The sequence below is a fragment of the Paenibacillus tianmuensis genome, from assembly GCF_900100345.1.
GTDB lineage: Bacteria > Bacillota > Bacilli > Paenibacillales > NBRC-103111 > Paenibacillus_G > Paenibacillus_G tianmuensis.
The window spans coordinates 36,495-94,165 of record NZ_FMTT01000008.1 but is presented as its reverse complement, the minus strand read 5'-3'; the positions used below and the strand labels follow the sequence as shown (position 1 = coordinate 94,165).

At 55.2% G+C, this 57,671-nt stretch carries 52 protein-coding genes and 2 other annotated features (1 of these 54 only partly in view); of the genes, 48 read left to right on the top strand and 4 right to left on the bottom strand.

Going from position 1 to position 57,671, the window contains the following annotated elements:
* Window positions 1–601 carry the 5' portion of an N-acetylmuramoyl-L-alanine amidase family protein gene (locus tag BLO51_RS07945; RefSeq protein WP_090669437.1) on the bottom strand. It extends 137 nt beyond the left edge of the window, so only the first 601 of its 738 coding nucleotides appear in the window; the start codon lies at window positions 599–601; the stop codon falls past the left edge of the window.
* A gap of 180 nt (window positions 602–781) precedes the next feature.
* On the opposite strand from BLO51_RS07945, the gene lonB reads away from it, so the two are divergent.
* The 17 genes from lonB to hemL all read left to right on the top strand — a co-directional run bounded on the left by lonB (window position 782) and on the right by hemL (window position 23,741).
* Window positions 782–2,488, top strand: coding sequence for an ATP-dependent protease LonB (gene lonB, locus BLO51_RS07940; RefSeq protein ID WP_174551208.1), 1,707 nt, complete (start codon window positions 782–784; stop codon window positions 2,486–2,488).
* Window positions 2,489–2,612: 124 nt separating this feature from the next.
* Window positions 2,613–4,943, top strand: coding sequence for an endopeptidase La (gene lon / locus BLO51_RS07935; protein WP_090669432.1), 2,331 nt, complete (start codon window positions 2,613–2,615; stop codon window positions 4,941–4,943).
* A gap of 240 nt (window positions 4,944–5,183) precedes the next feature.
* On the top strand, window positions 5,184–5,834 hold the full coding sequence (gene yihA / locus BLO51_RS07925; RefSeq protein WP_090669426.1) for a ribosome biogenesis GTP-binding protein YihA/YsxC: 651 nt from the start codon (window positions 5,184–5,186) through the stop codon (window positions 5,832–5,834).
* Window positions 5,835–6,108: 274 nt separating this feature from the next.
* Window positions 6,109–9,189 carry an efflux RND transporter permease subunit gene (locus tag BLO51_RS07920; protein WP_090669421.1) on the top strand — a complete coding sequence of 1,027 codons (3,081 nt, stop codon included), beginning with the start codon at window positions 6,109–6,111 and terminating at the stop codon, window positions 9,187–9,189.
* A 180-nt stretch (window positions 9,190–9,369) separates the two neighbouring features.
* A complete protein-coding gene (locus BLO51_RS07915) occupies window positions 9,370–9,957 on the top strand; it encodes a non-ribosomal peptide synthetase module (RefSeq protein WP_167670134.1) in 588 nt (195 codons plus the stop codon).
* A 426-nt stretch (window positions 9,958–10,383) separates the two neighbouring features.
* A complete protein-coding gene (gene speD, locus BLO51_RS07910) occupies window positions 10,384–10,785 on the top strand; it encodes an adenosylmethionine decarboxylase (RefSeq protein ID WP_025849653.1) in 402 nt (133 codons plus the stop codon).
* 129 nt (window positions 10,786–10,914) lie between these two features.
* A complete protein-coding gene (locus tag BLO51_RS07905) occupies window positions 10,915–11,445 on the top strand; it encodes an S-adenosylmethionine decarboxylase (RefSeq protein WP_090669419.1) in 531 nt (176 codons plus the stop codon).
* 739 nt (window positions 11,446–12,184) lie between these two features.
* Window positions 12,185–13,588, top strand: coding sequence for a glutamyl-tRNA reductase (gene hemA, locus BLO51_RS07900; protein WP_090669416.1), 1,404 nt, complete (start codon window positions 12,185–12,187; stop codon window positions 13,586–13,588).
* Between the two features lie 15 nt (window positions 13,589–13,603).
* Window positions 13,604–14,428, top strand: coding sequence for a cytochrome c biogenesis protein CcsA (ccsA, locus tag BLO51_RS07895; protein WP_090669412.1), 825 nt, complete (start codon window positions 13,604–13,606; stop codon window positions 14,426–14,428).
* A 13-nt stretch (window positions 14,429–14,441) separates the two neighbouring features.
* On the top strand, window positions 14,442–15,206 hold the full coding sequence (locus BLO51_RS07890; RefSeq protein ID WP_090669409.1) for a precorrin-2 dehydrogenase/sirohydrochlorin ferrochelatase family protein: 765 nt from the start codon (window positions 14,442–14,444) through the stop codon (window positions 15,204–15,206).
* A gap of 69 nt (window positions 15,207–15,275) precedes the next feature.
* Entirely contained in the window at window positions 15,276–16,211 is a 936-nt protein-coding gene (gene hemC / locus BLO51_RS07885; protein ID WP_090669406.1) for a hydroxymethylbilane synthase, read from the top strand.
* A 13-nt stretch (window positions 16,212–16,224) separates the two neighbouring features.
* Entirely contained in the window at window positions 16,225–17,760 is a 1,536-nt protein-coding gene (gene cobA, locus BLO51_RS07880; RefSeq protein WP_090669403.1) for a uroporphyrinogen-III C-methyltransferase, read from the top strand.
* A gap of 3 nt (window positions 17,761–17,763) precedes the next feature.
* Window positions 17,764–18,756, top strand: a complete 993-nt coding sequence (hemB, locus tag BLO51_RS07875; protein ID WP_090669401.1) for a porphobilinogen synthase — start codon at window positions 17,764–17,766, stop codon at window positions 18,754–18,756.
* A 197-nt stretch (window positions 18,757–18,953) separates the two neighbouring features.
* Window positions 18,954–20,027, top strand: a complete 1,074-nt coding sequence (hemE, locus tag BLO51_RS07870) for a uroporphyrinogen decarboxylase (protein WP_090669398.1) — start codon at window positions 18,954–18,956, stop codon at window positions 20,025–20,027.
* A gap of 1 nt (window position 20,028) precedes the next feature.
* Complete coding sequence (hemH, locus tag BLO51_RS07865) at window positions 20,029–20,973, top strand: ferrochelatase (protein ID WP_090669395.1); 945 nt, start codon at window positions 20,029–20,031, stop codon at window positions 20,971–20,973.
* A gap of 4 nt (window positions 20,974–20,977) precedes the next feature.
* Window positions 20,978–22,423 carry a protoporphyrinogen oxidase gene (gene hemG / locus BLO51_RS07860; protein WP_090669392.1) on the top strand — a complete coding sequence of 482 codons (1,446 nt, stop codon included), beginning with the start codon at window positions 20,978–20,980 and terminating at the stop codon, window positions 22,421–22,423.
* A gap of 16 nt (window positions 22,424–22,439) precedes the next feature.
* Window positions 22,440–23,741, top strand: a complete 1,302-nt coding sequence (gene hemL / locus BLO51_RS07855; protein WP_090669389.1) for a glutamate-1-semialdehyde 2,1-aminomutase — start codon at window positions 22,440–22,442, stop codon at window positions 23,739–23,741.
* 83 nt (window positions 23,742–23,824) lie between these two features.
* On the opposite strand, the gene BLO51_RS07850 is transcribed toward hemL, so the two are convergent.
* A complete protein-coding gene (locus BLO51_RS07850) occupies window positions 23,825–25,456 on the bottom strand; it encodes a phosphodiester glycosidase family protein (protein ID WP_245719576.1) in 1,632 nt (543 codons plus the stop codon).
* Between the two features lie 205 nt (window positions 25,457–25,661).
* Between BLO51_RS07850 and BLO51_RS29160 the strand changes: the two genes are divergently transcribed.
* The 7 genes from BLO51_RS29160 to BLO51_RS07820 all read left to right on the top strand — a co-directional run bounded on the left by BLO51_RS29160 (window position 25,662) and on the right by BLO51_RS07820 (window position 35,492).
* Complete coding sequence (locus BLO51_RS29160; protein WP_167670133.1) at window positions 25,662–25,829, top strand: hypothetical protein; 168 nt, start codon at window positions 25,662–25,664, stop codon at window positions 25,827–25,829.
* Entirely contained in the window at window positions 25,826–26,698 is an 873-nt protein-coding gene (locus tag BLO51_RS07845; protein ID WP_090669385.1) for an RluA family pseudouridine synthase, read from the top strand. Before BLO51_RS29160 ends, BLO51_RS07845 begins: the two co-directional genes overlap by 4 nt.
* Before the next feature lie 115 nt (window positions 26,699–26,813).
* Window positions 26,814–28,112, top strand: coding sequence for a LysM peptidoglycan-binding domain-containing protein (locus BLO51_RS07840; RefSeq protein ID WP_245719575.1), 1,299 nt, complete (start codon window positions 26,814–26,816; stop codon window positions 28,110–28,112).
* 119 nt (window positions 28,113–28,231) lie between these two features.
* Window positions 28,232–28,484, top strand: a binding site (T-box leader).
* A gap of 100 nt (window positions 28,485–28,584) precedes the next feature.
* A complete protein-coding gene (locus BLO51_RS07835) occupies window positions 28,585–31,254 on the top strand; it encodes a valine--tRNA ligase (RefSeq protein WP_090669378.1) in 2,670 nt (889 codons plus the stop codon).
* Window positions 31,255–31,260: 6 nt separating this feature from the next.
* A complete protein-coding gene (locus BLO51_RS07830) occupies window positions 31,261–32,640 on the top strand; it encodes a bifunctional folylpolyglutamate synthase/dihydrofolate synthase (RefSeq protein WP_090669376.1) in 1,380 nt (459 codons plus the stop codon).
* A gap of 8 nt (window positions 32,641–32,648) precedes the next feature.
* Window positions 32,649–34,028, top strand: a complete 1,380-nt coding sequence (gene murC / locus BLO51_RS07825; RefSeq protein ID WP_090669373.1) for a UDP-N-acetylmuramate--L-alanine ligase — start codon at window positions 32,649–32,651, stop codon at window positions 34,026–34,028.
* A 159-nt stretch (window positions 34,029–34,187) separates the two neighbouring features.
* Complete coding sequence (locus BLO51_RS07820) at window positions 34,188–35,492, top strand: hypothetical protein (protein ID WP_090669370.1); 1,305 nt, start codon at window positions 34,188–34,190, stop codon at window positions 35,490–35,492.
* A gap of 100 nt (window positions 35,493–35,592) precedes the next feature.
* Here BLO51_RS07820 and BLO51_RS07815 read toward each other — a convergent pair whose 3' ends face one another.
* A complete protein-coding gene (locus tag BLO51_RS07815) occupies window positions 35,593–36,912 on the bottom strand; it encodes an N-acetylmuramoyl-L-alanine amidase (protein ID WP_090669367.1) in 1,320 nt (439 codons plus the stop codon).
* Window positions 36,913–37,089: 177 nt separating this feature from the next.
* On the opposite strand from BLO51_RS07815, the gene BLO51_RS07810 reads away from it, so the two are divergent.
* The 18 genes from BLO51_RS07810 (at window position 37,090) to obgE (ending at window position 51,064) form a co-directional block, all read left to right on the top strand.
* Complete coding sequence (locus BLO51_RS07810; RefSeq protein ID WP_090669635.1) at window positions 37,090–37,332, top strand: DUF4321 domain-containing protein; 243 nt, start codon at window positions 37,090–37,092, stop codon at window positions 37,330–37,332.
* Window positions 37,311–37,571, top strand: coding sequence for a hypothetical protein (locus BLO51_RS28480; RefSeq protein ID WP_143006840.1), 261 nt, complete (start codon window positions 37,311–37,313; stop codon window positions 37,569–37,571). The genes BLO51_RS07810 and BLO51_RS28480 overlap by 22 nt, the downstream gene beginning before the upstream one ends.
* On the top strand, window positions 37,568–38,149 hold the full coding sequence (locus BLO51_RS07805; RefSeq protein WP_090669363.1) for a Maf family protein: 582 nt from the start codon (window positions 37,568–37,570) through the stop codon (window positions 38,147–38,149). Before BLO51_RS28480 ends, BLO51_RS07805 begins: the two co-directional genes overlap by 4 nt.
* Before the next feature lie 307 nt (window positions 38,150–38,456).
* Window positions 38,457–39,146: a RadC family protein gene (radC, locus tag BLO51_RS07800; RefSeq protein ID WP_090669360.1), complete on the top strand. Its 690-nt coding sequence runs from the start codon at window positions 38,457–38,459 to the stop codon at window positions 39,144–39,146.
* A gap of 164 nt (window positions 39,147–39,310) precedes the next feature.
* A complete protein-coding gene (locus BLO51_RS07795) occupies window positions 39,311–40,345 on the top strand; it encodes a rod shape-determining protein (protein ID WP_090669357.1) in 1,035 nt (344 codons plus the stop codon).
* A gap of 29 nt (window positions 40,346–40,374) precedes the next feature.
* Entirely contained in the window at window positions 40,375–41,226 is an 852-nt protein-coding gene (gene mreC / locus BLO51_RS07790; RefSeq protein ID WP_090669354.1) for a rod shape-determining protein MreC, read from the top strand.
* A gap of 9 nt (window positions 41,227–41,235) precedes the next feature.
* Window positions 41,236–41,763 carry a rod shape-determining protein MreD gene (mreD, locus tag BLO51_RS07785; RefSeq protein ID WP_090669351.1) on the top strand — a complete coding sequence of 176 codons (528 nt, stop codon included), beginning with the start codon at window positions 41,236–41,238 and terminating at the stop codon, window positions 41,761–41,763.
* Between the two features lie 74 nt (window positions 41,764–41,837).
* Window positions 41,838–42,503, top strand: a complete 666-nt coding sequence (minC, locus tag BLO51_RS07780; RefSeq protein WP_090669348.1) for a septum site-determining protein MinC — start codon at window positions 41,838–41,840, stop codon at window positions 42,501–42,503.
* A gap of 19 nt (window positions 42,504–42,522) precedes the next feature.
* Window positions 42,523–43,320 carry a septum site-determining protein MinD gene (gene minD / locus BLO51_RS07775; protein ID WP_090669345.1) on the top strand — a complete coding sequence of 266 codons (798 nt, stop codon included), beginning with the start codon at window positions 42,523–42,525 and terminating at the stop codon, window positions 43,318–43,320.
* Window positions 43,321–43,327: 7 nt separating this feature from the next.
* Entirely contained in the window at window positions 43,328–44,482 is a 1,155-nt protein-coding gene (locus BLO51_RS07770) for an FtsW/RodA/SpoVE family cell cycle protein (RefSeq protein WP_090669342.1), read from the top strand.
* Window positions 44,483–44,653: 171 nt separating this feature from the next.
* Complete coding sequence (locus tag BLO51_RS07765) at window positions 44,654–45,622, top strand: peptidoglycan DD-metalloendopeptidase family protein (RefSeq protein WP_090669339.1); 969 nt, start codon at window positions 44,654–44,656, stop codon at window positions 45,620–45,622.
* The gene (locus tag BLO51_RS07760) at window positions 45,615–46,526 is read left to right on the top strand and encodes a site-2 protease family protein (RefSeq protein ID WP_425415802.1); all 912 of its coding nucleotides are present in this window, start codon (window positions 45,615–45,617) and stop codon (window positions 46,524–46,526) included. The genes BLO51_RS07765 and BLO51_RS07760 overlap by 8 nt, the downstream gene beginning before the upstream one ends.
* A 36-nt stretch (window positions 46,527–46,562) precedes the next feature.
* Complete coding sequence (locus tag BLO51_RS07755) at window positions 46,563–47,804, top strand: Rne/Rng family ribonuclease (protein WP_174551207.1); 1,242 nt, start codon at window positions 46,563–46,565, stop codon at window positions 47,802–47,804.
* A 52-nt stretch (window positions 47,805–47,856) separates the two neighbouring features.
* Window positions 47,857–47,945 (top strand) — a sequence feature (ribosomal protein L21 leader region).
* An 11-nt stretch (window positions 47,946–47,956) separates the two neighbouring features.
* The gene (gene rplU / locus BLO51_RS07750; protein WP_090669333.1) at window positions 47,957–48,268 is read left to right on the top strand and encodes a 50S ribosomal protein L21; all 312 of its coding nucleotides are present in this window, start codon (window positions 47,957–47,959) and stop codon (window positions 48,266–48,268) included.
* 6 nt (window positions 48,269–48,274) lie between these two features.
* Window positions 48,275–48,613, top strand: a complete 339-nt coding sequence (locus BLO51_RS07745; protein ID WP_090669330.1) for a ribosomal-processing cysteine protease Prp — start codon at window positions 48,275–48,277, stop codon at window positions 48,611–48,613.
* 14 nt (window positions 48,614–48,627) lie between these two features.
* Window positions 48,628–48,939, top strand: coding sequence for a 50S ribosomal protein L27 (gene rpmA, locus BLO51_RS07740; protein WP_010498641.1), 312 nt, complete (start codon window positions 48,628–48,630; stop codon window positions 48,937–48,939).
* A gap of 166 nt (window positions 48,940–49,105) precedes the next feature.
* Entirely contained in the window at window positions 49,106–49,741 is a 636-nt protein-coding gene (locus BLO51_RS07735) for a Spo0B domain-containing protein (protein ID WP_245719574.1), read from the top strand.
* Window positions 49,742–49,762: 21 nt separating this feature from the next.
* A complete protein-coding gene (gene obgE, locus BLO51_RS07730; RefSeq protein ID WP_090669324.1) occupies window positions 49,763–51,064 on the top strand; it encodes a GTPase ObgE in 1,302 nt (433 codons plus the stop codon).
* A gap of 104 nt (window positions 51,065–51,168) precedes the next feature.
* Here obgE and BLO51_RS07725 read toward each other — a convergent pair whose 3' ends face one another.
* Entirely contained in the window at window positions 51,169–51,672 is a 504-nt protein-coding gene (locus BLO51_RS07725) for an NUDIX domain-containing protein (protein ID WP_090669321.1), read from the bottom strand.
* A gap of 148 nt (window positions 51,673–51,820) precedes the next feature.
* On the opposite strand from BLO51_RS07725, the gene BLO51_RS07720 reads away from it, so the two are divergent.
* The 6 genes from BLO51_RS07720 to BLO51_RS07695 all read left to right on the top strand — a co-directional run.
* Window positions 51,821–52,294, top strand: coding sequence for an ACT domain-containing protein (locus tag BLO51_RS07720; protein ID WP_090669318.1), 474 nt, complete (start codon window positions 51,821–51,823; stop codon window positions 52,292–52,294).
* A 54-nt stretch (window positions 52,295–52,348) separates the two neighbouring features.
* Window positions 52,349–53,635: a homoserine dehydrogenase gene (locus BLO51_RS07715; RefSeq protein ID WP_090669316.1), complete on the top strand. Its 1,287-nt coding sequence runs from the start codon at window positions 52,349–52,351 to the stop codon at window positions 53,633–53,635.
* A 5-nt stretch (window positions 53,636–53,640) separates the two neighbouring features.
* Window positions 53,641–54,702: a threonine synthase gene (gene thrC, locus BLO51_RS07710; protein ID WP_090669293.1), complete on the top strand. Its 1,062-nt coding sequence runs from the start codon at window positions 53,641–53,643 to the stop codon at window positions 54,700–54,702.
* Between the two features lie 16 nt (window positions 54,703–54,718).
* Window positions 54,719–55,699 (top strand): homoserine kinase, encoded by a 981-nt coding sequence (thrB, locus tag BLO51_RS07705; protein ID WP_090669286.1) that lies wholly within the window; start codon window positions 54,719–54,721, stop codon window positions 55,697–55,699.
* A complete protein-coding gene (pheA, locus tag BLO51_RS07700) occupies window positions 55,696–56,580 on the top strand; it encodes a prephenate dehydratase (protein ID WP_090669285.1) in 885 nt (294 codons plus the stop codon). The genes thrB and pheA overlap by 4 nt, the downstream gene beginning before the upstream one ends.
* A 367-nt stretch (window positions 56,581–56,947) precedes the next feature.
* The coding region (locus tag BLO51_RS07695; protein WP_143006843.1) for a LysM peptidoglycan-binding domain-containing protein at window positions 56,948–57,671 on the top strand (724 nt) is incomplete at its 3' end.

Below are 57,671 nucleotides of genomic sequence, written 5' to 3'. Positions count from 1 at the left end.
CCTTCGAATACTTCAACAAATAAAACGTCCGGCCCGGCACAGGTTTGTCGTCCGTACCGTATAGCGCGTTCAGCGCTGCTTGCACGGCTTTGGCGAGCTGCTCGCTTTGCGGTTTTATTTGATGAATGAGGATCGCGCCTTGTTTGGAGGAATTGCGGGCAGAGTTGACGTGCAGACTGATCATGATTTTGGGCTTGACCTCATTACACAGATGGCTGCGCTGAGCCAAGTCCTTGATATGTCTCGAACGAGTCTTCAACCATAAGTTTTCTCCGCTTAGCGCATAATCGTCCATCCGGTTCATTAAGACGACGTACCCTTTTCTGCGCAACGTCTCGTACGTTTTTTTGGCGATCGCCAAATTGATATCCTTCTCCAGCAAGTCACCGTACGAGGTGCCCCCGTCGATTCCGCCGTGCCCTACGTCGATTAAAACGTCGACGCTCGATATGGCGGGATTGGCAGACTTTAGCTCCGGCAAGTACCAGGATTCGGGCACCGATGCTTCCGTATGTCCGGCTTGAAAAGTCAGGACGGTCAGCGCCAGCATTGCGGCAACGGCAAGTTTCATCGCCCGATTCCATAGATTCGGCCACGACATCCGCTGCTCCTCCTTTCGCGAAAAATCGTCCGCAGCTTATTTCGTATCACATGGTTTTAGCATTCCCCAAAAAGTTTCTTAAAGCACAGCGATTAATGCTACCATGACAGGGCAATACTACCAATTATATGAATGCCGTAGCGGCTGGTCAGGCGGCCGTGAGCAATAGGAGGGATTAGATTGAATATCAGCGTCGTTTTGATGGTTATCCAGTTGTTTTTTGCCATCGTTATCGGTATGTATTTTTGGAATTTGCTGCGCAATCAGCAGACGAACCGTTCCGCCGTCGACAAGGAATCGAAGAAAGAGCTGGAGAAGCTGCGCAGGCTGCGATCCGTCTCTTTAAATAAACCGTTAGCCGAAAAAACAAGACCGACTGCCATGGAGGACATCGTCGGGCAAAAGGAAGGACTGCGTGCCCTGAAAGCGGCGCTGTGCGGCGCTAATCCTCAGCACGTGATCATCTACGGTCCGCCCGGCGTGGGCAAAACGGCCGCCGCCCGCGTCGTATTGGAGGAAGCGAAAAAAAATCCGGAATCGCCCTTCCGTCCGGACGCCAAATTTACCGAGATCGATGCGACGACGGCGCGATTTGATGAGCGGGGCATTGCCGACCCGCTCATCGGCTCGGTTCACGATCCGATCTATCAGGGAGCGGGAGCTATGGGAGTCGCCGGCATTCCGCAGCCGAAACCCGGGGCGGTAACGAAGGCGCACGGAGGGATTTTGTTCATTGACGAGATCGGTGAATTGCATCCGCACCAAATGAATAAATTATTAAAGGTGCTTGAAGACCGCAAAGTATTTTTGGAAAGCGCATATTACAATTCCGAAGACACGAATGTGCCGAGTTATATTCACGATGTATTCCAGAACGGCCTACCAGCGGATTTCCGGCTTGTAGGGGCAACGACGCGCAACCCGCAGGATCTGCCTCCGGCGATCCGCTCGCGCTGTATGGAAATTTACTTCCGTCCACTCCTGCCTGAAGAAATTGGCTCGATTGCCACCAAAGCGCTGAAAAAAATCGGATTTCCCGACTGTCCTTCCGCGATTGAAGTCGTTAAGAAATATGCGACCAACGGGCGCGAAGCGGTAAACATTATTCAGCTGGCGGCAGGGTTAGCGCTGACTGATCAGCGCCGAGAGCTGTCGGCCGCCGACATCGAATGGGTTGTCAACAGCTCGCAAATTCCGCCGAGGCCGGAGAAAAAAGTTTCCCAGCGTCCGGAAATCGGGTTGGTTAACGGCCTGGCCGTATACGGACCGAATCTCGGAATGCTGCTTGATATCGAAGTGACCGCCATTCCGGTGGTACAGCCGGGCACGGGCCAATTTACGATTACCGGTGTCATCGATGAGGAAGAGATGGGCGGCGGGTCGCGGACGCTGCGTCGCAAAAGCATGGCGCGCGGCTCCGTCGAGAACGTGCTTACCGTCCTGCGGCGGCTCGGCTTACAGCCTTACGATTACGACATGCATATCAATTTTCCGGGCGGCATTCCGATCGATGGACCGTCGGCCGGCGTATCGATGGCCGTAGCGATTGCTTCCGCTATCAAATGGATTCCGGTCGACAACCATCTGGCGATGACCGGCGAAATCAGCATTCACGGCAAGGTCAAGCCGGTAGGAGGCGTTATCGCCAAAGTCGAAGCTGCTTTTCAGGCTGGAGCGACCAAAGTCATCATTCCGAAGGAAAACTGGCAGGAAGTTTTTGCGGGGCTTAGCGGATTGGAAGTCATTCCGGTCGACTCGGTGGAGGAGCTGCTTCATCACGCCCTGGGTATTGAAAGCGCCCATCTGGCTGCCGAGCCTCCTGCCATGCCTCAAGAGACAGTCAGCGGCGCTTCCGTTACGATTTTGCACGCCGATGCGCTCGAATAGAGCGGTTGGCGTCTCTTTGTTCGTAAGAGCAGAAACCGGCGGCGGCCCCCGATTGGTGTTTTAAAATCAATTTTGATAAAATGTAAATCACATGCATGTAAGTATAGTCTGGAGGTGCTCGCGGATGGGAACGAGCAAACAGAAATTGCGACGCTTGCCGCTGCTCCCGCTCCGGGGGCTGCTGGTGTATCCGAGCATGGTTCTGCATTTGGACGTGGGCAGGGAAAAGTCGGTGCGGGCCTTGGAGAAGGCTATGGTCGAAGACAGCATGATCCTGCTGTGCTCGCAATCCGAGGTGAACATCGAGGAGCCGAAAACCGAGGATATTTACCGGATCGGCACGATATCGAAAGTGCGGCAAATGCTCAAGCTGCCGAACGGAACGATCCGCGTGCTTGTGGAAGGCGTCGTTCGCGCCGAAATTGCGGAATTTCTGGTTAACGACGAATACTACGAGGTACATGTCAGGGAACTCCCTGAGCAGGAAACGTCCGATCCCGAAATCGACGCGTTGATGCGCACGGTGCTGAACCAATTCGAACATTATATCAATCTTTCGAAAAAAGTGACCCCGGAAACGTTGGCTGCCGTATCCGATATTGACGAACCGGGGCGGCTCGCGGACGTGATTTGCAGTCATTTATCGTTAAAAATTAAAGATAAGCAAGAAATTTTGGAAACGGTCGATGTCCGGCTGCGGCTTGAGAAGCTGCTCGGCATCCTGAACAACGAGCGCGAGGTGCTTGAGCTCGAACGCAAGATCAGCCAGCGCGTCAAGAAGCAGATGGAGAAGACGCAGAAGGAATATTATTTGCGCGAGCAAATGAAGGCGATTCAGAAGGAGCTCGGGGAAAAAGAAGGACGGGCAGGCGAGGTAGAGGAGCTGCGCAACCAGCTTACGCAAAGCGACGTGCCCGAGAAGGTTAGGGAAAAGATCGAGAAGGAAATCGATCGGCTCGAAAAAATGCCGGCGACTTCCGCCGAAGGCTCGGTCATCCGCAACTACATCGATTGGCTGCTTGGCTTGCCTTGGTCCCAATCGACCGACGACGACCTCGATATCCGCAAGGCCGAGGAAATTCTGAATCAGGATCATTACGGCTTGGAGAAGCCGAAAGAGCGCGTCCTTGAATATTTGGCCGTGCAAAAGCTGGTCAAGAAGCTCAAAGGACCGATTCTGTGCCTTGTCGGTCCTCCCGGTGTCGGGAAGACGTCGATCGCCCGTTCGATCGCCAGGTCGCTCGGCCGGCAGTTCATGCGCATTTCCTTGGGCGGCGTGCGCGACGAAGCGGAAATCCGCGGACACCGCCGCACGTATGTGGGCGCGATGCCGGGCCGGATTATTCAAGGGATGAAAAACGCGGGAACGAACAATCCCGTCTTCCTGCTGGACGAAATCGATAAAATGGCGATGGATTTTCGCGGCGACCCGGCTTCCGCTCTGCTGGAAGTACTGGACCCGGAACAAAACAGCACGTTCAGCGACCACTTCGTTGAAGTGCCGTTCGACCTGTCCAACGTCATGTTCGTGACAACGGCCAACGCCGTGCACAACATCCCGCGGCCGCTACTCGACCGGATGGAAGTGCTGTACATTCCGGGGTACACGGAAATTGAAAAGCTGCACATTGCCCGCAACTACTTGCTGCCGAAGCAGCAGGAGAACCACGGTCTGCAGGACGGCCAGCTGGTCATAGACGAAGACGCGCTCATGAGCACAGTGCGCGAATATACGCGCGAGGCGGGCGTCCGCAACTTGGAGCAGCAAATTTCGTCCATCTGTCGGAAGGCTGCCAAGGAGATCGTCGGCGGAGCGACTGCCGTGCATGTGAAGGCCGACAACCTGAAGGAGTATCTCGGCCAGCCGAAATTCCGCTACGGCATGGCGGAGGAGCGTGATCAGGTCGGCGCGGTGACCGGGGTTGCCTGGACGGAAGTCGGCGGCGAAACGCTCGTTATCGAAGTGACGGTGATGCCTGGCAGCGGCAAGCTGACGCTTACCGGAAAGCTCGGAGACGTCATGAAGGAATCCGCTCAGGCGGCTTTCAGCTACACCCGTTCGCGGGTGGAACAATTCGGAATTCAGCCGGACTTCCATGAAAAGTACGATATCCACGTGCACATTCCAGAAGGCGCCATCCCGAAGGACGGCCCGTCCGCCGGCATTACGATGGGCACGGCGCTCATCTCGGCCTTAACCAATATCCCGGTCTCGCGTCACGTCGCGATGACGGGAGAGATCACGCTTCGCGGCCGCGTGCTCCCGATCGGCGGCCTGAAGGAAAAAGCTCTCGCCGCTCACCGCGCCGGCATTCGCACGGTTTTGCTGCCGAAGGATAATGCCAAAGACATCGAAGAAGTTCCCGAGAGCGTGCGCTCCGAGCTGACGTTCATCCCGGTCGCGCATATGGATGAAGTGCTCGAACATGCTCTGGTCAAGCCTGTAGGCGTATAATAACAGGCGTTGGGTGGATGGGTTTTGGTTTATTACTGAATCTCTTCAAAGGAAAGGGAGGAAATGGATACGGAAAGTTTACGGCCACCTTTGAAATCAAGTTGTATCCGCTAAGGATAATAATAGACAACTTGAATTTCAAGAGCGGTGGAGTAGCCATTTTTTCCCGGCCCGGCAGGAAGGAAGATAATAATATTTTCCCATCCTTCCCAACGCTCCACCAAGAAATGAGTGAAACGTATGAAGGTCAATCAAGCTGAATTCATCATCAGCGCGGTTGGTCCGAGCCAGTATCCTATGGATGCCTTGCCGGAGATTGCTCTGGCAGGGCGTTCCAATGTAGGGAAGTCTTCGCTGATCAACCGGCTGATCAACCGCAAAAACTTGGCCCGTACCAGCTCCAAGCCCGGCAAAACCCAGCAGTTGAACTATTACAAAATTAATTCCGATTTGTTCTTCGTCGATTTACCGGGGTATGGGTATGCGAAGGTGTCCAAAACTGAACGTGAAAAATGGGGCAAATTTATCGAAAATTATTTGCTCCACCGGGAATTTTTGAAGCTGGTCCTGCTCGTGATCGATCTTCGCCATCCGCCGTCCAAAGACGACCAAGCCATGTATTCGTGGCTGAAGCATCACGACACGCCGATTTGCATCGTGACGACAAAAGCGGATAAAATTCCTCGCAGCAAGTGGCAGCAGCATATGAAGATCGTCAAGGAAACGCTGGGAGCGGACAAGTCGGACCCGGTCATCCTATTTTCGTCCGAATTGGAACTCGGGAAAGACGAGCTGTGGCAGATCATCGAACAGAAGATCGGCTATGGCGCCGATACGGCAGTGGAGGGACAGCCCGAGACGCAGCCCGAATCCGCCGAGCAAGAACATTAGTATACTGCCCTCCGAGGGTAGAAAACCAAAAAGGCTATTCCCTGATCTCCGGTTTCTTGTGCCGGTAAACGGGAATAGCCTTTTTAAGCTTGATCTTACGGTTTAAGCTCATAATCCCAGCACATTCGCGGGGGCGCCGGAGGCAAGTGCAAGCAAGATCCCAGCAACCAGTCCGCCGACCGTATGGCGTAAGCGAATGCGATGATTTTTCATTCAGCGGATGCCTCCTTCGTATAATCTGCCGCCTTTTACCCCAAACTTGGAGCAAGAGACTTTGGATTCCATCCCGAGCGAGGAGCGTCAGAGCGAATTGAACCTGTTAACCCGTTTCAGCTTAAAAAATGCGGCCGCCATCCTGTTAGGCTCCATCCTGCTTATGCTCGGCGGAATATATGCTTTCACGTCCCTGAAAGTGGACTTGCTGCCGGATGTGGAACTACCCACGTTAACGGTGCAGGCCGTGTATCCCGGGGCAGCTCCCGCCGATGTGGAAGAGCGGGTGACGCGCGAGCTGGAACGAAGCTTGAAAGCGCTCAGCGGCCTGGAATCATTAACGAGCCAATCGATGGAAAGCTTCGCCGTGGTGCAGATGAAGTATCCGATCGGGACGGATATGGAGTTGGCCTCCCGTCAGGCAGAGGACGCATTCAAGGGGTTGAAGCTTCCCGAAGGCGTGACGCTCAAAGTGACGCGATTGAATTTCAGCACGCTGCCTATCCTGAACTTGGCCGTATTCTCGAAGCAAAGCGATTCCATTGAAGAGCTTATTGTTCAGGACATTCAGCCGGAACTTGAAAAAATCCCCGGCGTCAGCAGCGTGGCGGCCGGCGGCTTAAAGGAAAGCTATATCCGAATTGCCGTCGATCCTGCCAAAGCCAAAGCGTATAATCTAACCTTAACCCAAATTCAGCAAAAAGTGCAGGGGCTATTTTTGTCCTTCCCGGCCGGTTCCGTGGTTGAGAACGAGCTGGTCATCCCGGTCCGGGTCGAGCAGCGCGCCGCGGGCATTCAGGAATTGAAGCGGCTTGCGCTCGAGGTGCAGACGGGCTTCCCGCCTGTCCCCGCAGAGATCGCGCTGGAAGATATCGCCGCTGTGCAACCGATAGAGGAAGCGTCCGAGTTGGTTCGCTACAACGACAAAAGCGCTCTGGCCCTATCCATTTCCAAAAAGCAAGATGCTAATACGGTCCAAATCGCCGATCAGGCATTTGCCGTGTTGAACAAGCACCGGGACCGGATCGATTACGCGCTCGCTTTCGATCAGTCCGAGGGGATCAAAAAGTCGGTCGAAAGCCTGCAGAGAGAAGGTCTGTACGGAGCGCTTTTCGCTTCTTTGGCGGTGCTTCTGTTCTTGAGAAATCTAAGAGCGACGCTCATCGCCGTCTTATCCATTCCTTTGTCTTTATTGATCGCATCGATCGTCTTGAACCGCATGAACATTACCCTGAATATCATGACGCTGGGCGGCATGGCCGTTGCCGTAGGGCGGGTGGTCGACGACAGCATCGTGGTGATCGAAAATATTTACAGGCGGATGGGCCAAAGAAAGCCCGGCGAAGACCGTACGCAAATTACGCTGGATGCAACCAAAGAGATTATGGGCGCGATCACATCGTCCACCTTGACGACCGTCGTCGTTTTTTTGCCGCTCGGCTTCGTTGGGGGAATTACCGGGACGTTTTTTAAACCGTTTGCGCTGACCGTCATCTTTGCGCTCGTCGCTTCGCTGCTTGTCGCCGTTACGCTCGTTCCGATTTTGGCCAAAGCTTCGTTCGGCCGCATCCGGGAGGCGGAGGAGCGGGAAAGCGCGCTGCAGCGGGGGTATGCGGTAGTGCTCGCCTCGGCGCTGCGGCACAAATGGACCGTCATCGCCGTTTCGTTGGCGGTGCTTGCCGGGTCACTGCTGCTCGTGCCGAAGCTCGGATTTATTTTTTTGCCGAACGAAAAGCAGCGGATCGTCGCCGCCGGAGTACAGCTTCCGCCCGCTTCCCAGCTTCAGAAAACGAACGAAATTTCCAAAGATATTGAAAAGATGCTCCGCGAACAGGCGGACGTTTTCGAATACGTATTTACAACCATCGGCGGGCTTGATTACCGTTCCGGTCTCAGGCAGGAGAATCAGGCGCAGTACATGATGAGCGTGAATCGCTCGGCCGATATGGAAGCTGTAGTGAAGACGATCGCGGTCAAGATGGATGCTATCGTTAAAAAGAGCTCGCCGGAGGGAACTGTAACGGTGCAGGCAATGAGCTCCGGCGGCCCTATGACCGGAACAAGCGTCGAAGTCCGGCTGTTCGGCAGCCAACCGGACCGGCTGGGAGATGCCGCCAAGCAGATGGAGGACCGGCTGAAGCAGATGCCTTATCTGCGCTCGGTCAAAAACAATTTCCGCGAAAAGCAGCGGCAGTGGACCGTCCGCATCGATCCCGGGAAAGCCGCCGCGGCAGGAGTCGACCCCCAGATGGTGCTCGGACTCGTCGCGGACCGGACCAAGCCGGTCGAGATCGGCACGTACAAGCTGGACGGCAAGCCGCAAAAGCTGCAGGCCACCTATACGGCGAGTCCTGCCAGTGCCGCTGAGCTGGAACAAATGCCGCTGTTCGGTAAGAAAGGCCCAGTGCTGCTTCGCGATATAGCGGCCGTCGAAGCATCCGATACCGTATCCGCGATTCAGAAGCTGGACGGCAAGCCTTATGCCGCGGTCAGCGCGGAGCTGACCGGAAACAACATCAGTCAAGCGACGCAAGACGTAAAGGACGCGGCTTCTGCTGTCCCGCTGCCGGAAGGCGTTACGCTAGGTTTCGGCGGCGGCAGCGACGACACGGAGAAGACGTTTAAGGATCTGGGCGTGGCGATTGCCGCAGCCATCGGGTTGGTTTATTTGGTTATGCTCGTTACCTTCGGCCAAGCGCGTATTCCGTTCATCATCTTGTCTTCTCTGTTGTTCGTACCGGTCGGCGCAGCTTTCGGCCTGTATTTGACCGGAGAGCCGCTGTCGGTCAGCGCCATGATCGGGCTATTGATGCTGGTCGGCATCGTCGTGACGAATGCGATTGTACTGATCGACCGGGTGCGTCAAAACCGCGACAGCGGGTTAAACATACGCGAGGCGCTTATCGAAGCGGGCAAAACGCGGCTGCGTCCTATTCTGATGACCGCATTCGCTACCGTCTGCGCGTTGATTCCTTTGGCGTTGACCGAATCGGAGGGCAGTTTGATTTCCAAAGGGCTTGCCGTCGTCGTGATCGGGGGCTTGGTTACATCGACGCTGCTGACACTGGTCATCGTACCGGTAATGTATGAATTGTTTTTTTATCGTCAGCGCCGCAGGGAACTGCGGAACAAAAGGAGGTAAAACGAGTTTTTAAGCTTTTATGCCGTCCTTCTGCGAGGAAAACGCGGATTTTTCTGATTTCCGGCGAAAATCAATGGCTGCCTGGCAGGAATATTAAATAATTATGTAGTATAATGTATATAGACAATAGAATCAGGCTCACAGACATATGGTTTGAAAAAAATGAATCGAGGGATTTTTATGGCAATTAGGTTAGCGACCGAATACGTCAAAACCTGCCTGCAGCTTACGGAAGCCGAGATGGCCAAGTTCATTCGGATGTTTGTCGATCACGGAGCCTTTCTGCAAGTCAAAGTACTCGAAAACGGAAATCAAGAGGTGGTATTGCCGGACGACGCCGGCGAAGAAATCGTGCTGTCGTTCGAACGGGAAATGAACTTGTATGTATGCCGGGGAACATGCCGCATCCGCAACAAAAATTTGGTCAACCTGATGCGCAAAGCCGTAGCCGAATTTAAAGGCGATGCTGTTGTGCACCGCATTTATGCAGCATATACAATGGTCTATACGTACAAGCAAGGCGCGGTTGTCCGAATTACCGAGAACAAGGACGCCGTAGAAAAAGTGATTTACGAATATCGGGACACCGTCGGACAATTGGAGCAGCTGTTCCATAAGAATGAGGTGGAGCAGGAAATCCAAATGCTCAAAGCCCAAGTGAATCATCTGCTCGACATGAGAAACGAGATGCAAGAAGCCGCCATCCGCGAGCATATCGACGGGCGTTTGCACAAACTTACCCATCGCTTGTTCGTACTCGAAGCTTAACATATATTCTTTTGGACTTCTCGATCATAGCGGAAAAGCTCTTCCTGATCGCCCATAACAAGGGCAGGGAAGAGTTTTTTTGTATTTTTATGCATCGGAAGGTATTTTTTTACTCGGGAAGCAAAAGAAAAAAAAGGAAAAGTCGGGCTTATTCGGCGCTTTACGGCTTACACCCCGGGCGGACTTCGGGCATAATTTATTGTTGTGTGCCGCCCTCCGGCAGGTAAATATAGCCTGTGCAAAAAAAAGGGTTGCATTTCTGTTCAATAGATGTTATTTTTATCTTCGTTGAAAACAAAATAGGAACCAGGATTCACTCAGGACATGTAATGTTGCGAGAGATTATTCCCTCGGGAAGTGAATGACGTAGGTCCTAGCGGATGAAATTTTCAAAACATTTTATTCCTAGGAAGGGGGAACCGGAAGATGGAATATTCAACTTTCGGAAGACACGTAGCTGTAGACACTTGGGGAGTAGATTTTGATCTTCTCAACAATGCTGAATGGTTACAAGCACAAATGGTAGAGGCTGCTGAGGTATGCGGAGCAACCGTTTTGTCGGTACAATCCAAACAATTTGAACCCCAAGGGGCAACCGTTCTGGTCATGTTGTCGGAAAGTCATCTCTCCATTCATACGTATCCTGAGAGAGGATTTGCTGCCCTTGACTGCTATACTTGTGGTGAGACGGTAGACCCTCAGCTCGCGATTGAGCACATGCTGTCCGTGCTGAAGCCGGAAGTATCTCATGCGAAGAAACTGGTTCGCGGTATGGGTGAACTGCAAGTGGAAACACCGGTATTGAAGCAAGCTGAATTGGTGAAATAATTACAAGCGCATATACAATAACCACGGATGATTCCGTGGTTATTTCTTTTGCCCCGGGCCCATACACTCTCAAAGAGAGCTTGGTTCCTGCGGCGTCCGTCCGCCGCAGGCAGAGGAGGGGGACCCGGGTTGAAAAGATTCAGAAAAAAGCTGTTCATGTACCTGATCGTAGCCGTGCTGATCATCTGGCCGGTTTTGCAAATCGCGGAGCTGATCGGTCGTAAGGCACCGCCCGAAAAAGCGGAGAAGCTACTGTATCAAGTATCCCTCTTTCAAATGGAGTTGCTCGGCAGCTACTTGCAGGAGACTGGCAAGCTCAAGGATACCGATTCACTCGGCGCGCTCCGCCAAGCTGTTTACTCGGCTTCGTTCGCGCACGATCATCTGGCGCTTGCCTACGGCGAAACCAGCTTGGCGAAGCTCGATTCGCTCGCCCAGCTTATGCAATATTTGCTGCGCCTCCAGGTCGGCGGCTCCCGAACTCTGCGTGCGGAGGAGGCGCAGACCCTCGGAGATGTTTCGAAGCTGTACGCCGACCTGTATCAGACTTACGGCAAACTGATGTCGAGCGGCGCCGACATTGTCGATTCGCAGAACGACCGTTTGATGAAATCCGACAAAGCGATCGCCGATCTCCTGCGCAAAAAGCTGCTGCAATAATCGCCGTAATCGTATAGGCCCGCGCGTTTCGGAGGAAACTAAAAATGGCGGCCTTAGGCAGGGCAGGACGGGTGGTAGGCAAGGTAGGAGTAAGAAGTTGCTGACAGGAGAGGGAAGTGGCAGTTGACTGATACATGGGCAAGGTGAGCGTGATTTCAGTCACAGCCTGCTTCAGTCAGGCGTGATAGGATGTTGAGGAAAGTTAGGGAATGATTGATGTTCTCGGCAGAATGTGACGGTGTGGCATATGGGGTTCGCAGCTCGCTCCCACCGAAGCGTGTGGGAGTCGAGCTCATCGCAGTGAAGCGTGTTCAGGAGACGGCGGCTTCCTATGGGAAGCCAGCCTCTCCTAAACAGACGCGATCCCGCCATAATAACAACTCTCAAGCGCGTCTCTGCGTCTCCAACGTTCTTTACCCGTTCCCGCACGCCGTTAAGCGTATCCTTGCGTTAACCAGCCCCCTCTCCATAGGAGAGAGGGCTGGTTAACGCAAGGAGGAAAAGCGCTCATACCACCAACTGTGCATCGAAGCGCGGGGGTCCAGGGGGCGAGCCCCCTGGGGTCCCTGTTGCTTCCGATGCCGGTTTTGCTCCGCAAAACCCTGAGGGGGATTTAGGGGGATGGAAACCCCTCTTCCCTGTAATAAAACTTTCAAAATTATTGTCGCAAAAACTCGGACTTGTTCCGCATGGTGTGATATAATAAACTGACTTTACGAGGAGGAGGCAGGTGAACCAGATGCATATCGTCGTGGCGGGTTTAAATTATCGCACAGCACCGGTGTCCATCAGAGAAAAATTTGCATTCGCCGAAGGGGATTTGCCGCTGGCGCTGAAGGAGCTCAAGGAAACGAAGAGCGTCATGGAGTGTGTCGTCGTGGGCACCTGCAACCGGACGGAATTGTACGTGGCGGTCGACCGCCAGCCCTGTGCCCATTATTTGCGGGGCTTTATCGAGAAATGGTTCGGCGTGCCGCGCGGAGAGTTTCAGGAGTATTTATACATTTACGAGAATGAGAAGGCGATTGAGCATTTATTCCGCGTAACGAGCGGTCTCGATTCCATGGTCATCGGCGAGACGCAAATTTTGGGACAGGTTCGGGACGCATTCCTGCTGGCTCAGCGCGAGAAGACGACCGGCGTCCTGTTCAACACTTTGTTCAAGCAAGCCGTAACGATGGCAAAACGGGCCCATTTCGAGACCGGCATCGGGGAAAATCCGGTATCCGTCAGCTATGCGGCCGTCGAGCTGGGCAAACGTATTTTCGGCAGCTACGCGCATAAGAAAGTGCTGATTATCGGCGCGGGTAAAATGAGCGAGTTGACCGTGAAGCACCTGTACGCGAACGGAGCCGACAAAGTGATCGTCGTGAACCGGACGCTCAGCCGGGCGCAAGAGCTGGCGGACAAGTTCCGGGGCGTGGCGGGCACGATGGACCGGCTGCTGGCGCACTTGGAAGAAGCCGACATCGTGATCAGCTCTACCGGAGCGGCCGGTTACGTGCTGACGGCCGAGCAGGTATCCTGTATTTTGCAGCGGCGCCGCTCGCGACCGCTGTTCATGATCGATATCGCGGTTCCGAGAGACCTCGATCCGCGGCTTGGCGAGATGCCGAACGTCTTTTTATACGATATCGACAATCTTCAATCGCTCGTGAATTCTCATTTGGAAGAGAGGCGTAAAGCTGCGATACAGATTGAGAAAATGATCCGTGAGGAAATGGCGGTCTTCGAGCAGTGGACGAAAACGTTAGGCGTCAGCCCGGTTATTCAAGCGCTGCAGACCAAAGCGGCCACGATTCACGAGGAAACGATGGACAGCTTGATGAAGAAGCTGCCGGATTTGGACGAACACGAATTGAAAGTCATTCGCAAATTAACGAAAAGCATCGTCAATCAGATGCTGCGCGATCCCATTGTCCGCATTAAAGAAATGGCTGCTGAGCGTCACGGGGATGACGCGCTGGACATGTTCACGAAAATTTTTGCTTTGGAAGAGCCTTTGGCTGAGCAAAAACGGGTGGAGCAGGCGGTACGGAAGCAGGAGGCGGGGGCGGCGCAGGATCGGATCAAAGAAGAACTGCTATCCAAAGTGCGGGCCGCGGCGCCTGCCGAAGCGCTTGACGTTCTGGCCAAAGCTTGACCGGAAAGGAACAGCATGGTCACTCAAACCTGGTTGTACGATGTCATTTTATATATTTATGCCCTGAGCCTCCTGTTTTACTTCTCGGATTTTGTCGGTCCGAACCGAAGTGCAAAGCGGATGGGGACAGGGTTGCTTTCTTTTGTGTGGGTGCTGCAAACCGCCTACTTAATCTACAGCTTGGTCACGCACGGCAAACTGTCGGCGTTTTCCATGTTCGAAACGCTTTTTATTTTATCTTGGCTGCTTGTGACCGTCTCGCTGATCGTGAACCGCTTTTTCCGGATCGAGCTGTTTGTGTTTTTGGTAAACGTGTTCGGATTCGCGACATTTGCGCTTAACGTCTTCAGCCGGCCGGGACTGGCGCCGACCTTGGCGCATTGGAACATTAACGACGAACTGCTGTTCATTCATATTACGCTGGCGATTTCCGGCTATGTCGCATTCGTCGTATCCGCCATTTTTTCCGGCATGTACTTGTTCCTGCACCGCAAGCTGAAGGAAAAGCAGTGGTCGCAGCAGATGCTGCGTCTGCCAAGCTTGGAGAATACGGACCGCTATGCCTTTGTTTCCGTCGTCATCGGAGCTCCGCTATTGCTGCTTACGCTGTCGCTTGGGATCGTCTGGATCGCGCTTGAGGGCGATTTCATGCTGTTCTTCGATCCGAAGGTGCTGAATTCCTGGTTTGTGCTGTTGGCCTACATTTTTTATTTGTTTCAACGGTTGGTGATGAAAGCGGCAGGCAACCGGCTGGCGTTGTGGAATTTGGCCGCGTTCGTCATTACGCTGCTCAACTTTTTGTTGGCTAACGAATATTCGAACTTCCATCAATGGTCTTGAGGGGGCGTAGGAAATGACGAAAGCTGGCGAAGGAAGGCTCCCGGGGCCGTCCCCCGGCGTCAAATCCTACTATCCCGCTATGCTCGATCTTGAAGGGCGGCCATGCACCGTTATCGGCGGCGGCCGGGTGGCGGAGCGCAAGGCACGCGCGCTCCTGGAGGCGGGGGCTCGCGTCACCGTCGTGAGCCCTGTTTTTACGCTGCAGCTGGAAGCGTGGGCGGCCTCGGGCGCGGTGCGCGCGCTGCGCGAGCGGTACGCGCCCGGGCTGCCCGCGCTGGCCGAGGCGCGGCTGGTGTTCGCGGCCACCGACGATGCGTCGGTGAACGCGCAGGTATGCGCCGAGGCCGAGGCGCTCGGCAAGTTCGCGAACGTGGCCGACGACGGGGCCGGCGGCGGTTTTCTCGTCCCGGCCGCGGTCCGGCGGGGACGGTTGACGCTCGCGGTGTCCACCGCAGGCGCAAGCCCGGGTTTGGCCGCGGCGCTGCGCCGCAGGCTGGAGGAAGCGTTCGGCGAAGAGTATGCGCCGTACGTAGAACTGCTCCACGAGCTGCGCGACATCGTTCAGCAGGCCGTCCCGGAAACGGGCGAACGGCAGGAGCTGTTCCGCCGCATGCTGGAGTGGGAGCTGCTGCCGCTGCTGCGAAGCGGCCGGACGGATGATCCGGCGGAGCTGCGCGCCGAACTGGCGCGCAGGGTGCTGCAAGATCCGACGCCGGGAGGCATGGAAGCGATCGGCGACTGGTTGCGTGTAGATGCGCGGCAATTGGGATATGAATGAGTACAGTGGTACATAGCGAATACAGCACTTCCGACTTTGCAGGGAGAAGATAAGGGGTTGACTTCACGCATGCGCACCATCGTAGTAGGCACCAGACAAAGCGCGCTTGCTTTGACGCAAACCGGTCAGGTGATCGATCACCTGCGTGAGCTTTGCAAGCGGCACAGCATCGAAGCCGAATTCGAGCTGAAAAAAATCGTCACCAAGGGCGACCGGATTCTGGACGTCACACTTTCGAAAGTCGGCGGCAAGGGCTTGTTCGTCAAAGAAATCGAGCAGGCGCTGCTCGACGGTGAAGTAGATCTTGCGGTACACAGCATGAAGGATATGCCCTTCGAATTGCCCGAGGGACTTGTGGTCGGCGCCGTTCCTCTGCGGGAAGATCCGCGCGACTGCTTGATCACGCGGGACGGCCGCGGGCTCGACGACCTGCCTCAGGGCGCCAAGGTCGGAACCAGCAGCCTGCGCCGGGCTTCCCAACTGCAGCATTACCGCCCCGACTTGCATATTGAGTCGATCCGCGGCAATATCGACTCGCGGCTGCGCAAGCTGGAAACGGAAGGCTTCGATGCCATCCTGCTCGCCGCCGCCGGACTGCACCGGATCGGTTGGCAGGACCGCATCAGCGCTTACCTGCCGCCAGAGCTGTGTCTGCCGGCGGTCGGACAAGGCGCATTATGCATCGAATGCCGCGACGATAACGAGTTTGTACTCGACCTGTTGTCCAAGTATAAGCACGAACCGACGGCGGTTGCCGTTGCCGCGGAGCGCAGCTTCTTGGGCCGTTTGAACGGCGGCTGCCAAGTGCCGATCGGCGCTCACGCGCATTTGACGGAAGGAAGCGGCCCGTCTATTGTACTGACCGGTATGGTCGGATCGCCAGACGGCAAGCGGGTGCTGAAAGAGACGATGACCGGAGACGATCCGCAGCAATTGGGTCTGCAACTGGCGGAAGCGTTGATTGCGAAAGGTGCTGCCGAACTGCTTGCATTAGCTGAAGAATAGGGGAGAAGCGGTTGTGAACAAGGGTGTCGTTTATCTTGTCGGTGCTGGACCGGGAGATCCGAAGCTGATTACGCTGAGAGGCTTGGAGGCGATTCAGCGGGCCGACGTAGTTGTCTATGACCGGCTGGCAAGCCCCCGTCTGCTCAAACATATGAAAGCCGGGGCGGAGAAAATTTTTGTCGGCAAACTGCCGGACAAGCATATGATGAAGCAGGAAGAGATCAGCCGCCTGCTCGTCGATTTGGCGCTGCAGGGCAAGACGGTGACCCGGCTTAAGGGCGGAGATCCGAGCGTATTCGGTCGCGTAGGCGAAGAAGCGGAGCTGCTCGCGGAGCACGGTATCCGCTTCGAGATTGTACCAGGCATCACGTCCGCAATCGCCGTCCCCGCTTATGCAGGCATCCCGGTGACGCACCGTGATTTTACTTCGTCCTTTTCGATCGTAACCGGTCATGAATATAAGAATAAAACGTACTCCCAAGTGAATTGGGATAACTTGGCGCAAGCCTCCGGCACGTTGATCTTTTTGATGGGTGTCGCCAATCTGGAGCAAATCTGCACGGAGCTGATCCGCGGAGGAAAATCACCGCAAACGCCGGTCGCTCTAATCCGGTGGGGCACTTGGATGGAGCAGGAGACGCTAGCGGGTACGTTAACGGATATTGTCGACAAGGTAAGAGCGGCAGGCTTCCAATCCCCGGCCGTCACCATAGTCGGCGAAGTGGTCAAGCTGCGCGACAAGCTGGCCTGGTTCGAAACCAAGCCGTTGTTCGGCCGTCGTATTCTGGTTACCCGCGCGCGCAGTCAGGCGAGCGAGCTGTCCTCACAAATTGACGAGCTTGGCGGGGAAGCCGTGGAATTTCCGGTGATCCGCACCCGGCCGCCTTCCCGTCCGGAAGCGCAAGCGGCGCGGGACGAGGCGCTTAACCGTCTTTCCACATACGATTGGGTTCTGTTCACGAGCGCGAACGGCGTCGAATTTTTTATGGAGCGACTGCGGGAGCTGCGGCTCGATATTCGGGCGTTGGGAAATGCCCGGCTGGCGGCGGTCGGTCCGAAAACGGCGGCGGCCTTGGCGCAGTACGGATTGCTCGCGGAGGTCGTCCCTTCGGAATTCGACGGGGACGCTTTGCTGGACGCCATTGCCCCCGAGCTGCGCCCGGGGCAGAACGCGCTGCTTGCGACGGCGGATATCGCCAGAGCTTATTTGCCCGAACAAGTGCGGGAGCGCGGCTTAAACGTAACCAAAATCGATATCTACGAAACGGTGTTGGATACTGAGGGCGGCTCCGAGATTATTGAGCTGCTGAAGCAAAACATGCTGCACATCGTTACTTTTACCAGTTCCTCGACGGTTACGAATCTGCTGCGCGCGCTGCAGGAGCTTGGCGAGACGGAACCGCTCAAGCTGCTGCAGGGATGCAAGATCGCTTGTATCGGTCCGAGAACGGCGGGTACCGCGCAGGAAGCCGGACTTCAGGTCGATTATTTGGCCAAGGAAGCGACCGTTGCTTCCTTGGTCCGGTGCTTATACGAGAAGGAGGAGTAAACCATGAGTTTTCCACTTGTACGCAACCGGCGTTTGCGTAACTCGGCTGCGCTTCGGAACTTGGTTCGGGAGCATACCGTTACGCTGCACGATCTGCTCTATCCGATATTTGTGACGCACGGAACGAATATTAAGGAAGAAATCCGCTCGATGCCGGGCGTCTACCATTTCTCGCTCGACCGGCTTGAAGAGGAAATCCGCGAAATCGTCGACCTGGGTCTACAGGCCATTGTGCTCTTCGGCGTTCCGCACGAGAAAGACGCGCATGCCAGCTCAGCCTATGATCCGAACGGCGTCGTTCAACAAGCGTCGCGTTTAATCAAAACATGGGCTCCGGAGCTGCTTATTGTTGCCGATACCTGCCTATGCCAGTTCATGGACCACGGCCACTGCGGCGTCGTTCATTACGACGAGGCGAAAGGGCGAGCCGAGGTGCTGAACGACGCGTCGTTGAAGCTACTGGTCAAAACGGCGGTTTCGCAGGCAGAAGCTGGCGCCGACATTATCGCGCCGTCGAACATGATGGACGGCTTCGTCTACGCGATCCGTCAAGGGCTTGACGAAGCGGGCTACGAGCAGGTGCCGATCATGTCGTACTCTGTGAAGTACGCTTCGTCGTTCTACGGTCCGTTCCGCGAAGCGGCGCATTCCACGCCGCAGTTCGGCGACCGCAAAACGTATCAAATGGACCCGGCCAATGTGCGGGAAGCGCTGCGCGAGGCGGAATCCGACGTGGCCGAAGGCGCGGACATGCTGATGGTCAAGCCGGCTCTCGCCTATATGGACGTCATCCGCGAGCTCCGCGACCATTTTAACCTGCCGCTCGTAGCGTATAATGTCAGCGGGGAATATTCCTTGATTAAGGCTGCCGCCCTACAGGGCTGGGTCGACGAGAAGTCGATTGTTCTGGAGACGATGACTTGCTTTAAGCGGGCAGGCGCCGACATGATCATTACTTATTTTGCCAAAGATATCGCTCGCTGGCTTCGGAATTAGACTGCCGCCACGATACGTGATTATGATGAAGAGACCGTTTCGTTATCGGGCATTTCTCCCGGAGCGGAGCGGTCTTTTGCATAGCGGCACTGTCAAACTTTTGTCGGAAACTGTAGCCTGACACACGTTGTTACCTCGTTTCAAATAGGGCATAATGGGAAGTAGACTATGGGAGTTTACGGAAAAGAGGATGCACCATGAGTTATAACGATACGTTTATTCGAGCCTGTCGCAAACAGCCTGTCGAAACGCTGCCCGTATGGTATATGCGTCAAGCCGGCCGTTACGACCCCGGATACCGGAAAATTAAAGAGAAGTACAGCCTGCTGGAAATTTGCAAGCAGCCGGAGCTGGCGGCAGAGGTCACCTTGATGCCAGTCAAAAAACTGGGTGTGGATGCGGCGATTTTATATTCGGACATTATGAATCCGGTCGCTTCCATTGGCATCGATTTTGATATCGTGAAAAATATCGGTCCGGTCATCGACAACCCGATCCGCTCGGCGGCGGACGTGAACAAGCTGAAGCCGATCCAGGTAGAGCAGGATTTGTCGCATATTTTGCGGACGATTGAGATTTTGGCGGCCGAGCTGAAGGTGCCGCTGATTACGTTCGCCGGCGCGCCGTTTACGATCGCAAGCTACCTGATCGAAGGCAGGCCGTCCAAAAGCTATATCCACACGAAAGGCTTAATGTACGGAGAGCCGGAGGTATGGTTCAAGCTGATGGATAAGCTTGGCGATATGGTGATCGCTTATCTGAAAGCGCAGATAGCCTCAGGGGCCAAAGCGGTGCAGCTTTTCGACAGTTGGGTCGGCGCGTTGTCCCCCGTTGATTTCAAAACGTACGTTCTGCCGACGATCCGCCGTATTTTCGCGGAACTAAAGCATTTGGAGCAGCCGAAAATTTATTTCCCGGGCGTCAGCTCCGGTGAATTGCTGCCTTATCTGCAAGGCATCGATGCCGATGTCATCGGTCTCGATTGGCGTGTGCCGATCTCGGAGGGCCGCAAGAGAGTAGGCTCGTTCTATGCGGTGCAGGGCAATCTCGATCCGTATGTATTGACCGCTCCGATGTCCGTCATTCAGGCGCAAGCCAAAGCGATTATTGACGAGGGCATCCGGGAACCGGGCTATATCTTCAATCTGGGTCACGGACTGTTCCCGGAAGCGTCGCTGGAGAAGCTGAAAGAACTGACAGATTTCATTCACGACTATTCTCGTCAAGCTCTGAAAGCGCAAGGCTCGACGAAACAGGAAAGCGGTGTATAGCATGAGCGCTGCGCAGCTAAAACGGATCGGTATTCTGGTGATGTCTTACGGAACGCCGGAAAGCCTCGATCAAGTGGAAGCTTATTATACACATATTCGTCGCGGGAATCCTCCGACCCCGGAGCAGCTCAAGGATTTGACAGATCGCTACGAAGCGATTGTGGGAGGCTTTTTCCCGCTGCGGGAAAATACGGATAATCAGGTGCAAGCGTTGGAGGCCCGGCTGAACGAAAAATACCCGGACACGACGTTCGTATGCTATCAAGGGCTGAAGCACGCGTCCCCGTTTATTGAGGACGGCGTGGAGCGGATGGTTCGGGATGGGATAACGGAGGCCGTCGGCGTCGTGCTGGCGCCGCATTATTCGGTCATGAGCGTGGGCGGCTACATCAAGCGCGCGCAAGAAAAGGCGGATTCGCTGGGGCTTTCGATACGTTTTGTGAAGAGCTATCATCTTCATCCGGCGCTGATTGAAGCGCTTGTACAGCGGGTGGAGGAAGGCTTGGGCCGGTTCGAGGGCGTGGCAAAGGACGATGTCAAAGTGATTTTTACGGCGCACAGCCTGCCTGAGAAAATTCTTGAAATGAAAGACCCGTATCCCGATCAACTGCTGGAAACGTCCAAAGCGATAGCCGAGCGATGCGGCATTACCCATTGGCAGTTCGGATGGCAGAGCGCCGGACAGACCGGCGTGCCTTGGCTTGGGCCCGATATTCTCGACGTCCTGTACACCGTGAAGAAAGAGGAGCAGGCCGGGCATGTGCTGATTTGTCCGATCGGTTTTGTATCCGATCATCTGGAAGTGCTGTACGATCTCGATATTGAAGCGCAGAAGACGGCACGGGAGCTCGGACTGCGGCTGGAACGCACCCGCTCGCTTAATACCGATCCGCTGTATATGGAAACGTTGAGCGACGTCGTCTATGCGCAGACCGAGAGGAATTGATACGATGGAGGAGAACCGAAGTCCGAAGCATGTGGTTATTATTGGGGGCGGGATCACGGGATTGAGCGCCGCTTATTATTTAAAGCAAAGCATCGAGACATCCGCTGCACCGTTGAAAATTACCATCATGGAAAAGGGCGATTCGTTCGGGGGCAAAATTCAAACGCTGAAGCGTGACGGATTCGTCATTGAGAAGGGGCCGGATTCGTTTCTGGCCCGCAAGCTTCCGATGGTCGAGCTGACCCGCGAATTAGGCTTAGAGGATCAATTGACCGGCATGAACCCGGACTCCCGGAAAACGTATATTTTGTCCGGTGGCAAGCTGCACCGGATGCCTCCCGGCCTGATGCTCGGCATACCGACCCAAATGGGTCCGTTCATGCGTACGGGACTGTTGTCATTGAGAGGCAAGCTCAGGGCTGCGATGGATTTAGTGCTGCCGAAGCGGACATCGCCCGAGGACGAATCGCTGGGGCATTTCTTGGAGCGCAGACTGGGTGTAGAAGTGCTCGGTCAGATCGCCGAGCCGCTGCTGGCGGGCATTTATGCCGGCAATACGTACAATTTGAGCTTGCGGGCGACCTTCCCGCAATTTCATGCGATTGAGCAGAAGCATCGCAGCTTGATCCTCGGTATGATGAAGAACCGCAAGACAGGCGGCGAAGAAAGCCGAACGCTTCCCGAGGTGGCGCGCAACACGATGTTTCTTTCCTATAAGGAAGGGCTTGAAACGATCGTTCATGGCTTAATCGATGCGCTCGACAACGTACGGTTCGTCAAGCAGTGCGGGGTGGCCCGGATCGAGCGGACCGACGACGGATACCGCGTCATCCGCGAAGACGATTCGGTAGAGGAAGCGGACGGGGTTATCGTCGCGCTGCCGGCTCACGGCATCTCCAAGCTGCTCGGCTCATCGGTCCCGGAGGTCAAGGAGCTGGACCGGATCGAATACGTGTCGGTCGCCAACGTAATTCTCGCTTTTGACGAGAAAGAGCTCGGGCGCGAGCTCGACGGTTCGGGCTTCCTCGTCCCGAGACGGGAAGGGCGATTCATTACCGCATGTACGTGGACGTCCAAAAAGTGGCTGCACACCGCGCCGAGCGGCAAAGTGCTGCTGCGCTGCTATATTGGGCGCTCCGGCGACGAGCGTTGGCAGCATATGTCGGAGGATGAGATCATCCGCGCGGTACGGCACGATTTGAAGGAAGTTATGGGGATTTCGGCGGAGCCTTTGTTTACGGAAATGACGAAGCTGATGCATTCCATGCCTCAGTATCCGGTAGGTCATCTGGACCTTGTTCGCGGGGTACGGCAGCGTTTGGCGGACAAAATGCCGGGCGTGCTTATTACCGGAGGCGCGTTTCATGGCGTCGGACTGCCGGACTGCATTCGTCAAGGCAAGGAAGCGGCCAAGGAAATGGCGGAGCGGCTGCAGTTATCCTCAAAATAGGTTAGGAGTGGAATGGATGAACGATCAGCGAAAACGTTCCGATGCGCGTTCGGCGCGGGCGTTCGAGGAAGCGAAGCAAGTGATTCCGGGCGGAGTCAACAGTCCGGTTCGCGCGTTTAAATCGGTTGGCTTGACTCCTTTGTATATGCATAAAGGGAGCGGCTCGCACGTCTTCGATATCGACGGCAACGAATTTATCGATTACATTGGCTCATGGGGCCCGCTCATTATGGGACATGCCCACCCGGAGGTCGTCGAAGCGATAAAACGGACCGCAGAGCTCGGTACGAGCTTCGGCGCGCCGACGGAGCTGGAAACTGAGATGGCGAAGCTGGTTATCGAAAGAATGCCTTCCATTGAGCTCGTGCGGATGGTCAGCTCCGGGACAGAAGCGACAATGAGCGCGCTCAGGCTTGCCCGCGGCTATACGGGAAGGAGCAAAATCCTGAAGTTCGAAGGATGCTACCACGGCCATGCGGACTCGCTGCTGATCAAAGCGGGTTCCGGGGTTGCCACCCTTGGACTGCCGGATAGCCCCGGCGTACCTGAAAGCGTAGCGGCCAACACGATTACGGTTCCGTACAACGATCTGGATTCGGTACGTACGGCTTTTGAACATTTCGGCGAAGACATTGCCGCCGTTATTGTGGAGCCGGTCGCCGGAAATATGGGCGTCGTGCCGCCGCTTCCCGGTTTCTTGGAAGGATTGCGGGAGATCACGTCTTCCTACGGTAGTTTGCTGATCTTTGACGAGGTCATGACCGGCTTCCGCGTAGGCTTGAACAGTGCGCAAGGACGGTTTGGTATTACGCCGGATCTTACCTGTCTGGGTAAAGTGATCGGCGGGGGGCTGCCGGTTGGGGCGTACGGAGGCAAACGGGAGATCATGGAGCGGATTGCCCCGTCAGGCCCGATTTATCAGGCTGGAACGTTATCCGGTAACCCGCTGGCGATGGCTGCGGGGTATGCGACGCTTAAGCTGCTGGGAGCACCCGGCGTTTATGAAGAGCTGGAACGCAAGTCCGCCCGTCTGGAAGCAGGAATGCTTCAAAATGCCCGGGAGCTGGGCGTTCCGATCACGATCAACCGGATTGGTTCTATGGTTTGCCCGTTCTTTACCGATCAACAGGTGACCAATTACGAAACCGCCAAACAATCGGATTTGAGCAAGTTCAACCGGTATTTTGGCTTGCTGCTCGACTACGGCGTCAGCATTCCGCCTTCCCAGTTCGAAGGCATGTTCGTTTCGGTGGCGCACTCCGACGAAGATATCGAGACGACGATTGAGGCGCATTACCAAGCGCTCAAGCAGTTATAATGTAAAAACGGACGGCACGTCCACTCCCGAAGGAGGGGAACGTGCCGTCCGTTTGTTTTGTTGCTACAGATTTATTTAAATGATCATGGTGTTTTGGCCGGCGGTTCAGCTGTACCCGAACCCGATTGGTCCGGCGTTTGCGTTTGATGTTGCTGGCGGGTTGGCGTTGCATCCGGTGCATTCGTCTCAGCCGATTTCTCGGTCGTCTCGGCCGGTGTGCCGCTTCCAGTTCCTGGAGCCGAAGTTCCGGCAGGGGAACTCGGGACGGTTCCCGTAGAACCGTTTCTGCTTCCTCCCGCCGCCGACCCGCTGCCCGTGCCCGTCGGCGACGTATTGCCCTGTCCGCCGGACGGCTTGTCTGGATCTGCCGTTTCCGTATCTGACCCGGTGCTTCCTGTGCCGGGAACACCAGGCTTTTTGGTACCCGGCTCCTTGGTTGCATTGCCGCCGGGTTTCGCGCTCTCGCCTTTTTCCGTACTTGTCTCGCTCTTTTCATTCGTTTCCGGTTTATTTGCAGCAGGCTTGTTTGTTTCCGGCCTTGTTTCGGTTTTCGTCTTTGTCTTTTCCGTATCCGTCTTGGTAGCCGGTGTCGGATTTTGCTGCTGCTTGCCCCGCTTTTCAGCCTGCTCGCGCAGGAAGTCGGGGTGGTCGTAAGAGCCGCCCGCATCGATCTTGTCGATGCCGTCCCAGACGTGGTCCGCTTGCACCGACGTCGGGTCGTCGTAGACAAGGAATGCGTTAGGCAATCTGCGCTCGCCGTAACGGCTCGATGGCTTGGTAAGCAGTTCCCCGTCGACAACGAGCTCGGACGAAGCGCCTCCATCCAGGTTGCCTGCATTGACGCAGCCTTCTTCCAACAGAAGGTCCTGCACTTCCTTGAGCGTCGCGCCTACGCTGTGCGCCTGCCGTCCGTCGATGACGATGAATATGACGGTGCCGTCCGCTTTTTGTCCGACTGCCGTTCGGGGTCCGCGGCCCCAGCCGCCGTCGCCGCTTGTGATCAGCGGCTTGCCGTTGGCGATCAGACGCGGATGGAACGAGACGGCATCCGAGATGCCCATTTCACGCAGTTCGATAATATTGTATTTTCCGACGACGAGAATTCCATCCTTCGTAAAGCCGACGATGTGCTGCGGAATGCTGCCATCCTGATCCGTATAAATGACCTCGCCCCCGGAGATAATGGCGCCGAACGCCGCAAAGCCGTTCCCGAGACCTTCCGGATCGTCGAAACCGCCGCCATTGACGCCGGCCACGGCCCCTGTCCGCTGTACCATCGCGGTGATTCTTTCACCTTCTCCGGACTTGGGAGGCGTCATGACACGGATCGTCTTGGGATCAAAGACGTACATTTTTTTACCTACCCAAAACTTTCCCGAAATATCTTCGACCTTAATCAGCTCATCGATGGAACGGGCTTTCGCCTGATGATTGCGAATTTTGATCAAGCTGCTGTCCTGCTTTTCCCTTGCGGCTTCCTCGTTGAAGTCCTGCAATCGCTTGACCATCAAATCCCGCTGCTCCGCACCGACGAAAATCCATGCCCAACTCCGGTGCTGCGTCGTAATGACCGTTTCCGCGAGCCATTCCCTGATCTTGCCTCCCGGCGGGGTCAGAAATAAAAAGCTAGCTGTCAAAAAAGTCAGCACCGTGAAATAAAACAGCGCTTTTTTCCAACTACTCCATTGTCGTATTTTTCGCAGAGTACTGCTCAATGTTTTAACCTCTCCCATGCGTAAATTAAGGCATCTCGTGTCGAATTTTTTTTATTTTTTCCTATGCTATTCTATCATATGAAAAGAAGATATAACAACATTCACTAGAATGTAAGATCCGGCGGAAGTGGCATTGTAACCGCTTTGCGTTCGCCGCGAAGGATTGATAGAATGACCATAAGCTATACATTTGGAGGAAACGCTCATGTTAAATCGGTACAGTCTGTTCGGTACCACGCTCGAATTGATCGTTGTGGCGGGCGTGTTTTTCATTTTGTTTGCAGGAATCGTTCTGACGGCATGGCTGCAATGGGGACGCCGGAAGAAACGGGTGGCATCCGAAGCGGGCCAATCCGAGAGGCGGCTGCCATGACCGCATGGCGTCGCAAAGGCCAGTGGCTGGAATGGACGGCGAGCGCCGAGCCTTCGACTTTAGAGGAAGTGAAGGCGTTTCTGCCGGATGCGATCGACGAGCGGACGGTGAAGAAGCTCTGGAGCGCCTCGGGCGTCGAAATCCAGGGACGCCGCATTTTGCTGCGGCTGTTCCCCGAGGAACCGCTGCAATATATGCCGGAATGGACGGGGATAGAAGTACTGTTCGAAGACGACTTTTGCCTCGTGGCGGATAAGCCGGCCGGGATGAAAGTGCATCCGACCGGGGAATCGGAGGGCGGAACGCTGCTCCATGCGGTTGGCTGGCATCTGGAGTCGATGGGACAGTCATGCCGGCCCCGGCACATTCACCGGCTTGACGAAGATACGACCGGTCCGGTGCTGATGGCCAAGTGTCCATGGGCGCAGGTCCGATTGGACGAAGCAATGCGGGAGAAAAAAGTCGAGCGGACCTATGTGGCCCTGGTGCACGGGCGTCTCTCTCCGAACCGAGGCCGTGTGGATGCGCCCATCGGCAGGGACCGGCATCACGCGACGCGCCGGCGCGTTTCTCCCGGAGGCGAGCGGGCCGTTACCCATTACGAGGTGGTGGAGTCTTATCGTTCCGCGACGCTTGTGCGGCTCAGGCTCGAAACCGGACGGACGCATCAAATCCGCGTTCATCTAAGCCATCTGGGGCATCCGCTGATCGGTGACACGCTGTATGGCGGACGGCGCGAGGGCATGGAGAGACAGGCGCTGCACGGCGAGCGGCTGATGTTTCCCCACCCGTGGAGCGGCGAAAGCATCGAAGTGCAGTCCCCGTGGCCCCCGGACTTTACTGCGCTCAATGAGCGATTGAAAAAATAGTAGTCATGCTCCTTCCCCTGAAGCCATATAAATTGTAGAGACGAAGGCATAGGGCCATCTTTCTTTTTATGGTTATATCAGAATTTCGAACTCGCCGGAGCCGATGCGGGATTCTGTGGAAAAGGCAGGAATTACGGAGGGAGGATTTACATTGACGACGCAGCATAACGGATTACGCTTCGACATTTACGAGCGCGTGCATTTGTCCGAAGGGGCGATCGGCATTCAAGACTTGGAAGGAGTGGAGCTTGTTCCCCATATTCAGGTCATTCCGCAAGGGGACCAAGCCCTGCTTCGCGGCAATCTGTTTTTGATCGGGACCTTTATCGATGAGTTGGGCCGCAGCGATCAGACGTTGGAGCATCTGATACCGGTAGAGATTACGCTGCCGATGAACCGGGTTCAACGGATGGAGGATATCGCCGTCGAAATCGAAAACTTTGACGTCGATCTGCTGTCATCCCGCAGCTTGAACATTACGGGAGTGCTGTCGCTCGCCGGTCTGGAGCTCGTGTCGGATGCGGACCAGGAGGCTTGGCGGGAAATGGAAAACGAAGTGGTGTTCGTTCACGAAGCCCGCGACCCGCATACGGTTACTCTTGCGCAGACGAAGGATGAGGCATTCGGGGACGTTTCCGGCTTTTTCAATTCGGCGGACCAAGCTTCGGCTGAAACGGAATCTTGGGAGCTGCGAAGCGAGAAGGTGGAGCCGACGAGCAAGTTGCCTGCAGGGCCGCAGGCGCAGAGCGTCCCGCAGCCTGCGCCGAACGTGTTTCAAGCGGCACAACAAAACGTCCCGCAGCCTGCGCCCAACATGTTTCAAGCGGCACAACAAAACGTCCCGCAGCCTGCGCCGAACGTGTTTCAAGCGGCCCAGCAGAACGTGCCGCAGCCTGCGCCGAATGTAAATCCAGCTCCGCTGTCTGTCCAAGAGGCGGCGAAGGGTCCGGAGACTTTCAAGCCGCAGGAAGCGCAAAAGTCGAAAGAAGCCCCGACCGCCAAATCCTTCGGTGATCTTAAACCGACCGCGGCGCCGGATAAAGATCTGAAGGTAGGCGTCGGCGGCAAAAAAACGCCCGAGCCGCCTACGGCTCCCGCACCGCTTTACAAGTCGTTCGGGCTGTCCAATTTGTTTAACCTCGGCTCTTCCCAAAAGGAAAAGCGCGATCCGGAAGAAACGTTTGGGGAAGAATCGGAGTCCGTGGCGGAGAAGGTAGAATGGAAAAACCTGCTGCTCACTTCCAACGGCGAAGAGCAGGGATTCAAAAGGCTCCGGCTGTGCATCGTGCAAAAGGAAGAGACACTGGAGTCCATTGCTAAGCGCTACGATCTGAACCCTCGCGAAATCGCGCTTTATAACCGCCTCGGAGATCATGAAGTATCCGAAGGGCAGATCGTGTATATCCCGAAATGAAGCTTTTTTTACAAAAATCCCCTCGACCGAGCCGAAACAGGCTTGACCCGGGGGGTTTTTGGTTATACTTGTATTGACTCTGTCCTGACTATTGTTTATCATAGTACGCATAGATGCAAGCAAAAACGCGGAAAGGGAATAGTAGACAGCGAACCCTTCAGAGAGCGGAGCCGGCAAGAGCTGGAAGGTTCCGCAGGACGTACCTGTCGAAGTCGCCCCGGAGTTGTCGAATTGAAAGCGGAAGCTCTAGATTCGGCCGGTCACAGCCGTTATCTGTTCAAGTGCCGCACGGATGAAGGGAAGCCTCCAGCTTCTCGGAGCACGGGCGGAATAAAGGTGGTACCACGGAAGCGAGAGCCTTTCGTCCTTTGCGGCGGAAGGCTTTTATTTGTTTGTCACCAGTTCTCCGATGGTACGGTAAAGCTGAAAACTAAAAAAAACCACAATTATGTGTACTTGGAGGTTGCAGTGTATGGAAGAAACCAAACAAGCGGCGCCGGAAACGGCTATGCCGACAACCTACGATCCGAAGGAAGCCGAGAAAAAGTGGTACGACTACTGGCTCAAGGGACAATACTTTAAAGCGGGGCAGCGTCAGGATGCGAAGCCATACACGATGGTTATCCCGCCGCCGAACGTTACCGGTATGCTGCATATCGGCCATGCGCTAGATTTTACGCTCCAGGATATTATGGCGCGGACCAAACGGATGCAGGGCTACGACGCCCTGTGGCTGCCTGGCTCCGACCATGCGGGCATCGCGACGCAGACGAAGGTGGAGCAAAAGCTACGCGAGGAAGGCGTGACGAGGTACGATCTCGGCCGCGAGAAGTTTTTGGAAAAGGTATGGGAGTGGAAGGAACATTACGCCGGGACGATCCACGAGCAGTGGGCCAAAATGGGCTTCTCGCTCGATTATTCCCGCGAACGGTTCACGCTGGACGAAGGGCTGTCCAAGGCGGTCCGCGAAGTGTTCGTCCGTTTGTACGAAAAAGGGCTGATCTACCGAGGCAAATATATCATTAACTGGGACCCGGCCGCCCGCACGGCGCTTTCCGACATCGAAGTCGAATACAAAGAGGTGCAGGGCGCGCTGTATCATTTGAAATATCCGGTGAAGGACAGCGATGAATTCATCGTTGTGGCGACCACCCGTCCAGAAACGATGCTCGGGGATACGGCCGTCGCAGTCCATCCCGAGGATGAGCGCTACAAGCACCTGATCGGCAAAACGCTTGTGCTTCCGATCATCGGCCGCGAAATTTCGATCGTCGGCGATGAATATGTCGAGAAGGATTTCGGCAGCGGCGCGGTCAAAATTACTCCAGCGCACGACCCGAACGACTTCGAGGTGGGCAGACGCCACGATCTTCCGCAGGTGCTTGTGATGGACGAATCCGGCAAAATGAATGAAAATGCCGGCAAGTATCAGGGCATGGACCGCTTCGACTGCCGCAAGCAGATTGTGGCGGATATGAAGGAGCATGGCGTGCTGATCAAAATCGAGGAACACGTGCATCAGGTCGGCCACAGCGAGCGCAGCGGCGCAGTCGTGGAGCCGTATTTGTCCACGCAATGGTTCGTTAAAATGAAGCCGCTCGCCGAACGCGCGATCGAAGCACAGAAATCCGGCCAAGGCGCGAACTTCGTACCGGACCGCTTTGAAAAAACTTATTTACATTGGATCGAAAACATTCGCGACTGGTGCATTTCCCGTCAGTTGTGGTGGGGACACCGTATTCCGGCCTGGTACTGCGGCGATTGCGGCGAAATGATCGTCTCCCGCGAGGACGCTTCCGTATGTCTGCATTGCGGCGGCTCGCATCTGACCCAGGACAACGACGTGCTGGATACCTGGTTCAGCTCCGCGCTGTGGCCGTTCTCCACGCTCGGCTGGCCGGAGCAGACGGAAGATTTGAAGCGTTATTACCCGACCGATCTTCTCGTGACGGGCTACGATATCATTTATTTCTGGGTAGCGCGGATGATTTTCAGCGGACTCGAATACACGGATCAAATTCCGTTCAAAGACGTGCTGATTCACGGGCTCGTCCGCGATGCGGAAGGCCGCAAAATGTCCAAGTCGCTCGGCAACGGAGTCGATCCGCTTGAAGTGATCGAAAAGTACGGCGCCGACGCCATGCGGTTCATGATTTCGACCGGTTCCACGCCGGGACAGGATCTCCGCTTCCGCTGGGAAAAAGTCGAGCAGGCGCGCAACTTTGCCAATAAAATTTGGAACGCATCGCGCTTCGTCCTGATGAACCTGGGCGATTTCAAAGCGTCGGATATCGATCTGAGCGGTGAGCTTGGTACGGCCGACCGTTGGATTTTGCACCGCTTGAACGAAACCGTCCGCGAAGTGACCCGACTGATCGATGCGTATGAATTCGGCGAAACCGGACGACTGTTGTACAATTTCATTTGGGACGATCTGTGCGATTGGTACATCGAATTCAGCAAGCTGTCCTTGTACGGCAGCGACGAAGCGGCGAAGAAAACGACGAAATCCGTTCTGGCCTACGTGCTGGACCGCACGCAGCGCTTGATTCACCCGTTCATGCCGTTTATCAGCGAGGAAATCTGGCAGCATCTGCCGCATGAAGGCGAGACGATTACGCTCGCTGCCTGGCCGACCTTTGAGACGCGCTTTGAAGCGGCGGACGCGGTGCGCGAGATGGAGCTGCTGATGGACATCATCCGGACGGTGCGCAATATTCGTGCGGAAGTGAACGTGCCGATGAGCAAAAAGGTCGAGCTGCTCGTGAAGCCGGCCGGTGAAGAGGCGCTGGCTATTCTGAAGCGCAACGAAGAATATGTGCGGCGTTTCTGCAACACGTCCGCGCTTTCCATCGAGCTTGAGCTCGCAACGCCGGACAAAGCGATGACAGGCATCGTAACCGGGGCGGAGCTGTTCTTACCGCTTGCAGGGCTGATCGACATTTCCCAAGAAATAGCGCGGCTGGAAAAAGAGCTTGCTACGCTGCACGGTGAAGTGGACCGGATCGAGAAGAAGCTGGCCAACCAAGGCTTCGTTGCCAAAGCGCCGGCCAAAGTCATCGACGAGGAGAAAGCCAAGCTCGCCGATTATGCGGACAAACGGGATAAAGTGTCGGCCCGGCTGGCCGAACTGAGAGGATGAGGCATCATGAGCGAAGCACAGCTAAGCGTTAACGAAGGGCCGTTCCGGACGGCCCGGGAAGCGATCGACTGGGTTGTCCGGTTTATTCCTTTGGCGGGAATCAAGCCGGGGCTGGAACGGATGGAGCGGCTCATGGAGCTGCTCGACCATCCTCACCGGCGTCTCAAGTTTATTCATGTCGCCGGTACGAACGGCAAGGGTTCGGTTTGCGCCTATTTGACTGAAGTCATCCGCGCATGCGGCTACGACGTCGGGACGTTTACTTCTCCTTACATTGAAAGCTACAATGAGCGCATTCGTCTCAATGGGGTCAATATCCCGGATGAAGACCTCCTGAAGGTGATCAATAAAGTCAAGCCGCTCGTCGATCAGGTTGCGGAGGAGTTTGGGCAGCCGTCGATGTTCGAGATCTCGACCGTGGTTGCGATCGAGTATTTTGCCCGCACCGCTTATCCCGACTTTGTCGTCTGGGAAACGGGGCTCGGCGGACGGTTGGATTCGACGAATATCGTGACGCCGCTTGTCTCCGTCATTACGAATATCGGTCATGACCATATGGAGTTTCTTGGCGATACGCTGGAGAAAATCGCGGCCGAGAAAGCGGCCATTATTAAGGCAGGCGTCCCGGTCGTCAGCGCGGTGGAGCAGCCGGAGGTCGTTCGGGTCGTCGAGGAAGCGGCGAAAGCCAAGAATAGTACGCTTTATTTGCTGGACCGGGAGTTCCGTTATGAAACGATCTCAACCAAAGAAAACGAGCAGACGTTTCGGTTTACCGACACGTTCCGGGACCTTCCGGACGTCGCCATCTCCATGAACGGCCCGCACCAGTTGAAAAACGCGGCGGTGGCGCTCATGACGCTTGAGGTGCTGCGGCAATATTATGCGCTGATCGTGGAAGACGAGGATTTGCTTCGCGCCATGAAAGCGACGCAGTGGCCGGGGCGGCTGGAGATGGTATCGCAGGAACCGCGCATTTTGATCGACGGCGCGCACAACCCCGAGGGGGCCGAGTCGCTTGCCGCTGCGCTGAAGGGAACATATTCGTACAATAGGCTCCATTTTATGATGGGAATGTTGACGAACAAGAATCATACGGGCTATTTGAGGCATATACTACCAATAGTGGATACGCTTATCCTAACCGAGCCGAATTGGCTGAAAAAGACCGCTGCCGAGGATCTGGCCGGACTTGCCAAATCGCTTCTGGCGGAGTGCGGGAGGCACGACGTAGAAGTGATCGTGGAACCCGACTGGAAGACGGGGCTGGAGAAGCTTAAACGCTTGACGACACAGGACGACCTGGCTGTCGTCTCCGGCACGTTATATCTAATAGGGGACGTCCGTTCCTGGATCAAGCATCAATCCGATTCTGAAAAAGGCTGGTGAACGCAGGCGTGAATACATCGGAGCATATCCATTTTATCGGCATCGGCGGGTACGGCATGAGTGCCATTGCCAAGGTGATGCTGGAAATGGGTTACCAAGTTTCGGGATCTGATTTGGCGCAGCAGGAGCTGACAGAGAAGCTTGCGGCCAAAGGGGCGCAAGTGTTCATCGGGCACAAGGCGCAAAATGTGAAAGGCGCGGACGTCGTCGTGTATTCCACGGCTTTGGCCAAGGATAATGTCGAAATGGTGGCGGCGGAGGAACTGAACATTCCGATTCTGCACCGTTCACAAATGCTGGCGAGACTGATGAGCGCCAAAAAAGGCATCGCGGTTGCGGGCGCGCACGGAAAGACGACCACGTCGTCGATGATTGCGCTCGTACTTGAGCGCTGCGGCTCGGACCCGACCTTCATTATCGGCGGGGAAATTATGAACGTGGGAAGCAACGCCAAGGCGGGCAAAGGCGATTGGGTCGTCGCGGAAGCGGACGAGAGCGACGGTTCGTTTTTGCAGTACCAGCCTGCCATCGCCTTGGTAAACAATATTGAAGCGGATCATCTGGAAAACTACGACGGCAATTTTGAAAATTTGAAAAAAGCCTATGCGCAATATTTGAGTCAGGTGAAAGAGGACGGCAAGGCCGTCGTTTGCTTGGACGACCAATACTTGAAAGAGATGATCTCCAGCGTGAATAGCGAGGTCCTCACGTATGCGATTGAAACGGAAGCGGATTTTACGGCTCGGAACATCGTTCTTGGCGACCGTAAAGTATCGTTCGATGTCATGCGCGGCGCCGAGACGCTCGGAACGATTCATCTGTCCGTACCAGGCAAGCACAACGTCTACAATGCGCTCGCTACGCTGATTACTTGCATGGAAGCGGGGCTATCCTTCGACCGGATCGCGGAAGCGATTACCGAGTTTCGGGGGGCCAAGCGGCGTTTCCAGGTGCTCGGAGAAGTCGACGATATTTTGGTGATCGACGACTATGCGCACCATCCGACCGAAATCGAAGCGACGATCCAAGCGGCGAAGGCGACCGGCAAACGGATTGTCGCCGTATTTCAGCCTCAGCGGTACACGAGGACGTACTTTTTGTTCGAGCAGTTCAGCCGCGCGTTTCCCGAGGCGGACGAAGTGATCATTACCGACATCTATTCGCCGGCGGGCGAGAAGCAGATTGAAGGCATCGATTCGGCGAGGCTCGTCGAGCTGATTCGTCAGAACAGCAATGCCAACGTGCGCTATGTCCCGACCAAGGAGCAGGTGCAGACCTATTTGCTGAAGTCGGTGCGCCCCGGAGATTTGGTGATTACGATGGGCGCAGGAGACATATGGAAAGCGGCGGCCGGTCTTGCCGAGGCATTGACGGAACGCTTGGCTTAGCAGTAGGAAACGAAAACCCCCGGAACGCCGTTCAAGCGGCGAAGCTGGGGTTTTTTTGCATGGGACCGCGAATTGGCTGTCTGCGTTGACTGCGGTTCTATTTGCGGACCGATTCTCATAGTCTAGTAATACGAATATGGACAAGGGAGAGTTGGCGCAATGAACAAGACCAAGATGACGTTTCGTTTCCACAAGGACGGGCAGCGGCAAGAACGGCAGGATACGGGGAGCGGGTCGCAGGTCATCCCCCTTCGAGCGGAAGAATATACCGTCGTGGAGCAACCGGCTGACGAAAGCCGCAAGGAGTCGGACAAGCCGCCGGTAGAGAACGGAAAAATAAGAGGATCGATGTGGACCGGACCTGCGCTTAACGAATACACGACCGATTTTGGCGGTTGGCAGAGCTCTTTTGAGACTGAGACGCACCGCGTGGAACAATTGATTCGCGAATCGGGCGGCGGCCGGTCGTTCGATCCGGAAACGGGTTACGTCGAGCGGCCGGTTTCGACCAGCGGCATGGAGCGAACGCACCGGCCTTATACACAGGAGGAATCGGCCTATTTCAGGAGAACCCACGGCAACGGCTCTTGGATTCGCATTACCGCTTCCGTCGCCGGTGCGGTGGTGACGGGCGTCGCCTTCGGTTTTTTAGTCTTGTCGATGTTTTCGGGCGGTACGGACTCCGGCAAAACAACGTCTCCAGGCAGCATGACAACAGCCCAACAGGGGACGAAGGGAGCCGGGGCCGGCGGGACGGCTTCCACAGGGGAGACGACCGGTAAAACGGGCGCTGAGGGTTCGGCAGCCCCGGCGAGCGGTTCTGCGATCGGCGTGGCGGTGCAGATCCCGGCGAAATCGTATGCCGTTCTGCAAGGCGGGGTATTCAGCAGCGCGCAAGGAGCGGAGGCCGCGGCTGCGGATTTTCGCAAGAAAGGACTGGCAGGAGCGGTAGATGAGGGTGACAAGCACCCCGTCTATGTGGGAATGGCCGGAACCCGGGACGAAGCCCTGGGGTTGTCGCAAGCCTATCAGCAAAAAAACATCGAGGTGATTGTCAAAACACTCGATTTGCCAGCGGTGACGAAAATCAAATGGAACGGCAAGCAAGCCGATGTGTTTTCCAATTATATTGCGCAAGGGGATAAGCTCGTGAAGCTCATCGCGGCACAAACGATCAGTCATGCGGCCGACGCCAAACCGGAAGCGCTTGACGATAAGGTGCTGCAGTCGATCAAGACGACGCATCAAAGCTGGTCCCAGACGGCTGCCACCGTCAGTGATGGTCTGGGCGAAGCCGGGAAGAAGGCACTGCCCAAGATGAACAATTCCTTGAATACGGCCGTGGCATCATTTGAGGAATACAAGAAGAACCCTTCTCAGGCCTTCCTGTGGCAGGCGCAAACGGCTGCCATGCAGTACATCGTGGCGGAGAAGGAATTGCTCAAGGCGGTCGCGCTTTCTTAACCGGCAGGCGGATTAATCCGCCGACGGAGGCGCACGGGAAAGAGCCGTCCGGACCGTTTTCGGTTCGGCGGCTTTTTCCGTTGGGTATAAAGGACCTTGCTTACTTGCCGGTAGAGGTCCGTCCGGGCGTTTGCGGTTCTGGGGCAGTTTTCTTCGGCTTCTTGGCATCCGCCATATAGCGATCAATCAGCGCGGCGGCTTCCGCACGCGTGATCAGCCGTTCCGGCTCGAAGCGCTCCGCCGTCACCCCGTCGATCCAGCCGGCCCGCTTCAGGCTGGCGATGGCATCCACGGCCCAGAAGCTCGCCTTCACGTCCCGGAACGGCGGCTGCGCGCCCGGAACATGCGGCGCCTTCGCCAGCCGCTGAAACATCGCCGCCGCCTCCGCCCGGGTCACGGGCTGGTCGGGCCGCAGCGTGCCGTCGGGGTAGCCCTCCAGCACGCCGGCCTTCACCGCCCGATCGAGGGCGGCGAAGGCCCAATGCCCTGCGCTCGCGTCGCGGTACGCGCCTGCGCCGGCCCCGCAGCTCCCGCCGCCGTCGCCGTAAACCCCGCCGGTGACCGTGCCGTTACTGGCGCAGGCGCTCCCTTCCGGCTTCGCCGCCGGCAGGTCGAACACCCGCCCGAGCAGCGTCGCCCACTCCGCTCTCGTCATCATCCGGCCGGGCTCGAAACGCCCGCCGGTGCCTTCAACCACGCCTTGCGCTTTCAGCCGCAGGACGGCGTCCCGGGCCCAGTGTCCCCAAAGATCGGGGAACACGCTGCTTTGCGGCGATATGTATGCTTCAATGCCGCGGGCAATGCCGAGCGCCATCGTCTGGCGCATCGACTCACTGGCTAACAGTTCCGTATCCGCGGCGTTCGAAAGAAACGCCGTCTCCACGAGAATGCTCGGAATCGTTCCCATCCGTACGACATATACCGCACTGGGAACAAGTCCTTTGTTCTCCAGTCCCGTCGTTTGGACGAAAGCGTCCAGCACCTGCTGCGCAAGCTCGCGGCTCTCCGGCGTGAGCGCCTTCATCTCTTCGCTGGCGGGGTAGCTGCTCTGAGGGTAGGTGTCATCATAATAAAGCACCATGGCCCCGCGCGTGCTCGCGTTAAAATTCGAATTGGCATGAACGGAGACGAATAGATCGGCTTGCTGTCCATTGGTGAAATCGACGCGTCCCTTGAGCGAAACATAGTCGTCGGTGTCCCGGGACATGACCACCTCATACCCTCGTTGGACAAGCAGGTCACGCAGTCGACGGGCAATGTCCAGGTTCACTGTTTTCTCCTTCAGGCCGTTTACCCCGATCGCCCCGGGATCGGAGCCGCCATGTCCTGCATCGACGACAATTTTCGCAGCCGAGGCATGCCCCGGCAGCACCAGAAGGGCGAACGCGAGCAAAGCGGCCCGCATCCAAGGCTTTCGCATCTTCCGGTTCACTCCTTCCTTGTTCCGGCTTCTACATCCTGTAAGCGTTAAATATTCCTTCAAGTTAAGCTGTCCTTAGTTATATAAGTCCGCTTGTCCTTCGTGAGTTATGGTATAATGACGTGTGACATTTCGAAGCGGCCGATTGCATTTTCTACGAAAGAGGTATCCTATATTTTGAAAAAGAATACGCTCACGTTCATCCTTATGCTGCTGCTCGGGCTCGTCGCCGGAACGCTCATCGGCCAACTGCTGTCGCCGTATGCGGTATTGTCCTTTCTGACCAAATCCGTAGAGCTGACCTGGCAGCCCAAGGCCGATTTGTTGGTCATTCGGTACGATCTGAATCTGCATATCCGGTTGAATCTGATCAGCATCGTCGGGCTGGCGGCCGGCTTTTGGCTGTTCCGCAAACTTTAGGGCGAAGCGGACTCGGACGGCAAAGCTCCATTTTACAAGCTTTCGAAACGAGGGAGCGGTTTATGACGTTCGCGGTATCCGAAACCTTGATTCAGGCTTCATCTTTTCCGCGTCGCCAGGAGCTGATCGATCAAGTGGGGGTTTACGGAAGCGCAATGCACCTTGCGAAAGAGGGATACAAGGTATCGGCTTGGCTTGCCGAGATGAAACGTGTGGATAAAATTGGAGGACCCAAATGAAAACATTAGTGCTTGCATCATCCTCACCTAGACGACAAGAATTAATTCAAATGTTAAAACTTCCGTTTGAAATTATTACCAACGATGTTGACGAAACAATTTCTACGGACTTGCCTCCAGATCGAATTGTCGAAGAACTATCGCTTAGAAAAGCTAAGGCATCTACTGCAAGGGTTACAGATAGTCAATCCATTGTAATTGGTTCTGACACGATCGTTGTCTATTCACAACAGGTATTAGGAAAACCCAAGGATCAAGAAGACGCTTTTAGGATGCTAAAACTAATTGAGGGAAAGACTCATCAAGTCTATACGGGGATAACTTGTATTGACGTTGGAGAGTCTAGAATAATTACAAGATCAAAAGTGACCGATGTTCGAATGAAAGCATTATCTGATGAACAAATACGTGCCTATATTGCTACTGGTGAGCCAATGGATAAAGCAGGTGCGTATGCAATTCAGGGCATTGGTTCAACAATTATTGAGTCAATCAATGGCGATCATTTTAATGTCGTTGGAATGTCATTGAGTTTACTGTCTGAATTGCTTGAGGAATTGGATGTTAAAGTATTATAAAGATAACGAATCAGTCAGTTGATTATGCCAACTCTTTGACCATGCAGCTAGACACCGCTCCCATTTATTTTGATACTCGCATTGTATTCGACTATGAAAACAAATCAAATCTTACGATATGTAGAACCGGACGTACCCTTCATCCGGCGGACTGAAATCGACTCCGCTTCCCGAAGAGATATATAGGTTTTACAGCTTGTCCAATGCGCATTAGTCCGGTATTCGTCGTGTTTTGCAGGTCGCTGTCATTTGACAAAACATCATGCTATAATGAGAAATCGGACATCTCATAGAAAGAAGGGAATGCATGGAATCGCCCAATATGACCTTGCGCGATGTCCCCAGCGAAGACCGACCGAGAGAGCGCATGATGTTGTATGGGGCGCAAGCACTGAGCAATGCGGAACTGCTGGCCATTTTGCTCCGCACGGGTACATACAAGGAATCGGCCGTTCACGTTGCCCAGCGACTGCTTATCCAATGCGGCGGTCTCCGCATGCTGACGGACATGAGCATGGAGCAGTTGACCGAAATCAAAGGCATCGGCGAAGCCAAAGCGCTGCAGATTCAAGCGGGCATCGAGCTCGGGAGAAGGCTGGCGCGAAGCACGATGAACGAAACGGTTACGATTCGCTCACCGCAGGATGTCGCTGCGCTGCTGATGGAGGATTTGCGCTATTTGCAGAAAGAGCATTTTGTGTGCCTGTTCTTAAATACGAAAAATCACGTCATCGGGCAGGAAACCTTGTCGATGGGCAGCTTAAACGCCTCCATCGTACATCCCCGTGAAGTGTTCCGGGCCGCCATCAAGCGCAGCAGCGCTTCGATCGTCTGTGCCCATAATCATCCGAGCGGTGACCCTACGCCGAGTCCGGAGGACGTGGAAATCACCAAGCGATTAGTCCAAGCGGGCGAAATTGTCGGGATTGACGTGCTGGATCATATCGTCATCGGCGACAAGCGCTACGTGAGTTTGAAGGAGCTTGGATTCATGTAATATAATGAAAGAAACGGCCGGACGGCAGTCGATTCGGGATTGGACGAACCTTGGCCGTTAGGCCGTCAATGCGTTGCCGCACCAATGCGGCAGCTCCTCGTAATCCGCATCAAACAAACCATTCCGCGTGATCAGCGCCTCAAATAGAGAAGGGAGCACCAACCATGTTCGGAGGATTCACAAAAGACTTGGGTATCGACCTGGGAACCGCAAATACGCTAGTTTATGTCAAAGGCAAAGGCATCGTCGTGCGCGAGCCGTCTGTCGTCGCGATTCGCACGGATACAAAAACGATCGAGGCCGTAGGCAATGACGCGAAGAAGATGATTGGCAGAACGCCGGGCAATATCCGCGCGATCCGCCCGATGAAGGACGGCGTCATTGCCGATTTCGAGACCACGTCGACGATGATCAGATATTTCCTCCGTCAAGCGCAGAAACAGCGCGTCTTGTTCCAACGTCATCCGAGCGTTATGGTGTGCGTTCCCTCGGGAATTACCGCAGTGGAGAAGCGCGCGGTAGAAGATGCGACGCGCCAAGCCGGCGCCCGAGATGCGTTCACGATCGAAGAGCCGTTCGCTGCGGCCATCGGCGCCGATCTTCCGGTATGGGAGCCGACCGGTAGCATGGTGGTGGATATCGGCGGGGGGACGACCGAGGTCGCCGTCATTTCCCTCGGCGGCATCGTCACCAGCCGTTCGATCCGTGTGGCCGGCGACGAGATGGATGAAGCGGTCATCCAATATATTAAACGCACATACAATTTGATGATCGGCGAGCGCACGGCGGAGCAGATCAAGATGGAGATCGGCTCGGCACTGCCGTTGGAGCCACCGACCCGTCTTGAAATCCGCGGCCGCGATCTCGTGTCCGGCCTGCCTAAAACGATGGCTGTGACATCCGACGAGATTACCGAGGCGCTTGGCGATACGGTGAACAGCATCGTAGAGGCCGTCAAGGTTACGCTTGAGAAATGCCCGCCGGAACTGGCGGCCGACATTATGGACCGCGGCATTGTGCTGACCGGCGGCGGGGGCTTGCTCCGCAATCTGGATAAGCTGCTGTCCCGCGAAACCGGCATGCCGGTGCTGGTCGCCGAGAATCCTTTGGATTGCGTGGCTATCGGCACCGGGCGCGCACTGGAGAACATTCATTTGTTCAAGACGAGAAGCGGCCCTACAAGCAGGTCCAGGCGCTAAACGCAGCCTCAGGTTGGAAGGTGTAGCCATTGAAACTACTGGGGAATAAAAGACTGCTGATCCTGATGCTCGGCCTCATCTGTTTTATTGCGCTGATGGGATTGACCTTTGGTCAACCGGGCTATAAAACTTGGCCGGAGAAATTTGTTAAGGATGCCCTCGCATGGACACAAGGATTGATTTATAAGCCGGTCGCCTTTGTAGCCGGCGTTTTCGAAGATGTGAATCGGCTGCGTACGCTTCATGAAGAAAATACGGTACTGCGGGAAACGTTATCCAGATACGCCCGCGACACGACGCGCCTGAACGATTTGGAGCTGCAGAACGAGCGGCTGCAGGCGGCGCTTGGCTTCACGGAGCGGCAAAAGTCGATGAACAAGTACAATTTCCGGATTGCCGAAGTGGTGACGTTTCAGCAATCGAACAAGACGATTACGATCAATTTGGGAGAAAAAGACGGCATCCGCCCGAACATGGCCGTTCAGTCGGTTGAAGGCTTGATCGGCCGCGTCGTTGCGGTTTCCAATTTCTATTCCGACGTCCAACTGCTTACAGGAATCGACGACAAGGCCACTTCGAACTCCAAGGCAATTTCCGCGTCCGTCAAAGGAAGAGAGAATGAATCGTTCGGAATAATCGAGCGGTATGATCCCGATAAACAGAAGCTGATTATGACAAAAATCGACCCGCAAGATAAGCTACAGCCAGGGGACACGATCATTACGGCCGGGAAAGGGCTTGTTTTCCCGAACGGCATTGAAATCGGCAAAGTGACGGAACGGTACGAGGGCGATTCAGTCACCCACGTAGCGGAGATCGCGCCGTTTGCGTCCTTCAACCATCTTCGCGAAGTCTTCGTCATCGAGATGCCGGAAGGTTAAGGTGAGCCGATGAATCATAAAAAATTATGGTTGATTCTCTCCGTTTTGTTTTTGCTCGAAGGAACGCTTCTCCCGTGGCTCGTTCCCGTCGCCTGGCAAACGAAGGTTCAGGTGGACCCGCATTTCGTACTTGTTATCGTTTTATTTATCGGATTGTATATCAATCGGCATACGGCGCTCGTTTACGGCCTCGTTTTTGGTATGCTGCATGACTTCATCTATTATTCGCCCATGCTCGGGCCGGTATCGTTCGGAATGGGCCTTGCCGGATATTTGGCCGGCATGCTACAAGGACGCATTTATTCAAGCATCGTGATCAGCATGATCGTGATCGGGCTCGGCAATTTGTTTTACGATATGGCGATCTACGGTTTGTTACGGCTGTTTCGTGTCACACATACGAACTTAGAGTGGGTATTCCTTCATCAGATGCTGCCAAGCATGCTGATCAACCTGTTGTTTGCGCTTGCCATCTACGTGCCGATCCGGAAGCTTTTCGAGGGTCTTCCGGTGAAGCAGACGGAGGAAATGGAATAATTTTTTTAACGCAAGGCAGCAGGAGAACGCCCGCGCCAAGCCGAATTGTATAGGCTTAGGAGGTAGGAGCGGTTATGGCGGCAGCTAAACATCATGTGACGATCAAAGGTGTGAAGGACGGATTGGTGTTTTTGCTCGATGATGCGTGCGAGTTTTCCGATGTGGTCGCCGAGTTGAGACACAAGCTGGAGAAGACGCACCAGCAAATATTAACCGGTCCGATCATTCATGTGTATGTCAAGCTCGGCAATCGGGCGGTGACCGAGGAGCAGCGGGAACTGGTGCGCAGCATCATCAGTCAAAAGGGCAACCTGCTTGTCCAATCCGTAGAGACGGCGGATCCTTCGCACGAGCGAGCGCCGCAAGGGACCCCGGACGTGAAAATCGTTCGGGGGATCGTCCGTTCGGGGCAGACGTTTTCGCATGAGGGCGACATTTTATATTTAGGGGACATTAACCCGGGCGGAGCTATCATCAGCTCGGGCAGCATTTATGTGATGGGTTCGCTCCGCGGCATGGCGCATGCGGGGGTCGACGGAGACGAAAGGTCCGTGATCGCCGCTTCTCACATGAGGCCGACGCAGCTTCGCATCGCGGGAATTATAAGCCGTCCTCCCGACGAATGGGGTCTTGGGGACGCTTTCGATACGTACATGGAATTCGCATACGTGAAGGACGGCAAAATGGAAATCGACAAAATCCATCATTTGCACAAGTTCGGCTTGAATGTACACGCTTGATGGTAAAGGAGTGGGACCTATGGGAGAGGCAATCGTTATCACGTCCGGCAAAGGGGGCGTCGGCAAAACGACGACGTCCGCAAATATCGGAACGGCTTTGGCGCTGCAGGGGAAAAAGGTCGTCATGGTTGATACGGACATCGGTCTCCGCAACTTGGACGTCGTGATGGGCCTTGAAAACCGCATTATATACGACTTGATCGATGTCGCCGAAGGACGGTGCCGACTGCCGCAAGCGCTTGTGAAAGATAAGCGCTTCGATGAGCTGTATATGCTGCCGGCCGCCCAGACGAAAGACAAGCACGCGATTTCGCCGGAAGCGGTTCGGCAAATTGTGGTCGAGCTCAAGCGCGATTTCGACTTTGTGATTATCGATTGTCCGGCCGGCATCGAGCAAGGCTTCAAGAATGCGGTTGCGGGCGCAGACAAAGCGATCGTCGTCACGACGCCGGAAAACGCCGCCGTACGGGATGCCGACCGCATCATCGGTCTTTTGGAAAAAGAGCCGAACGTCGAGTCGCCGAAGCTCGTGATCAACCGCATTCGTCCGAATATGGTCAAAAAAGGCGAAATGCTCGATATCGACGAAATTTGCTCTGTCCTTGCCATCGATCTGCTTGGCATCGTTCCGGATGACGAGTATGTCATTAAAGCTGCGAATCTCGGTGAGCCTACCGTGATGAATCCGGATTCGCGCGCAGCGATCGCTTACCGCAATATCGCCCGGCGGATGCTTGGCGATTCGGTACCGCTGATGCCCATGGAAGAGAAAACCGGCGTATTCAATAAGATGAAAAAGTTTCTCGGAATAGGATGAACGTCAGGTGCTGCACAAGCTGAAAAAAATCGATGTGCCCATCGTAGTCATACTTCTCGCCTTCATGGTCATCAGCACGATGCTCGTGTACAGCGCGACGCTGAACTCAAGAACCATTACGTTTGAACCGACAAAAATAATCGTTATTTACATCGTATCCATTATTGCTTTTTTGGTTACGACCTTGATCGACTACAGGATACTGACCAAAGTTTCCTTTTATTTATACGGATTCGGCGTGTTTCTTCTCATTGCCGTTTTAATGTTCGGTGAAAAGATCGGCGGGGCCAGAGGCTGGTTTTCGCTTCCGGTCGTCAAGCTCGACTTTCAGCCCGTGGAATTATTTAAAATTATTTTGATTCTAACGCTGGCGATGTTCATTGCTAGGCGCAAAGGGGAGCCGCTTGGGCTGCTTCAGGATGTCATTCCCATCGGCTTGATTACGTTCATCCCCGTAGTTCTGGTCGCGGTCCAGCCGGACCTTGGCAATGCGATGATTTTGGTTGTCATCTTGTGCGGAATGTACTGGATCGGCAACATGAGGCTAAGCTATTTGCTGATTGGGGCACTGGTCATCGCTGGGGCTGCCTATTTGTTCTTGTACTTGTTTGAGAATTATCATACAGATATTCAGCAGTTTTTCCAGGCCCAAAAATGGCCGACCCACTGGATGGACCGCATCAATACATTTATTAGTCCGGAAACGGCCAGCAAGGACGACAAATGGCAGGTGGACAATGCCATCCGCGCCATCGGCTCAGGCTCGCTGCTCGGGGAAGGGTATTTGAACGGATCGTCCGTTCATAGCAACCGCATTCCCGTCGTCTACACGGATGCGATATTCGTAGTTGTCGGCGAAGAGTTCGGTTTTGTCGGAGCGTCCGTTTTGCTGCTGATGTATTTTGTATTGATTTACCGCATGATTCTCATCTCAATTTACTGCAACCACCTCGCCGGTACCTACATTATTATCGGTATCGTCTCCATGATGGTTTTCCAAATTTTCGAAAACATCAGCATGTGGATCGGCATTATGCCTGTGACCGGTATAACGTTGCCGTTCATCAGTTACGGGGGAACCTCGCTGCTGATCAACATGATTGCGATGGGACTCGTCATGAGCGTGCGGCTGCATGATGACAAGCTGCTTGAGGACGAGTGAACAAAGATGATACGAAGCGATGTGAAGCACCCTGCTAAAGGGTGTTTTTTTGTATAAAGAAAAGATGAGGTTTCACAGAACCGAGCCCGTTTATTCCTACTCCTTGTCCGTATATTTGCGGGTACAAGCTCATAGGATGGAGTATAGCTTGAATGCGGGAGGGGTAGGGGGATGGAAACGAGAAAAAACGTCCGGGAACGCCGGTCCGAAAAAATACGCAAGCTGCAGGAAGGCGGAAGCCGCCGACCAGGCAGAGAAACGGAATATGCGCATATTGAGTTTCCGTCTGGAGGTGAGATTCGCGAATGGGAATGGGACCGGGATAGCTTGGGCATTGGGGGGGAATGGAAATTCCGATCCGACGACCCGCGCGGATTGCCCGGACCTTATACCCGGCAAGAGGGGCCGCTGAGGCCGGACCTATACGCTCCTGCCGACCCCGAGGAGGAATGGAACCGCAAATGGCGGCGGGAACTATCCCGCATGAGCCGGGAGGACGACGGAGGATCGTTTTTTCGTCCGGGCTCCCGCACCGGGCGGCTTGCGGTCCGGCTGTTGATAAGCGGGATGCTGTTTGCTGCCGTATGGGGCATGTTTCTTCTCGATCGTCCTTGGGCGAACAAGGGCAAGCAGTGGGTAACCGCCGCTTTAACCGAATCGTTCGATATGGTCGCGCTTGCCTCATGGTACGAGAACAAGTTCGGCGGCGCACCGTCTTTTCTTCCGGCGATGAACCCTGCGAAGCACACGGAGGCGCAGAAGGTCGCTATTGTATCAAAGCACTACTTTCCGCCCGTCGCCGGAAAGCTCATTGCTCCGTTTACACCGATGCAGGGCGGGGTTCTTGTGGAAGCGGCGACGGGCTCGCCCGTGGCGACCATCGATACGGGGCTGGTTACATTTGCCGGTCCGAAAGAAGATATCGGATTCGCCGTGGTACTTCGGCATGCAGACGGTATGGAGTCGATATACGGGCATTTGGAGCCGGGAAAGGTGCAGCCGGGAGATTGGTTTAAAGGAGGAGAGTCGATTGGTACGGTAGCGGAACCCGCAGGGGGGCAGGGAGCGGGAACGTTCTTTTTTGCCGTTTCGAAGAACGGTAAGCCCGTCAATCCGATGGACGTGATTTCATTTGATTAGACGGGGGAGAGGCAGGCCGTGGAATGAATGGTTTGGCATCCGCTACCGGTTTCATCCGCTGTTTTCGATCCTGCTGCTGCTATCCGTCTGGACGGGATATTTTATCGAAACGGCAACGCTGTTCGGAATCGTTCTCATTCACGAGCTCGGACACGTCGCGGCTGCCCGAAGCTTCGGCTGGCGGATCAGAGAAGTGCAGCTGCTGCCCTTCGGGGGTGTCGCCTCGATGGAGGAGCCCGGCGGCGTTCCTGCCGCTCAGGACCTCGTCGTCGCTTTGGCCGGACCGCTGCAGAACGTCTGGATGATGGCGGTCGGTTCATTTTTGATTGCGGTGGGTCTGTTTTCCGAGCCATGGGGCTCCTATTTCGTACAGGCGAATCTGCTGATCGCCTTGTTCAATCTCCTTCCGGTGCTGCCGCTGGACGGAGGCAGGGTTATGCAGGTACTGGTCGGGCTGTGGCTGCCTTATCAACGAACGATACAGGTGACAGCCGGGGCCAGCCTGCTGCTAAGCGCGCTGTTGATCGGCGCCGCCGGCGTACACCTGTTCTCGGAAAAAGGCGGCATACAGCTCAATTGGCTGATGATCGGACTGTTTTTGCTCTATTCCAATTGGTACGAATGGCGCAGCACGCCTTACCGCTTCATGCGTTTTCTGGTGCATCGCGAAGCGAGGTTCAAGGACATAAGAGATGGAAAAGGAGAGCTTGCCGGACCGATCGTGGTGCCGGGAAACCGTAAAGTGACCGAGGTCGTCCGGCTGTTTATGCGCGACCGTTATCATTTGGTTTACGTGCTGGATGACAAAGGGCGCATTCGCTATGTCGTTCCTGAGCGCGCGGTGCTCGCTCATTACTTTGACGAAACAAAAAGAGGAAAGTCGCTTGCCGAGCTTTTCGCCTAAAGAATATGGTACAATAAGGCCGAGGTGTTGCTGCACATGAAACGTATATTGGTGAAATGCGACGAAGCGCATACCGAGGTAGCCGTTCAGGAGAACGGCAAGCTCATGGAATATTACAAGGGCGAGCGAAATCAGGGGCAATTGGCCGGAAATATATACATCGGGCGCGTCGTGCGGGTGCTGCAGGGCATGCAGTCGGCTTTTGTCGATATCGGGCTGGAGCGCAACGGATTTTTATATATCGACGATTTGCTGCCAGCTCATATGGATAAGCAGCCGAAGGAAAAGCCGCCCATTCATGATTTGGTCAAAGTGGGACAACAAATTATGGTTCAGGTCGTCAAGGAGCCTGTCGGCACCAAGGGGGCTCGCGTGACGACACATTTCTCGCTCCCAGGCCGCTTCGGCGTCTACATGCCGTTCGCCGATTACATCGGTGTATCCCGCAAAATCGACGGCGCCGCCGACCGCGACCGGTTGAAACGGATGGCTGAGCGTCATCTGCGGCCCGGGGAAGGCTTCATCGTGCGTACGGCAGCTCTCGGAGAGCCCGAGGAAGCGCTGGCGGCCAATCTTGAGGAGCTTCGCATTCGTTGGCAGCAGCTGGAGAAAACGTCCCAATCGAACGGAGACGTGCCGCGCAAAATTTATAGCGATCTGGAAATGCTGCCGCGTTTGCTTCGCGATTTGGTCCGCGACGACGTACAGGAGCTGGTAGTAGGCTCTGAGCGCATGCTGCAGGAGGTGCGCGGGCTTATTGCTTCCCCTCGTTCCGAGGGACTTGCTGATCGGGTCAAGCTTCGCCCTCATACCGATCCGATTGCGGAATACGGGGTGGAGAAACAGCTCGAACAAGGACTCCGACGCAAGGTTTGGCTGGACAACGGCGGGTATTTGATCGTAGACCGTACGGAGGCGCTGACCGTCTTTGACGTCAATACGGGAAAGTACACGGGATCGATCGATCTGGAGCAGACGGTGTTCGACACGAACCTCGAAGCGGCCAGAGAGATTGCGAGATTGCTGCGGCTGCGCGATATCGGAGGGCTGATCATCATCGACTTCATCGATATGGAAACGGAAAGCTCCCGCCAGCAGGTGCTCGAGGAGCTGATGCGGGAAACGAAGAAGGACCGGACGAAGACGGTCGTTGTCGGCTGGACTAAGCTCGGGCTGGTGGAGCTGACGCGCAAAAAAGTGCGGGACAGCAAAGAGGCGGCGGCTCTGAAGTCGTGTCCGACCTGCGGAGGCAGCGGTTTTGTTGACTATAGTCAATAAAGTGTTGCATGTTGCCTACGCTTTATGATATTATATCTTGGTATGTTGCTATAGCATGCTGTAACCGCACGAAGCGGGTTATGTCAAGCGTTTGTCCGGCTCGGACAAACCACCTGGCTTTAGGCGAGTCTGAGACATGAGGAGGTGCAACAATGTACGCAATTATTGAAACTGGTGGTAAACAGTACAAAGTCCAAGAGGGCGATGTTCTTTACATCGAAAAACTCGAAGCAGGCGAAGGCGAAGCGGTGACGTTTGACCGCGTATTGGCCGTATCCGGCGCTAACGGTTTGGTGGTAGGCGCTCCAATTATTTCCGGCGCTTCCGTATCGGGTAAAGTTGAAAAGCATGGCAAAGGCGAGAAAATCATCGTTTACAAATACAAAGCGAAGAAAAACTATCGCCGCAAGCAAGGCCATCGTCAGCCTTACACTAAAGTTGTGATCGAAAAGATCCAAGCGTAAGAAGCCATGATTCGGGTCGCGATAACACGGGGGCCGGGCAGGCGGATTGAGCGTTTTACTGTTGACGGACATGCGCAATATGACGAACCGGGCAAGGACATTGTTTGTGCCGGCGTCTCTGCCGTTACCGTAGGAACGGTAAATGCCGTCGAAACGCTGATGGGAATTCAGCTTGGAACGCGCATGAAGCACGGGCTGCTTCAAGTCAAGATTCCGGTGGAGCTTGAGGCGGACATCGACGAAAAAGTACAACTTTTGCTGGAAAGCATGGTCGTCATGCTGAGATCTATTGAACAATCGTATGGTGCATATATAGCGATGCAAGATACATCATCATTCGAGTAAGGAGGTAGACAGACATGTTGCAATTGAATCTTCAGTTGTTCGCATCCAAAAAGGGTGTAGGTTCCACGAAGAACGGCCGTGACAGTATTGCGAAGCGCCTTGGTGTTAAGCGTGCCGACGGTCAAAAAGTGACGGCAGGAAGCATCCTCGTTCGTCAACGCGGAACGAAAATTCACCCAGGCAACAACGTGGGAATCGGCTCGGACGATACGCTTTTTGCTAAGGTTGAAGGCGTTGTGAAATTCGAACGGTTAGGCCGCGATCGTAAGAAAGTGAGCGTCTACCCTGTGTCGGCTGCTCCTGTAGCCGCAGCAGTGGAAGTTTAATTCCCATCATCAACGTCCAAACCCCTGGCGAACGATGCTCGCCGGGGTTTTTTCTTAATTAGACCCGGAATATTTTGGTAAGTTCATTGGAGGGATACCGTGAATTTTGCCGTACAGCGTGCTATACTGGGAGGGTAAAGGACGAACCGGAACGGAGAGGGTAAGCGTGACGTCAAACGCACAAGGTCGCACCAATGATGTACAATTTTACGATGCGGCGAAGCCGGTGACAGCGCTAGGGGCCTTGTTCGATGGGCCGGATTCGGACGTTCGTTTGCTTCGGTTATTCAATCATTACCGGCATGATTGGATGAACGATATCCAAATTTTGATGGGCTACGTGCAGTTGAAAAAGTATGATAATTTGCTTCCGTTAATGGAGAAGATAAAAGAGAAGGTCAGGCAGGAGAGCTATGTCTTCAAGCTTGGGATTCCTTCCTTAGTTGTGCATTTGCTTGCATTTCAGGCAGAGGTTAAAGAACTGCGTCTTGAATTGGCATTGGAAGAAGAAATCCATATGCAGGAGCTTGTGCAGCCGCTGGAAGCGGCCGATGCCGTTATGGCGATGCTGGCTTGTTTCAGAGAAGAAGCCGGCGACTCCAAAGACGAAGAGAATGTTCTTGAATTACGATTGGCCCGGACGAAAGACCGTTTGAAGCTGACGGCCCGTTACGAAGGGAAATATGCTGCACAGCGGCTGCAGCGTAAAGAAAGATTGCTAAATGAAATACATGAAAATTTGGAAACGTATTACAGCGAACATACGGCTGTGTGGACATTGTGGTGGTCCTACCGGCATTGATACATAAAGAGGGTGAACCTGATGTTTGTAGACAAGGCGAAGATTTATGTTAAAGGCGGTGACGGAGGCGACGGTCTGGTTGCTTTTCGGCGGGAGAAGTACGTTCCCGAGGGAGGACCGGCCGGAGGCGACGGCGGCGATGGCGGCGATGTCATTTTCCGCGTGGATGAAGGATTGCGCACGCTTGTGGATTTTCGCTACCAGAAGCACTTTAAAGCGCAGCGCGGTGAAAAGGGCCGCAATAAAAGCCAGCACGGGGCGAATGCGGATGATATGATCGTGCGGGTTCCGCCGGGAACGGTCGTCATCGACGACGATACGCAGGAGATCATTGCCGATCTGACGCGTCACGGCCAGCAAGTCGTCGTAGCCAAGGGCGGACGGGGAGGCCGGGGCAACACCCGGTTTGCGACATCGAACAACACGGCTCCGGAAATTGCCGAGAACGGGGAAGAAGGCGTCGAACGTTGGGTGGTGCTTGAACTCAAGGTCATGGCGGACGTCGGTCTGGTCGGCTTTCCAAGCGTAGGGAAATCGACGCTATTGTCCGTCGTATCCGGCGCCAAGCCGAAGATCGGGGCGTATCACTTTACGACGTTGACTCCGAATCTCGGTGTGGTCGAGGTAGGCGACGGACGGAGCTTCGTCATGGCGGATTTGCCCGGTTTGATCGAGGGGGCCCATGAAGGAGTAGGATTGGGTCACGAGTTTTTGCGACACGTCGAGCGGACGCGGATCATTGTCCACGTGGTGGACATGGCGGCGACTGAGGGACGCGATCCGTTTGAAGATTGGGTCAAAATCAACGACGAGCTGAATCTTTATAACGCGAAGCTGGAAGAACGGCCGCAGATCGTCGCTGCCAATAAGATGGATATGCCCGGTGCGGAGGAGCAGCTTGCCGAATTTAAGCGCAGGCTTGCCGAAATCGGCAAAGAATTGGACATCTATCCGGTTTCCGCCCTTTCCCGGACCGGCGTGCAAGAGCTATTGTACAAAGTCGCCGATAAGCTGGAGACCATTCCGGAAATGCCGATGGTGGAAGAATTGGTCGAATTGTCGGAGCGCAAGGTGTACCGCTTGGAGGCCGAGGAAGGCGAGGACTTCACGATTCGCCAGGAAAACGAGGTCTTTGTTATCGATAGTCCGAGCATTGAGAAGCTGATCAAGCGGACCAACTTCAGCACTCATGAATCGGTTATGCGGTTTGCGCGCATTCTGCGTAAGAAGGGCGTCGATCAAGCGCTGCGTGAGCGTGGCGCGAAGGACGGCCAGACGATTCGCATCGGGGATTTCGAATTTGAGTTCGTAGAACAGGAATAGAACAAACGAAAGCATCAATCTCATGTGAGGTTGGTAGTGATATTGTTTTCAGAAAGGGCGCTCCTCTAGGGCGCCCTCTTTGTTTTTAACGCACGGGAAGAAGGTCAAACCTGCTGCGGGTCGATGAGCTGCGTCCAATGCACAGCAGAATTACCGGCTTCGTCGTAGCCTGCCGTTCCGACCCACACGTGGGGGTTCGGCCCTTCGGTAAAATAATGCTCCAGCAGCTTGCGGAAAATAAACGGGATGTCGCGATGGAGCACCTGATGGCGCGGAATCCAATGCAGCTCCCCCTCGTCGGTCGAGCCGACGTCTCTTTTTAAGGCTTCGGCCGTGTAGATAAACTGCTGACGCACCTCCTGCTGGTTGAGGCGGATCAAGATGTACTGCAGCCGCAGATTCGCAATATCTTCCGCCAGCAGTCCGGTTTCCTCGTGAATTTCCCGGAGAACCGCCGCCGCCGGATCGCCGATTTCGTGCGGCTCCATATGTCCGCCAACGGCCGCCCACAAGCCGGGGGACAGCGTCCGGTTAGGGGAGCGCTTCATCATCAACATATCGTTTCCGTGAAATAAAATAGCCGTAGCCATCAAACGCGCTCGTATCAAGCTTCGTCCTCTCCTTTATGATAACGCAGATTTGCTGAATACCACTTTATCATAAAATATCGAAAAAAGCCTATTGCGGGAAGTCCGCGATTTGCGCTATAATGTCCACTAGGTAAAAACAATCGTCTTTTTAGAGAGGACTATTCCAGTGCCGGAAAAACAAGCCGTTCAGGATAGCCGGATCGGGACGGAGCGCTACTTTTTGGTGCGTGAAGATATACTGCCCGAGGCGCTGATTAAGACAGTACAGGCCAAAGAGCTGCTGGCCCGCGGAGAGGTGAAAACCATTCACGAAGCGGTGGAGCAGGTGGAGCTGAGCCGAAGCGCTTTTTACAAGTATAAGGACGGGATTTTCCCGCTCAGCAAGCTCGAACGGGAGCGGATCGTGACGATCTCGATGGATTTGGAGCATCGGCCGGCGATTTTGTCCCGGGTGCTCGCGATGATTGCGGGCCTTGAGGGCAACGTGCTGACGATTCACCAGACGATCCCGCTGCAGGGCGTAGCCAACGTCGTCATCTCGGTGGAAACGTCCATGATGGGCGAAACCGTCGCCTCGCTGCTCGACAAGCTGTGCAGCCAGGAAGGGGTAAGCCGGGCCGCATTGGTGGGGCAAGGCTAGAACTCATTTTTGGGACCATCTACTTTATGCACTACTACAATCAGGAGGAACCCTATGAAACCTGTCAAAGTTGGATTACTTGGTCTCGGTACGGTCGGTACCGGGGTCGTTCGCATCGTGGAAGGACATCAGCATGATCTGATGAGCCAATCGGGCTCGCCGATCGAGATCGTTAAAATTTTGGTGCAGGACAAAAACAAAGCCCGCAATATCAGCGTTTCGTCGGATATGCTTACGGAAAATCCCTGGGATGTCATCGAGAACCCGGAGATCGACGTCATCGTCGAAGTGATGGGCGGCATCGAGCTGACGAAACAGCTGATGCTCGGCGCGCTGGAGCGCGGCAAGCACATCGTTACGGCAAACAAAGACCTGATGGCGCTGCACAGCCCGGAAATTTTGGCGAAGGCCGCCGAGAAAGGCTGCGACGTCTTCTACGAAGCGAGCGTAGCTGGCGGTATCCCGATCATCCGCACGTTGATCGAAGGCTTTTCTTCCGACCGGATCACGAAGATTATGGGGATCGTCAATGGGACGACCAATTATATTTTGGCGAAAATGAGTAAGGAAGGCGCGGCTTACGCCGATGTGCTGAAGGAAGCGCAGGAGCTCGGCTACGCCGAAGCCGATCCGACCTCCGATGTCGAAGGCCTCGATGCAGCGCGGAAAATGACGATTCTCGGCACGCTCGGCTTTCACGCTAACGTTGCGCTTGCGGATGTGGAAGTGAAGGGCATCTCCGGCGTAACCAAAGAGGATATTGCGTACGGCAAACGTTTGGGTTACGAAGTTAAACTGCTCGGCATCGCCGAACGGCAGGACGAGCATATCAGCATCAGCGTTCAACCGACGATGGTGAAGACGTCGCATCCGCTGGCGTCCGTCAACGGAGTGTTCAACGCCGTCTACGTGCATGGAGAAGCGGTAGGAGAGACGATGTTTTATGGTCCCGGCGCGGGCGAGATGCCGACGGCAACGTCGGTTGTGGCCGACCTTGTCGCTGTCGTCCGCAACCTGAATCTTGGCGTGAACGGCCGCCGCGGGTTCATCCCGTACAAAGAGAAGAAGCTGAAAACCGACGAGCAGATCGCTTCCAAAAACTTCATCCTGCTTCACGTCGCCGACAAAGCGGGCGTGCTTTCCCAAATCACGCAAGTATTTGCCGAGCACGGGGTTAGTCTGGAGTCGGTTCTACAGCACCCGAATGCAACGAATCCGCTTGCCGAAATCATCATTGTCACGCACGATGCCAACAAGGCGGCGATGAAAAAGGTGCTGAAACAATTCGAAGCCATGGACGTCGTTCATGCGATCAAAAGCGTATACCGAGTGGAGGGCTGATCGAAATGAGATACATGGGACTGCTCCAGACCTATAAACCATATTTGCCGGTGAACGACAATACGCCGCTCCTCACTCTGCAGGAAGGCAACACGCCGCTCGTCCGTGCGGAAAATTTGTCGAACGAGCTCGACCTCGACATTTATTTTAAATATGAGGGCCTGAACCCGACCGGCTCGTTCAAAGACCGCGGGATGGTTATGGCCGTTGCCAAAGCGATGGAAGAGGGCAGCCGCACGATTATGTGCGCCTCCACAGGTAATACGTCGGCGGCGGCAGCCGCTTACGCGGCGCGTGGCGGGTTGAACTGCATCGTGCTTATCCCGAATAACAACATCGCGCTCGGCAAGCTGGCTCAGGCGATGATTTACGGCGCCAAGGTCATCGCCATTGAAGGAAACTTCGACCGTGCGCTTGAGATCGTACGCGAAATTACGGCCAAGCATCCGATCACGCTGGTGAACTCCGTCAATCCGTTCCGGATCGAGGGCCAAAAGACGGCGGCGTTTGAGGTGTGCGACCAGCTCGGCAAAGCGCCGGACTATCTCGCGATTCCGGTTGGCAATGCAGGCAACATTACCGCTTACTGGAAAGGGTTCAAGGAGTACTACGAGAATGGCAAATCGAAGTCGCTGCCGAAAATGATCGGCTTCGAAGCCGAGGGCTCGGCGGCTATCGTACGCGGCGAACCGATCCCGAACCCGGAAACGATCGCAACGGCGATCCGCATTGGCAACCCGGCCACCTGGAAAGGTGCGGAGGCGGCAGCCAAAGATTCCGGCGGTCAAATCAATTTCGTGACGGATGAGCAGATCTTGCATGCCTACAAGACGATTGCCGCGCGTGAAGGGATCTTTGCCGAGCCGGCCTCGGCAGCGTCGATCGCCGGCGTCATGAAGCTGAAGAGCGAAGGCTATTTCGAGAAGGGCCAATCCGTTGTCTGCGTGCTGACGGGGCACGGTCTTAAAGATCCGAACATCGCCATCAAGAGCGTCAGTGCGGAACCGATGGTCGTGCAAGACTCTGAAGCAGCGGTCATGGAAGCGATCCGCAAGCTTGAAGGTTAGGAGCGTCGCGGTCACTATGGAAAACGGCAGCAGGAGAGTGCGCGTCAAGGTGCCGGCCAGCACGGCCAACCTCGGCCCTGGCTTCGATACGCTGGGAATGGCATTGAATTTGTATGCTTGGATTGAGATGGGGCTTGCCGAGACGACGCAGATCGAGCTTTTTGGCGACCAGATGAATGGCGTGCCTGCGGATAAAAGCAATCTCATTTACAAAGTAGCCCAAATGGTGTTCGAGCGGGCGGGTGTCCGTCATCCGGAGCTGTACATTGCGATGTACAGCGACATTCCGCTGACGCGCGGCCTCGGCAGCAGCGCTTCGGCCATTGTCGGCGCGCTGGCTGCGGCTAACGCGCTGATCGACCGTCCGTTTACCGACGACGATTTGTTTCAAATGGCGACGGAGCTGGAGCAGCACCCCGACAATGTCGGGGCCTCGCTGTTTGGCGGTATCGTCGTCGCTTTCTGGGACGGCAAGCGGGCGGAGCATATCCGCATCGAGCCGCATGAACAGCTGGAAGTGCTGGTGGCAATCCCGCACTTCCAATTGCCGACGGACAAAGCTCGCGGGGTGCTGCCGCGCGAGCAGAGCCTCAAGAACGCCGTCTTCAACGTCGGCCATTCGTCGGTGCTGGTAGCCGCCCTGTGCACCGGGCGGCTTGATATGATCTCGCGCGCGATGAAGGATGCGCTGCATCAGCCTTACCGTGCCCCGCTGGTGCCCGGGCTTGCCAAGATCCTCGCCGAAGCGACGAACCACGGCGCGCTCGGCGTCGCGCTTAGCGGCGCGGGTCCGACGATGCTGGCGCTCGTCGACCGCCGCAGCTCCCGGAAGGCGGAGCTTGAGGCGTTCATGCGGGGAGCGTTGAAGAAAGAAGGGATCGAGGCCTCGACGATGTGGCTGAGTCCCGACAGAGCGGGAGTTCAGGCGCATCGATTGACCTCTGCGGACAGCGGACGAACATTATTTGAAATGATAAAGGGAGAGAACCGGGCATGAAGCGAATATCGCTCCTCGGACCTGGAACGTACACCGAAGAATCCGCACATCATTATCTTGGTCGGGACGTTTTTGAGTATGTAAATTACAAATTGATTGCGGATGTGTTCGAATCGACGGTAAATGGTGTGACCGATTACAGCGTGATTCCGATCGAAAATACGTTCGAGGGATCTGTCAGCCTGCATGTGGACTGGCTTGTACACAATGTCGACCTGCCGATTCAGGCGGAGTGGGTATATCCCATTTCGATCAATCTGCTGCGTTTGCCCGGCGGGCCGGGCGGTTCGGACGAGCTGGAGGCAGCTTGCGGAGCGATCCGCAAAATTTATTCCCACGGGGTCACACTGGCGCAGTGCCAGCAGTTTCTGCGTACGCACTTGCCCAATGTCGAGCTGGAGCCTGTCGGCAGCAACGGCGAGGCGGCGCGCATGGTCAGAGAGCTTGGCGATCCAGCTGCTGCCGCCCTTGCGCCGCTTGGCGCCGGGGCATTGTACGGGCTCGAAACGCTGGCAGCGGGCGTGCAGGACCATCAGAACAATTTCACGCGTTTCGTGCTGATCGGTCACGAAAAGCCGCAGCTCAAAGAGACGGCCGACCGGAAAACGACCATCCTGGTCACGCTGCCGGAGGATTTTCCAGGGGCGCTGCATCAGGTGCTCTCGGCGTTTGCCTGGAGGCGCATCAACTTGTCCAAAATCGAGTCGCGTCCGACGAAGAAAAAGCTGGGAAGCTATTATTTTTATATCGACATCGAGGCTTCGATGGATTCCGTGCTGCTTCCTGCGGCTCTGCAAGAAGTTGAGGCCATCGGCTGCCAAGTCCGGCTCATGGGCTGCTACCCTACGTTTTCTTACGGAAACGAAACGGCAAAAGTCTAGTTCTCTTGGCATAAGTCGCTCAACTAAACGGCGAGTACGGCAGCAAAAAGAATGCGGAATTTCGGCGGGAGTGCCGATATTTGCGGTAAACTGGTGAATTGGGGGAAACCTGCTTGACGCAGGGTTCTTTTTTTTGGAGCTTTGTTTTGTACTGGGGGATTTCTCTCTATCGCGGATCGTGAGAGATGCCGGTGGTTTCGTACCATTTTTTTCGATTCGGATGGTCAAATGCCTACTTTGCTGCATAAACTGTAATGTCATTTTGTTCCGGAGCGCCAGCGGGCTTCACGGAGCCGGTTCCGGGCCGGAAATCAAGCGGTTTTCTTAAGTCAATACGACTTCCGCACAACTGAAGGAGGTTTATGCAGTGAAGATTCATATCGTCAAGAAAGGCGAGTCGCTTTACGGGTTGTCCCAAAAGTACGGCGTCGAGCTCGACAAGCTGATCGCGGCCAATCCGCAAATCACTGATCCGAACGTCGTCGATGTCGGGCAGAAGGTGAAAATTCCTCATGCGCCGAAGCCGGTAGCCCCCCCGCCAACGGATTATTTGTATAAGCATGTCGTGGTTCAGGGGGACTCGCTTTGGAAGCTGGGCAAAGCGTGGGGAGTTCCGCTTGCGGACATGATTGCGGCCAACCCGCAGCTCAAAAATCCGAATGTATTGATGACCGGAGATGTCGTCTACATTCCGAAGCCGGGCTCGAACCCGAACCTTCACCCGACGGCGGCACCGCAAGCTCCGCTGCCTGTCGAAGCGTCACCGATCTCGGAGCTTCCGCTTGCGCCGAACGTAGGCATGCCTAATGTGGGTTCGCAGCCGGAGATGGAAACACCGCATATGGGACCGCTCCAGAGTTTGGGCATACCGCACGTCATGCCGCTCTCAAATATCCCGCAGCCGAATGTGACACCATTTTCGACTCAGCCGAATATTCCACAGCCCAAAGTGGAGCCATTATCGGTGCAGCCGAATATCCCGCAGCTGAACGTGGCACCGTTCTCGGTGCAGCCAAATATCCCTCAGCTGAACGTGGCACCGTTCTCGGTGCAGCCAAATATCCCGCAGCTGAACGTAGCGCCGTTTGCGG

Bases quoted from the DNA above. Each gene is read 5' to 3' on its own strand.
- lon (WP_090669432.1), top strand. From the start codon at position 2,613: ATGGGAACGAGCAAACAGAAATTGCGACGCTTGCCGCTGCTCCCGCTC.
- yihA (WP_090669426.1), top strand. From the start codon at position 5,184: ATGAAGGTCAATCAAGCTGAATTCATCATCAGCGCGGTTGGTCCGAGC.
- BLO51_RS07915 (WP_167670134.1), top strand. From the start codon at position 9,370: ATGGCAATTAGGTTAGCGACCGAATACGTCAAAACCTGCCTGCAGCTT.
- speD (WP_025849653.1), top strand. From the start codon at position 10,384: ATGGAATATTCAACTTTCGGAAGACACGTAGCTGTAGACACTTGGGGA.
- hemA (WP_090669416.1), top strand. From the start codon at position 12,185: ATGCATATCGTCGTGGCGGGTTTAAATTATCGCACAGCACCGGTGTCC.
- ccsA (WP_090669412.1), top strand. From the start codon at position 13,604: ATGGTCACTCAAACCTGGTTGTACGATGTCATTTTATATATTTATGCC.
- BLO51_RS07890 (WP_090669409.1), top strand. From the start codon at position 14,442: ATGACGAAAGCTGGCGAAGGAAGGCTCCCGGGGCCGTCCCCCGGCGTC.
- hemC (WP_090669406.1), top strand. From the start codon at position 15,276: ATGCGCACCATCGTAGTAGGCACCAGACAAAGCGCGCTTGCTTTGACG.
- hemB (WP_090669401.1), top strand. From the start codon at position 17,764: ATGAGTTTTCCACTTGTACGCAACCGGCGTTTGCGTAACTCGGCTGCG.
- hemE (WP_090669398.1), top strand. From the start codon at position 18,954: ATGAGTTATAACGATACGTTTATTCGAGCCTGTCGCAAACAGCCTGTC.
- hemH (WP_090669395.1), top strand. From the start codon at position 20,029: ATGAGCGCTGCGCAGCTAAAACGGATCGGTATTCTGGTGATGTCTTAC.
- hemG (WP_090669392.1), top strand. From the start codon at position 20,978: ATGGAGGAGAACCGAAGTCCGAAGCATGTGGTTATTATTGGGGGCGGG.
- hemL (WP_090669389.1), top strand. From the start codon at position 22,440: ATGAACGATCAGCGAAAACGTTCCGATGCGCGTTCGGCGCGGGCGTTC.
- BLO51_RS29160 (WP_167670133.1), top strand. From the start codon at position 25,662: ATGTTAAATCGGTACAGTCTGTTCGGTACCACGCTCGAATTGATCGTT.
- BLO51_RS07845 (WP_090669385.1), top strand. From the start codon at position 25,826: ATGACCGCATGGCGTCGCAAAGGCCAGTGGCTGGAATGGACGGCGAGC.
- BLO51_RS07835 (WP_090669378.1), top strand. From the start codon at position 28,585: ATGGAAGAAACCAAACAAGCGGCGCCGGAAACGGCTATGCCGACAACC.
- BLO51_RS07830 (WP_090669376.1), top strand. From the start codon at position 31,261: ATGAGCGAAGCACAGCTAAGCGTTAACGAAGGGCCGTTCCGGACGGCC.
- BLO51_RS07820 (WP_090669370.1), top strand. From the start codon at position 34,188: ATGAACAAGACCAAGATGACGTTTCGTTTCCACAAGGACGGGCAGCGG.
- BLO51_RS07815 (WP_090669367.1), bottom strand. From the start codon at position 36,912: ATGCGAAAGCCTTGGATGCGGGCCGCTTTGCTCGCGTTCGCCCTTCTG.
- BLO51_RS07805 (WP_090669363.1), top strand. From the start codon at position 37,568: ATGAAAACATTAGTGCTTGCATCATCCTCACCTAGACGACAAGAATTA.
- radC (WP_090669360.1), top strand. From the start codon at position 38,457: ATGGAATCGCCCAATATGACCTTGCGCGATGTCCCCAGCGAAGACCGA.
- BLO51_RS07795 (WP_090669357.1), top strand. From the start codon at position 39,311: ATGTTCGGAGGATTCACAAAAGACTTGGGTATCGACCTGGGAACCGCA.
- mreD (WP_090669351.1), top strand. From the start codon at position 41,236: ATGAATCATAAAAAATTATGGTTGATTCTCTCCGTTTTGTTTTTGCTC.
- minC (WP_090669348.1), top strand. From the start codon at position 41,838: ATGGCGGCAGCTAAACATCATGTGACGATCAAAGGTGTGAAGGACGGA.
- minD (WP_090669345.1), top strand. From the start codon at position 42,523: ATGGGAGAGGCAATCGTTATCACGTCCGGCAAAGGGGGCGTCGGCAAA.
- BLO51_RS07765 (WP_090669339.1), top strand. From the start codon at position 44,654: ATGGAAACGAGAAAAAACGTCCGGGAACGCCGGTCCGAAAAAATACGC.
- BLO51_RS07755 (WP_174551207.1), top strand. From the start codon at position 46,563: ATGAAACGTATATTGGTGAAATGCGACGAAGCGCATACCGAGGTAGCC.
- rplU (WP_090669333.1), top strand. From the start codon at position 47,957: ATGTACGCAATTATTGAAACTGGTGGTAAACAGTACAAAGTCCAAGAG.
- BLO51_RS07745 (WP_090669330.1), top strand. From the start codon at position 48,275: ATGATTCGGGTCGCGATAACACGGGGGCCGGGCAGGCGGATTGAGCGT.
- rpmA (WP_010498641.1), top strand. From the start codon at position 48,628: ATGTTGCAATTGAATCTTCAGTTGTTCGCATCCAAAAAGGGTGTAGGT.
- obgE (WP_090669324.1), top strand. From the start codon at position 49,763: ATGTTTGTAGACAAGGCGAAGATTTATGTTAAAGGCGGTGACGGAGGC.
- BLO51_RS07715 (WP_090669316.1), top strand. From the start codon at position 52,349: ATGAAACCTGTCAAAGTTGGATTACTTGGTCTCGGTACGGTCGGTACC.
- thrC (WP_090669293.1), top strand. From the start codon at position 53,641: ATGAGATACATGGGACTGCTCCAGACCTATAAACCATATTTGCCGGTG.
- thrB (WP_090669286.1), top strand. From the start codon at position 54,719: ATGGAAAACGGCAGCAGGAGAGTGCGCGTCAAGGTGCCGGCCAGCACG.
- pheA (WP_090669285.1), top strand. From the start codon at position 55,696: ATGAAGCGAATATCGCTCCTCGGACCTGGAACGTACACCGAAGAATCC.